Here is a 42,594-nt window from a genome sequence, read left to right as displayed (position 1 = left end):
AATAAAATCCTCCTAGTGTTTTCATTTATTCATACATACTATCATTAACTTTTACGTAAACGTTAACTTTTAGCCATTCCGAGGAATACGCCACCTAAAATGATGAGCACAATACCAATCGTAATTGAAATAAGCTGACGCTTTGTTTTCTTTTCTCCAAGTAAGAAGATACCGCCAAGCGTTGAAATAACAATTCCCATTTGTGATAATGAGAAGCTTGTTGCAACCCCTACTTTAGGTTGAGAAATAAATAAGAACATGTTACCAGCTGCCCAAATCAGCCCTGGAATAATGTTGCGAATTGCGTATTTATTAAACGGTTTGTGTTTATAAGTAAGTATAAGTCCACCAATTAACATACCAATAGCTTGTGGGAATAGCGCCGACCATCCGTCTACATTAAATAAACGAGCGACAACTACATACACTAAGTATCCAATTGTTGAAATAATAAGGGTAATAATCCCTTTTTTGAATTGTCCAGATTGCTCTGGGTTTTTTTCGCTTTCTAGTGATGTTAGCACGATACCAATAACAATGAAAATAAGAGCTAACACGCCTAAAATAACGGTTGTTGTTGTTGACCACTCGTGAAATACGATAACACCAAACAATGATGTCGTCACAAGCTGCATACCAGTTGAAATTGGCATGGTTTTTGAAACACCAATATAATCAATCGTTTTCAACTGATTACTTTGCCCAACTGCCCAAAATAATCCTGAAACGATTCCGACAATAAAAATAAGCGGCGTCAATACGGGATGAACTACGAAGTAAATAACGGCTGAAAAGATCAGCGCACCAATTGTAGTCCCAAGCGTTTGACTGTAAGGACCTCCGCCCAATTTAACGTTGAACAGGACAATACTTCCCCAGAAAATCGCAGGAAGAATAGCCAAAAGGATATCCATTTGATACTAACCTTCTTTCTCAAACTCTTGATGTAATTGTAAATTTAAAGTACCTTTTATTTAACTAGGTAACTTTATGTAACCAATCTTAGACCTTTTTTTTTGATACGTCAATAATAATATGTCGATTCTGTGACTTTTTTTAAAAACTTTACAATACAGCGTTTCCAAGCTACTGAAAGTTTTGAAAATAAAAAAAGATAGCCTTTTCATTATCCAAATGCTAGTATATAATAAAAATATAAGAGTTACTTTTAATATCCTATATACAATAAAGCAGGTGGCATGAATGAATGAATTTGATGAGTTATGTCCAAAAGTGTGGAAAACGTTTGATATAATAGGAAAAAGATGGAATGGATTAATTATTTATGTCCTGATGAGCGGTCCTAAACGCTTTAGTGAAATTCACAGCAGCATTCCTTCTTTAAGTAAACGAATGTTAACCGAACGAATGAAAGAGTTAGAAGAAGAAGGCATTGTAATCCGGCACGTTATTCCTGAACGTCCGGTTCGTATTGAATATATCTTAACTAAAAAAGGATCAGAGCTTGGTACGATCTTAGGCCCCGTCAGCAAGTGGGCAAAAACATGGATAAAATAAAAAAAGCCTCTTTGGAGGCTTTTTTTACGTTTGGTAGAGGATATAATTATTTTTCCCTTCTCTTTTTCCTTTATATAACGCATCATCTGCATTTTTTAATAATAAAGCAGCCGATTCTCCGTCTTCTGGATAAATAGAGACACCGATGGTAGTTGTTGTACGCAAGCAATAGCCCCGTACATTCCAGCTTTGCTGAAGAGATACGTGGATTCGCCTAGCAATTTGTTCAATTTCTCGTCCATTTGTTACGTTTAAAATAATGATAAACTCATCTCCGCCCAAACGATAAATGCGATCGCCTTTCCTCACACAGCTTTTTAACCTCTTCGTGTATGCTTTTAGAAATTCGTCGCCTATATGATGGCCATATTCATCGTTAATCTGCTTAAAATTATCACAGTCGAGAAACAAAAGTGCAAAAAACTCATCGCTTTTTTGCTGCGCTTTTTCAATCACTTTGTTTAACTCTTTTAATAACATCGCCCGGTTGGGAAGACCTGTTAAACTATCGTGAGTGGCTTCAAAATGAAGTTTATTTTCTAGCGCTTTTTGTTCTGTAATATCATTATGAATCGAGACATAATAAGTAATATTTCCGTCTATATCTTTTAACGGCACAATTGTGTTCGATACCCAGTATAACTGATTATGCTTCGTCCACATTTCAAGCTCCCCTCGCCATACTTTTCCGCTTTTTATTGTCTCACGCAGCTCAGAAAGATCATGACGAAGCCCTGCATCTCGATAATACTTTCCCAATAAATCTTCTTTTTGATAATCTGAATAACGTATATACATATCGTTTATATAAGTGATAGTTCCATTTGCATCTAGAATCATAACGCTAGCTGATTCATCAAGCGCATATTTTATATTTTCAAGTTCTTTCATTGCATAAGCCAGCTGTTCTTCTGCTTCTTTTTGAGGCGTAATATCGTGTAAAATTGCGTAAGCACCAACCGTTTGATCATTTACTTTGACAGGAATGGTTGTAATGTACACGTGCTGTGCGGAATGTTGACTTCTACGAAGTGTTAGCTCTGTGCTGTAGCTGATTGCTTCATATACATTCCAAGACTTGTAATTACAGACTCCCAGCCTTTTAGCAATATCTCGGTAATTTTGGTGCAGCACATCGCTTGCAGAAAGCTGAAGCGTTTCTAAGAATGCGCTGTTAATATTTAAAATCGTACCGTCCATATCCAGCATACAAACTGCGTGGTGGTGATTTGTAAACAGCGACTTGTACCACTGTTTACTTTCAATAAGCTCCAGTTCTAACTTTTTAATCGGTGTAATATCTCGGTAAATCACCGAATAGGCGACCAGTTGATTTTGATCATCATAAATCGGTGAACAGCTGACAGATACACACACGCTTTCGCCGCTTTTTGTGTACCTGACTGTTTCATAAGGAGGCAGCGTCTTGCCATTTTTTAATTCTTCGATTAATTTAAGGTTTTCTTTTTCCTCTTTCTTTGACACGATGTTCATCTCTTGACGGCTTTTTCCTATAACTTCTTCTTTTCTCCACTGAAATAGCTTTTCAAATGCTCCATTGACTGTTAAGACCTTCTCATCACAATCAGCAATTAAAATGGCGTCTACCGTGTTTTCTAAAAACGCATCGAGTAAGCGCGTGCTCTCTTCCTGCGTTTTTTTATAATGAATTTCTTGAGCCATGACAAGGACATGTGAAGGGGCTGTCGCTTGATTAAAAAGAGGGGTAAATGTTACTTCATATGCATGCCGGTCGGGCTGAAAAAGCTGTATGTATTGATATTGAATCGGTTCTTTCGTGACAATAGCTTTTTCACAAAGTGTGTAAAAAAGCAGATTTTCTTCTTTATTGATTATCTTGTCTTCCATTTTGTCAAAGAATTGCTGAGCTGCTTTGTTACATTCTTTATAATATAGCTGATGTTTTTCCTGCTGAATTAAAATAACAGGCTGCGGCATATTCATAAAATAAAATTGGAATACCCCTTCACTATACATACTAAATATCCTCCATCTGCCTTTGAACTTTCATTGAACCTTTTATTTCTATATGTAATTCACTCATTATTCCAAACAAACACGTCTGCTTTACCGCATAAAACCTCATAATTTTTTAATAATTTTAGATACCTATATCACCTTTAGGTCTAATTACCTATTTATATATTAAAATACATCATCTATTTAGTGAAGTATATGTTTTAGGAGTGCAGAAGCCTTTCTCGTCTGAATAAACTGCGGTACTTATTATAAGTTAAGTGGGAAGAGATCGACTGCGGCGTGCCCAGTAAATAGCCCTGAGCAGCATGTAGGTTTAACGAAATCGCTGCGGCTAAATCTTTATCTCGTTCAACGCCTTCTAAAATGAGATTCGTATGCGGATAATAGTTAACAAGCAAATCAATCAGATCTTTCTTTTGCTTGCAGTCGGCTAGCCCTTCAGCATAGCTTCGGTCCAGTTTCATATAGTGAGGTTCGTACATGCTCACTTGTCTCATCGCTGCAGCCCCTGCTCCAAAATCATCAATCGCAATTTTGAAACCGGCCTCTTTCAAACTCATTACTCGGGCAAAAAGAGCAGGTGATTCCCATAAAATCTTTTCATGAAGCGTTTCATTTAACTCCCATACAATACGATGTTTCGCATTTTTATAGGTGTTCAACAGATACGTTAAAAACAGCTGAAAATGCGGATGGAGAAGAGTAGATGGAAACACATTGATAAATACATCCTGTGATTTCAACACATCAAACGGAAAGTGTTTGATCGCTCCTTCAATTGCCATCGTATCAAGCTTGTACAAATAATTATGGCGTCTTGCCAGTGAAAATAACTCTTCAATCTGCCCTTTTGCGAAAGCTATGCGCAGCAAAGCCTCAAAACCCAGCGTCTCCCACGAATTCAACGCATAAATAGGCTGATATACAAACTGAAAGTCTTCATACGTCAGTTCCTTTAAAACATGAGCATCCATTCTTTCGTTTAATCACCTTTCGTTTTCAATATACTATTTCTTCCATAACCTAAACTTATAAAAATATATCCTAAAAACAGATAATTGTCCATTAAAAGCTGGAACATTTGGGTAGCGGCTTTCATTTATTAGCCATCCCCCGCCTATTAAAATAGTTATTCCTATAATGACTGCAATAATAGTCTTAGTATGTTTTTTCATCTCCTGGCATCTCCGTTATTTTCTGCTTTAAAATGGATACTCTTCAACATATTTAAAACCCATGTATTCTTTTCCAAGTTACTATCTTCTATAAAATCTCCAACCTGTTCCATTGATAATTGAATGACCTTTGTCGATTCCTTATCAGCCACATAGGCTACGTATGTATTTGGGACATGTTCTTTACTGTCATTTATCACATGCTTCTCGGGTCCTTTAAAATAAATGTAAGCAGATTGATAGTAAATTCTAGTATTAGAAGTTTCTATTACCTTTGGTTCACTTACATTAAAACGATTCTTCATAAGACTTTCTACGCTAAAAGATTCATCTTCTGGATCTCTTCCTTCTGAAAATTTTAAACTGATAGAATTAATTTGATGTTCCTTTTTATGCTCTTTGGTGTAAGCTGCTACCCATCTTTCGTATATTTTTCCACTTACGACATAATCTTCATCATTTTCATGTATTAATCGATACTCCTCTGGAAACCACATGGTATACTGCCCAGTTTTTGACTTAAACTCATAAAAACCATCGTCTACTTTTTTATCTTTGTTCAAGAACTTACGCGTGAAGTGATCATCAAAAGCCGAGACATTTGGATAACGGCTTTCGTTTATTAGCCATATTCCTCCTGTTAAAATAACCGTTCCTGCAAGGACTGCAATAATAATCTTCGTCCTTTTTTTCATAGCTGCACATCCTCTTTATTTCTACTAGATAGGTTTTGGTATTTAAGTTAAATTGATTTATTTCTTAAATTATCGTTCAACATGAGCTTTATTAAGCTTCATTTCCCTCACGGAACTTAATATTTTTTAATATTGCTAGGAACCATTTTTTCTCTGCTACTTCATCATTCTTTCTGCTTTTTTCACTTTTATCAAACCACAGTTCAATTGCATTATTAGAATGTTTATCCGCTACATATGCTATATATGTATTTGAAGCATGTTCTTTATTAGGATGCATAATTACTTCTTGTGTTCCTTTAAAATATGTATAAGCTGAATCATAGTAGATTCTTGTACTAGAAGTTTCAAACGTATTAGGCTTAGTAATATTTAGCTGTTCTTTAAACATATTTTCTACAGTAAAGAATTCATTTTCAGCCTTTCTTGCGTTTGAAAATGTCATTTCGATATAACTTCCCCCAGCATTTCCAGCTTTGTTATTCACCTCTTTCGCTATCCATCTTTCATAAGAATTACCGTTTATTACGTAATCTTCTCCGTTCTCCTTTATAAGCTGATACCCTTTAGGAAACCACATCGTATACTGCCCTGTCTTGGACTTAAACTCATAAAACCCATCGTCCACTTTTTTTTCTTTGTTCAAGAACTTACGCGTGAAGTGATCATCAAAAGCTGGAACGTTGGGATAGCGACTTTCGTTTATGCCCCATATTCCGCCTATTAAAATAGCAACTCCTGTAATGATTGCGGGAAGGGTCTTCGTACGTTTTTTCATTGTCATACACTCCCTTTATTATTCTTTTGAAATAAATAGGACTTAATGTAAATTATTTAACATATAAAAATTCCTCAGACCACTGTCTGAGGAATAGCAGTATCCCTTATGTTAATTCACTTTCATCCATTGATTCTTTATATCGAATTTCGTACTCTCTCTTATGCATATCTTTAACAGAATGCATAAAACTCATAATATGCTGAAATGCTCCAGTATCATACTGCTGAGCCCTTAGCGTATATCCCCGCTCAGCTGCTTCTAATTTACTTTTAACCGCATCCGCAAACTCACCCGTTTGGTTTTCTAAATAGCTTTTAGCATGCCAAAGCTTTTCATTCACTTCTTGATCCTTTTTGATTAACTCTTTAATCCTTTTTGCCTGCTCGTCCTTAAAGTCATCACTATCAAATTGGAACGTATATTTACCACTCGTTGTTCCTGTGTGTATAAAATCAAAATCAAACAATTAAATCCCCCCTACTACTTCTTTCATGCTTTTAATATCTGAAGCTACCGATTCGTCAGCTTCCATCATCTTCTCGAAATTTTGGAAGAACGCTTCAAGAAACTTTTGATAGTATGTAACTTCCTCTTGAATAGAAGAAATAATCTCTTCAACAGGGGTAAATACACTATCGTCTAGCGGGTCAAACGTTTTGTCAAACGTCACTTTTTCAGCCACACGCTTTTGTCCAAACCATGCGAGGGTAGCGCCGTCTTTATCTGCCTTTTCCATGAATGACTGAGGAGAAGCTTCTTCTCTTGATATCTTCATTTTTAACTTTTTCTTCTTAGCTTCGAAGACTTCGTTAATTTCACTATGTAAATACTGCTTTAGCGCATTTAAGTTTGCTTCTTTGTCTTTAATGGCATTAGCACAGTAATAAATAAACTTCTTCATTTGTTCATAATCTAGCAAGATTTCTTCCTGAGATCCTGAATCAAAAACCTGATAATACGTCTTCATAGCATTAGCTTCTGTGTATTTGACGACGTAATTAATTCCGTGGAGTTTTGCTTGGTCTCTTTGAGATATTCCTTTATAAACCTGTGAGAACCCCCCAGGACTAGTTAGTAAATTAACTCCACCTGCTGCACCTAGAGCAACTCCAGCTTTAATCTCATCTAAATGTAGAAAAGGATACTTTTTTATATGCTCAAGGTATTGCTCACTCTTATTAGGAAGGTCGAGCAGCGTTTCCTGTTTTACACGATCATTAACAAAGCCTAAGCCACCTAGTATCGTTTTTACTCCAAGATTATAGCGAAATTGGTCTATCATATACACTGGGTTCCATTTTGCTTCTTTCTGAAAAGGATATTTTCCAATGTTAATCATTTCTTCTGTATCCAAATCTCCAAGCATGGTTACTTTATTTCCTGCATACCAACTACCGGGAAAAGATTGCGCATGCATTGGTTCACCTTTCACCCAGGTATGGCTAATGGTAGCTTTTTGTTTTTTGTAATAAACATTAGCCAAATTCACCACATCTTTTGGAGGGATATCTTTTATTCCCCCAGATTTCGCAAAAACATATTTACCGAATTGAGCATCTATTTTCATTAATTGCTTAACGTTTACTGGAGCATCATTTAGGCCTCGAATATCTTTGAAATTTTTTGTTATAAGCCCAAGAGTCACTATCAAATTCCCACCTAAAGAATGTCCGTCACCATATCTATCTACTTTTAAATCAGATTTCTCTATTTTTTTTTCGATGCGGTCATACATTTCTTTCGCATCCTGTATCTGATTATTCTTCTTACCTGCACCAATCCCTAAAGCATCATACACTACATCTCCAAAATCTTTTGCAGGCTCTGTTCCTCTAAAAATATAATAAATTTGGTTTATTTTATTCTTTTTGTCGTAAAAATGAATAGCTGCTCCATCAAAACCAGATTTTTTTCCAATCTTCATATCCTTGCTTGAATAGATTTTAAATTCCGGAAGCTCTTTTCCAGTCTCTTTCTTATATATCATCCTTATTTTATCTTCTTTTCCTGACAAATCTTTATATTCAAGTTGAGTTATTTTGTTTCTTACATTTTCATCTAACAAAGGACCTTTACTCATAATTGATGTTCCCTGCAAATCTAATACTTTTTAACATTTTTAAAAAATCCTCGTTTATTTTTTCTCCGTTACTTTTTGATAATTCATCTCCTATAAAATCGTAAGATGTTTCAATTGTCTTATTTGAATGTTTGTCAACTACGTAACCAACATATGTATTAGAAATGTAATTACTTTTATTCTTAATTACTTTCTCCTCCGTACCCTTAAAATAAGTATAGGCACTATCATAGTAAATTTTTTTATTTTTCGTTTCTATTATGTGTGGTTCATTAACATGAAATCGCCTTTTAAAAGTAGCTTCCACAAAGACTGCTTCATCTTTAGTACTCCGTTCAAAAAATTTCAGGTTTAATTGACCTATTAAGTTCTCTCCCTTTTCCTTTTTATTTGATAAAGCTCTCCAATCTTCGTAACTTTGTTCATTATTTGAATAGCCCTGACCATCGTCATTAGCTATTGCAAAATCCTCCGGAAACCACATCGTATACTGCCCGGTCTTCGACTTAAATTCATAAAACCCATCGTCCACTTTTTTATCTTTGTTTAAGAATTCACGCGTAAAGTGATCATCAAAAGCAGGGACGTTTGGGTATCGGCTTTCGTTTATCATCCATATTCCTCCTATTAAAATAGCAGCTCCTGCAATGACTGCAATAATGGTCTTCGTACGTTTTTTCATTGTCGCACACCCTTTTAGTTATGTTATAACCTATGTTTTATACATGTTCGATACTATCATACTTATAATGGGAGAGTCATAAGCAGAACGAATCAAAGAACCATAATTAGGAAGTGGTTATTTTTCACTATCACTTACCCTTTCTTTTAAATAAATAACCGTTTCTTGTTTTATTATTGTTACCTTTATTAATAATTTCTCTCAATAAAGAAAACCCCACTTTCAAAAAAGTGAGGTTGATTACATAATATAAGCCATTTACTGAACGCTTCGCTCTTCTTGTGCCAGCACATCAATTTCAGCATCAATCTTTACGCTGTGAGTTTTTCCATCAAGTCCAAGAATCACAATTTCGTATTGCTTGTTAGCAAGAACAACCGATTCGATAATGCCTTTATGCTGTCTTAACACGTATGCTTTTGCACGACTTTTAGTTAAAGGAATCGTTTTTTCTTTCAAAATACTGCCGGTTTGGGCGTTAATTTTTACTTTGTGCTCTTCTCCGTTTAACGTAAGGATGTCTACTATATAAATAGGAAGAGTGAGTATTTTACTCAGCGATATGGATTTGACAATGCCTTTATATTCTTTTAATGCGAGAAGCTTTGCTTGTTCTTTCAACAAAAGAGATCGTTTTTCAGAAATCATTTGACGCCATCCTTTCTAGTTTATAAAACGGACTGCTGTTTCAATTTCTTAACGTACCATACCCTATGTATACGTCTACTAACTAGTATAGCGGGCTTGTCTTAAATTTATCTTAATATTACATGAAAGATAGCTGAAGAAAGCTGTTATTCACTGAAAAAACTAGACCTGGTTAGATCTAGCTTCTTATTGGTGAATGTGAATTCTACATTTTTTTCGTTTCGAATCGTTCTACGGCTCTCATTTGTTTGATTGATGGGGATTTGTGGACGCACATGCCTAGATGGACTTTTTGAAGCAAATAGGGATCAATGTAAAAACCATTTTGAAAGATGTTTTCTTTTTCCTGTTCGTCATGAAATTTGGAGCATCTTACACAGTAATACATATCATAACCTCCTTGCGGACTATTTTATAAACGGGGATAGTTGTGAGTGGTATATTTACCTACATCATATGGAAAAGAATAAAAGTCGTGCTTGTTTAGGGAAAATGTCCGAAAAGAAGAAGGCTTATCTGTGGGCTAAAACACTGGATTTTAAAAATGATTATTTAGAACATAAATCAGTTTAATCGTAATAAAAAAGCCTCTTTCAAAAAGAAAAGAGGCTTTTTTATTAATTTGTTACTTTTGCGCTGTTTTGATGCCAGTTCCAAGCTGATGCGATGATTTTTTCTAATGAAATTTGCGCTTTCCAGCCTAATTCTGCATGAATTTTATCAGAAGATGCAACTAGGCGTGCCGGATCTCCAGCGCGACGGTCTGCCATTACAACATTCGCTTTTTTACCAGTTACTTTTTCACACGTTTCGATCACTTCTTTTACAGAGTAGCCAAGGCCGTTTCCAAGATTGTACGTTGCTGTTTTCTTCGAGCCGTCTAACAATGCTTGAAGCGCTGAAATATGAGCATTCGCTAGGTCCGTTACGTGAATGTAGTCACGGATGCACGTTCCGTCTGCAGTATCGTAGTCTGAGCCGAATACAGAGATGTTTTCACGTTCACCAAGAAGGTGCTGAAGAATGATTGGAATTAAGTGCGTTTCAGGATCATGGCACTCGCCAATTTCTGCTGTTTCGTAAGCACCCGCTGCGTTGAAGTAACGAAGCACCACATATTCCATATCGTAAGCACTTGCAAAGTCAGCTAGAATCTGTTCAATCATTAACTTTGAACGTCCGTACGGATTAATTGGGTTTGTTGCCGTATCTTCTGTGATGATATCTACAGAAGGAATCCCATATGTAGCAGCAGTAGATGAAAAAATAAACTTTTTCACATTGTGCTTCATCATCGTTTGTAAAAGGGTTAACGTCGCAGCTACGTTGTTTTGATAATATTTAAGAGGATCTGTTACTGACTCCCCTACTAAACTATTAGCAGCAAAATGCATGACAGCATCAATTTTATGATTTGTGAATACGCTTTCTAAATCTTTCTCATTACCTAGATTTCCTTCTACGAATACCGCTTTCTCATCGATTGCCCAGCGATGACCCGTTGATAGATTATCAAGCACCACAACTTCATTTGTTTTCACTAATTCTTTTACTAGGTGGCTTCCGATATAGCCTGCTCCTCCGATGACTAAAATCATACTGTCAGTCAGCTCCTTTTTATTAAGTATCGCTACAGATATCGTACCCGTTTCTTTTCCATTTGTAAATATTTCATTTTTCAGTATATGATACCGCAGCTGTCTCTTTTAATTAGTATATCTACTAATTGTGAACTGAGTGTGAAGATATTCGTTTCTGCTCAAAAACCCGTGCGTGTAGGCAACGGGTTTTCTTCTTAGATTTGCTGAGGCACTTTCTTCATATCTTTCACTTTATTTTTTAATGGAAGCATGCCTTCAATATGGCATTCAATACAGTCCCCGTCTTCAATAACAGCGGGTCCCGGCGTTCCTGTTAGAATGATATCACCTGGATGCAGCGTCATGACTTTTGAGAAAAATGAAACACAGTATGCGATGTCGTAAATCATATTTGATACTATATTTTCATGCTGCATGTCTCCATTTAGCAATGTGCGCACTTGAAGTGATTTCACATTTGATATACTTTCTTTTGTAATAAATTCTGAGCCTATACTGCAAAATGTATCAAAGCTTTTCGCTCGCATTAAGTAACGATGATTCGCCGCATGAATATCAGCTGCGGTTACGTCAATTGCTGACGTATAACCAGCAATTACGTTTATGGCTTCATCTGGCTCTATATCCTTACACGTTTCACCGATTACCACCGCTAGTTCCGCTTCAGCCGTTGTTTTGTAGGACTGCTTTGGAATACGAATGCTGTCATCTGGTCCAATAATGGCGGTTGCGGGTTTTAAAAAACTAACTGGATCAATGGCACGGTTGTAGTCTTTTAGTTTTTCTTCAGAAGCCGCATAATTAAACCCAATGCCTAACAATTTCGACGGATTACTAATGATAGGAGCTGTTTTTCTGCCCTGCAAGTGCAGTAAGGGAAAAGAGCTGTTCATACCAAATTTGTTATGAGCGTACCATGTTTCAAGGTGGCGAAGTTCTTTATATTGAATAAGATCCCAAATTGTTGTAGACCAGTTTGTTAAATATTTAGTATTGATATCTTCTATAAGCAGAATGCTGTCATTATCTAAAATAGCTGCTTGTTCTTTCCCTTGCTCTATTATATTTACTAACTTCATGATACGCTCCTTACCGATGCTTGAATGATACGACCGCTGTTTTCTTTTACCCAATTTAATAATTTTTCATCTTGGTTGTATCCTGCAATAAAAGATAAACCGACTGGCAAACCGTCTAGTTCTCCTGCAGGTATCGTAACTTGGGGAAGACCGCTCAGGCCGGCAATACACGTCATTTGAAGTGTTCGCAATCTTCTGTTTTCTAACTCCGGTCCTTTTGCATCTTTTACAGGCGCGGGTCCTGGAGCTGTAGGAAGGACTAATATTCCTTCTTCCCCAAGCTTTGAGTACATAAAATAGCGAAGTTCACGACGCTTTTCTTCTATATAATTCATATTTAATAATGTAAGAGTGCTGGTCCATTGAAAGCGGCTTCCAATGTCTTCTCCAAACGTTGGGTTTTCTTTTTGAATCCACTCTCCGTGCGTTTGCCAGATTTCTTTTCCTTGCAGCAAACGGAAGGTTTCCATATATGTAGAAAAACCCTGAGGAGCAATCGCTATCTCTTCTATAGTAGAGAAAGACTCCATTACGTGGTTGATAGACGGCGCAAGAGCTCGCATGCTTTGTTCATCCACAAGTTCCATCACATCTGTTGGCACATACAGCCGTGTAAATCCACTAGCACGCGACGTTGAATTCAATAAAACCGCTCCTACTTTTTGCAGAGTGTGGCCGTCTCTAGCCATTACACCAACTGTATCAAAGCTTGGAGCAAGTGGAATCAGACCGTTTGTAGAAATGCGTCCGTGAGAAGGGCGATACCCGAAAATACCGCAGTAGCTTGAAGGAATTCGAACCGATCCTCCCGTATCTGTTCCAATCGCAAAATCAGTTATTCCCGCTGCGACAGCAACCGCTGATCCGCTTGAAGAACCTCCCGGAATTCGATCTGCGCTTTTTGGGTTTACGGGTGTTCCGTAATGCGCGTTTTCTCCATTTAATCCGTACATAAGCTCGTCAGTATGCGTAACTCCCTTTAGTGCAGCTCCTTCTTTTAAAAGAGCAGCTACTACGTCTGCATGTTCACTTGCAGGCTGATGCGTGGCGAGCCAATCTGGATTTCCCGCACTTGATATATGTCCTTGTACATCAAATACGTCTTTTAACGCAAAACTCAAGTTATTTAACATTCCCGTTCCCGTTGGAGGTACGTAAAGGTCACTGTCTACAAATGCGTTCCACGTATCTTTCATTCAATCATCTCCTCATTTCTTATATCTGTTTAGAATATAAAATTTGGAATAAGCTGGTCAATGAATGTGTCAGGTCTGTTAACATTAATATTATGTAAATCTTCCAGCCTCTCTTTTCCTAGAGAAACTAGCCGTTTCATTTCCCTTTTAGCACGTTTGCGAGTAAAGTAGAAACATATCATTTTACGAAAAGGACTATCGCGATGGAACAATCTACTACGCTTTTCTTATTTATTTTATTAGCTTTTGTGCTAACAAGAGGCATTCCCTTTATAGGTTCATTTGCTCCTAGCATTAATCAGCTGCTTCGGCATATTGGACGTTATTTTTCAAATTTAAATACGATGTTTCATGAAGACGGCCACGCGTTAATGGGGCTTATTGTCGGAAAAGGCGTCAATCGCATTGAGCTTTATACCAATAATGAAGGCGTAGCTGTGACTGCCACCTACGCGGGATCCCGTGGATGGCTGCCGCGCGTCATTATTGCTTTAGCCGGCTACCCGTTCAGCTCAGCAATGGCTTATTTGTTTTTCTACCTGCTCGTTCACCATCACTACGACTGGCTTTTTTACGGGTTAGGAAGTGTTGTTGTTATTAATTTACTGCTTTGGGTACGTAACGGATACGGAATTGTGTGGCTTTTTTCTATCGGTTTGATCCTCGGAGGTATTTATTATTTACAAGACCCACAGCTTACGCGCTACAGCATGATGTTTGTTGGTGCACTCTTACTTGTAGAATCTCTATTTTCTGCCTTTATTATTTTTGTGTTAAGCATCAAATATCCACACGATGCAGGTGACGCTACGAGTTTAAAGCAGCTTACCCATCTTTCAGCACGCTTTTGGGGTTTTTTATTTTTCGCACAGGCCGTGTACGTGGCTTACTTAATTTTTCAACTGATTTATTAAAGACAAAATTCTATGATTTCCTAAGAAAAATTTGGGTATTTTATAATTTAAAGGAATAATTTACTTTCATGCACTAAATAATGGTTTACGAGTTCCCTTAATGAGGTATATATTGGGTACTATGAAGTCGTAAAGAGGTGTGGGATACTTGTCATTATTTTTAAAGTGGAAGCAAAAGAAGCAGGAAAAAGAAGCAGAGCGTGTTCTTGAGGAATCAATCTCAAAAAGAAAAGACTACTGGAACACAATTGGACATGTAGACGGAGACGTATTAACTCATTTGTTAAATCCCATGTTTTTTGGCGGGCCTGCTTGGCCATCTGGACGTCAAACGTTTATTCGCGTTCAAAAAACAGAGACGGTTATTCTCGCAAGCGACGGCTTGTCCGATCCGTTTCAATCACCCGAAGAAAAGAGCCGAAAGCAAGGAAAAGGATTAGAATTCTATATGGAATGCGATGATGAAGCTCTGCGCGGACCTTTATCTGATATCCAGGATCACTGGGCATTTGACCTTCTTTATCAAATGAGTCAAAATGCTGCCGCTCATCCTAATATGCTAGAACTATTCATGAAGCACGATATTCTTTCAATTGAATTTACTGATTTGGACGTACCGTCTCATTTTGTAAATGAAAATGGAGAAATTGGTGTATTGCTAGGCGTTCAGTCTCCTTCTGTTTCAGCTAGCCTCTCTTTACCTTATGAATCTATTAAACTGATTAGCATGAAGCTTCTTACACCAAACGAATTAGAGTATGTACGCGAACAAGGAGCTCAAGGACGCAGGCAGCTTGCTGAAACATTTCAGCTGTCAAAAAGTTATCATATTACCATGACTAAAAGAGAATCTCTTATTTAAAAGAGGTTCTTTTTTTATTTCTGCTATTGAAATAGAGCCCTGTAGAATATACTCCTTATTTACATGTAACTCAAGTTCACATACTTTTTTAAAGCTGCTTTTCATATGAGCGTACTATTTTTGATTCATGGTATATTTTGCTATAGTAAAAAAGAAGATAGAAAAAAGGAGATGGACGTTAGACATGGCAAAAAAAGTACAGATTGGAAAATCCGAATTATATGTTAATCCTATTGGACTTGGAACAAACGCTGTAGGAGGACATAACTTATATCCTAACCTGAACGAAGAAGTCGGCAAAGACCTTGTTCATAAGGCGCTAGATAATGGCATAAACCTCCTTGATACAGCGTTCATTTATGGTCCAAAACGTTCTGAAGAACTAATTGGTGAAGTGCTAAAAGAACGTGGAAATCGTGAAGAAGCGGTTATCGCCACAAAAGGAGCACATAAAATTGTTGGAGATGAGGTACTGCTAGACAACTCTCCTGCGTTTTTAAAACAGTCAGTTGAAGATAGCTTAAAACGCCTTCAAACAGATTATATCGATTTGTATTATATTCATTTCCCAGACAAAAACACACCAAAAGACGAAGCGGTTGGTGCGTTAAAAGAACTAAAAGATGAAGGTAAGATCCGTTCTATTGGCGTATCAAACTTCTCGTTAGATCAGTTAAAAGAAGCAAATAAAGATGGTTATGTAGACGTGGTACAAGGCCAATATAACTTAATTCAGCGAGAAGCAGAAAACGATATTTTACCTTATACGGCTGCAAACCGCATTTCATTTATTCCATACTTCCCGCTAGCTGCTGGTTTACTTGCTGGGAAATACGATAAAAACACAAAGTTTAATGACCTGCGCGAAGATATGCCTCATTTTATCGGGGAAGCATTTCAGCAAAATCTAGAAAAAGTAGAGCGTCTTCGTCAAATCTCTAGCGCAAAAGGCGTAGAAGTAGCTCATCTTGTTCTGGCTTGGTACTTAACGCGCGATTCAATTGATGTATTAATTCCAGGGGCAAAACGCTCTGAACAAGTACTTGATAACTTAAAAACATTAGATGTTCAGCTCACTTCTTCCGAAATTAAAGACATTGATCATATTTTTAAATAATATAAAAAGAGGCTCGGACAAAATAGCTGAAGGGAAATCCGAACAATCAATCGAAACGATTGATTGTTCGGTTTTATTATTATTATGGTGAACGTAGGTTTCATACGTTTAGCTGCTCTTAGCTGTTGATTGGAGGGCAAGACGAAGACTCCTGCGGGAAAAGCGGAAGGGGTGAGACCCCACAGGAGCGTCAGCGACGAGGAGGCTCACCAGCCGCCCGCGGAAAGCGAAGTCTTGCACGGAAATCAACAGCGGTGTCACAAGCGTTTCAGCTTCATATATCCAATTTGTTCGTTTTCAGATTGGATTAATGTAGTTATGTCTCACCTCTTTTTCTATATCCTTCCGCTGGCTAATAGAACAAAAGCCGTAAAGAAGAATCCCATCTGTACAAAGCTTGTTACGTATTCTTTTGTTTCTTGTTTATATTTCCATTCATCTATACTTTTCAGCAAAATATTCACGACTAAGAATAGGAAAGATACGATATAAGGCTCTACAACCATAAAAACCATATCCAATATCAGAAAAAGAACAAAAGCTACCATTACATATTTGTCCCAACGTTCTAAAGCTAGACTTTCATACTCATATTTGCCCCAAAATTTGCTGCGAGGTATATCAAGCACTTTTCTTAAAATAAAATCTACTACGACTGCTGCTGCTACTAGCATGATTAATATATACATCGTCATCTCTCCTTCCTTTTTATGGTATCATTTCAGCTCGTTTCTGTTAAGGTCTCAGCTACAAAGTGCTTAAACTGCTTTATTTCTTCTGTTTCGCCTTTTGTTACGATATACGTGTGTGAAGAAGGCCGAATAATTTTTTGCTGTGAAATTACGCTTAACGTTTGATTTTCAACTTCCTTTTTCACCATAGAAAATGGCAAATAAGATACGCCTAAACCTTCTTCAATAAAGCGCTTTGTAATTTCTACTTGCGTCACAGGAAGCAGCTGAATGTGAGGATAACAAGCCTTGAGTTGAAGGAGTAAATCTTCCCAATAAACAGGATGATTATTCGTAAGCAGCCGGTAGGAAGTTAACAGCTCCTGTTCCGTACTTGCTCCTACAGAAAACGGGGCGACTAAGACTGCTTTTTCTTTATGAATTAACTCATAAAAAACGTCTGCCTGACCCGGAAGCATCCTTGTTAATCCAACATCTGATTTTCTGTCGCTGATGTCTTTTCCCACCTGAAACGAATTTGTGATATTAACCGTGACTTCAATATGGGGATATCTCTCTACAAATTGTTTGATTAGACTCGGCAAAACGGATGCTGCTATTTGAGGAGCAGCGGATATAGTCAACTTTCGGTTATATCCTTGCTTCCATAACTTAAAATCCCCTACTCCTTCCTCATATGCTCTCACCATTTTTTGAGCATGAGGCAAAAAAAAGCGTCCTGCCTCAGTCAGCGCGATATATTTACCTTTTTTTTCAAAAAGCTCATTTCCTAATTCTTGCTGCAGTCGCTGAATATGCTTTGATACAGCAGGCTGCGTTAAAAATAAATCTTCAGACGCTTGTCTGAAATTTTCATAAGAAGCCGCTATGATGAATGTTTTTAGCCATTTGATCTCCATTTTCTTCTCTCCATCTCTTTCTATTCATAACAAACTGGAATCAATACTGCTTATTTTTGTTTATTTTCTTTTCTATCAAACTTCTATACGATATATGTATCTCCATATTACCAAATAAAGGAGCTGTAAAAATGAAAAATAACGTTAAAGAAAAATTTAATGCTCATGCTTCTCAGTATGATGAGCAGCGCCGCAAACTCATTCCTTGTTTTTTTGATTTTTATTCTATTCCCGTTTCGCTTCTTCACTTTTCAAAAAAGCCGCTTCGCATACTTGATATCGGAGCAGGTACAGGCTTGTTTTCTTCTTTTATTAAAGAAAAGTACCCAGATGCGCATTTCACGTTGATTGACGTCTCAGATCAAATGCTTGAAAAAGCAAAGGAACGCTTTAAAAATGAAGAGCATATAGAATTTATCGTATCAGATATAACAAGCTATAAATTTGAGCACTCATTTGACATTGTGATTTCTTCACTTGCTATCCATCATTTAGAAGACGAACAAAAACACAAGCTGTATGAACAAATTTATGATTTGCTGCATACAGGAGGAATATTTATTAATGCTGATCAAGTATTAGGACATTCTTCTATTATTGAAGAGTTATATAAAAAAGACTGGAGCGAACGAATTGCCGCAAGCGGGTTAACTCATGAGCAAATTGAGGCTGCTCATGAACGTACAAAGTTAGATAAAATGGCAACCCTACATGATCAGTTAAATTGGTTAACAGCAAGCGGGTTCAGCACAGTGGATTGCATTTATAAATTTTTTAATTTTGTTGTAATGTATGCTCAAAAATAACGGTTTAAAAACTACTTGTCTCTTTGCAAGTAGTTTTTTTACTCTCTCCCTCCCTATATTCGAATAAGAATATTTATCTATTTCCACAAAACTACGCATACTTCTTTTCCAGTTTCGTATATCTAATAATAGCTTCGTTCTCCTTAACTTTTGAATTTTTTGTACATAAAACCCATATAAAGTATTTTTATACTATTTTATGTCTTTTTATGGTATAAAAAATACAACCATGTTACAATATGATTACAAAACAATCTGTATAACGCTTTCATTTCTTTACACGTAAATGAAGAACTGGAAAGGATGTGATGCTTATGTAAATATGAATCCCCTAGATTAGTAAACTTATATTCCTAAAGTTGTACAAAGCATCAAGAAAAACTTAGTTATTCTTATTATTATAAATTCCCGCTAGTAAAGTCTTTCTACTTAATGATTTCCTTATTAAGCGCATACATACAGGCATAGAAAATGCAGCTATTCGTCTTTTATTTTATTAGTGAAGAATTTATAGCACCGCCGCACCATACGTTTTTCATTAATGCAGCCTAAGGAGGCGCACCACATGGCAAATAGAATATCAAGAACAACAATCGTACTCATAGCGGCTATTTTAGCTCTAGCCTGCTTGTTTGTAGGAGTTCCAAAAACAGAAGCTGCTTCAACACCATCTCATTTAATTATCATTAACAAAGCGACGAATAAACTCGCTTATTACCAAAATGGTTCACTTGTCCGAACGTTTTCAGTAGCAACAGGACGCACGCAGTCTCTTACACCAGAAGGCCATTTCAAAGTGGTGAATAAAATTGTCAATCGCCCTTATTACAAAGGGAACATTCCTGGTGGAGATCCTAGAAATCCCCTTGGCAATCGCTGGCTAGGCCTAAATGCGAGAGGTACATACGGCACGACGTATGCTATTCACGGAAATAATAATCCTGCTTCCATCGGCAAATATGTAAGCAGCGGATGCGTTCGTATGTACGATGAAGAAGTAGAATGGTTATTTAGTAAAGTGACCGTCGGTACACCAGTGGTGATTACAACTTCTTCTAAATCATTTAACGACATTGCAGCAGCAAACGGGTACAACGTTTCTGGAAACTCAGGTTCTGCTCCAGCTCCTTCTACAGGAACTGTTTTAAAGAAAGGCAGCAAAGGAAATGCAGTTAAAGAACTTCAGCAGAAACTAACTTCACTTGGCTATAATACAAAAGGTACGGATGGTGTGTTCGGTGCCAATACAGATTCAGCTGTTCGTAAGTTCCAAAAAGACCACGGCTTAACGGCTGACGGCATTGTTGGCCCATCAACATATAAAGCTTTAGGAAGTTCAGGAACGAATCCGAACCCGACGACACCAACAAACCCGACAAATCCAAAGCCAACAAATCCACCAGCAGATACAACAATTAACACAAAACAAACGCTTAAAAAAGGAAGCAAAGGCAGCAATGTTCAAGCCCTTCAAAAGAAATTAACGGCGCTTGGCTATGATACAAAAGGCACAGACGGTATTTTCGGTGCTAATACGGAATCAGCTGTACGTAATTTTCAAAAAGACAATAAGCTAGCAGCTGACGGCATTGCCGGACCTAATACTTTAACTGCTATTTCTAAACGCTAATAGAGCCTGAAATCAGGCTCTGTTTTTTTATTGATAAACCTTTTTTATATTGACCTCCCTTGACTCCTTAATGAACCAGTACGCCGTCTTTCTTTTCTACAACATATTTGATCAACTGATAAACCGTTCTCATAAGAATTTGCTGCTGATAGATATCATTTTTGGCAGGAATTACGTTTTCTATTAGTCTGCTATATTTGTAGGCTTGATCGTCTTCTTTTTGTTTATAAAGAGCGAGCCAGTCATTACGGGAATTTTCAAGCAGCTGTTCGTTAAAATAGGAATAAATGACGGTTGCGAACTCACCTGCCAATTCTTGAATAACCTGCTGTCGGTCGGTGACCGAATGATAGGTACTTGACCACCCAGACGGCTGGCTTAGAAAATGCTCGTAGACAGATGAAATAAAAGCGGACGCAATGACTGGCACCGGCCCTTCATGCTCTCCTAAGGAAATGTTCAAACATGTTTCTCTATCCATATAAGGAATGTTCAGCGACTCCATCGCTTCATAAAAAGCCTGAGAGACAGTCAAATTTAAATAAATAGGATGCAGCTCTTGCTGTTTTTTTCTCGTTTCTGATACTAAAGCTGCCTTTAAGTCTTTATACAGAAGATGACTCTCTTTGGATTCCTCGTGTACACATTCTAAAATAGACGTATTCCCTACTGTTAAATAGTAGTGAAGCTGCTTTTTCATAAGAGGTGAAACGCTTTTAAGCGCATAATCTATCATTTTAGCCATGGCATGTTTTTTAGCATAATCCGTACGGCAGCTTGGAGAGGTAAGCAAATCTCCGTGTGTAACACAAACGTTTACCTTAGCACCGTGACCATGTACGATAAGCTGTTGAAGAAATTGAATATTTAATTGTTTAAGTCCATGATGTACGTATAAAATAGAAGCTGCTTGTTTAAAAGAATCGTGGATGGTGCTCGTATATTCAAAACAAGCATGCTCGCAAATCGCTACTCCTTTTTTAAAAGAAAAAGGGCCGCAAACTTCAATTCTACGAAACAATGGATAAATAAGACGTCCGTTATTTTCTTCTTCTTCATTTGTTAGCGGACCAAAGGAAGACAGCTCTTTTGCTGTGAGACGGCAGGATATTGGCCAGTCGTCTTCTCCTATTTCCCATGTTCCCTCCTTGTATTCTTTCAACCGGGATTCAATTGCCAGAAGCATTTGCTCGGTAATTTCCCTACATTCAAGTCTCTTGTGCCATCCTTCTGCAAAATCTTTTCCTTCGCGATCAACAGCGTCTTTTACTATTTCACTTTCCCGTTTAATTGCATCTACAAATTGTTTGAATGAACTATTTTCATCACTCATTCTTAAAGGAACATCATCATTAAAATAACGGGCTTTGTATGGGATATCTCCCAAAAGAGCGCGCAGATTAAAAGAGGAATCTCCGTGTAATAATTCAAAGACCAAGTCATAATCCGTGCCTCCTTCAGCATACACTTCAGCGCTTCTTAGTAGGATATTCTCCAATTTCCTTTGCACTTCACTTCGCGTAAAAAAAGAGACAGCAGCTTCATAGTGTTGGGAATCCTTCACCTTATACGTAGCAGAATAAGCGCCTTTACTGCCTATTCCTAGAAAGCCACATTCCTTTTTTATACCAAGAAGCTGGCGGATTAAGGCTGTTTTGCCGCTTCCTTGTTCTCCGATTACATGAATGTACTCATACTCGCTGTCAATTTGTTCGCTCATCCTTTTTTCAATATCATTATAAAAAGCATTCACTACTCGTTCATCATATCTTGCTTTTGCTCTTCCTTTTGCAGTACTTGTCCAAAAATCCTGCACTCTCAGCAGTTCATTCATCTCTTCAACCAGAATGTCAATTTCATCGTGTTGCTCTGTATACATAAACCGTTTAACAAACGGGTGCGATCTTCCTCTTTCATCTTTTTTAAACGGATGCTGAAACATAATTGACCAGCCTTTTCGCATAGGAGATTGACAGGCTTTTGCACGAAAAACTTTCATTCATTTCCCCTTCTTTCCCTAACATTGTCCTATTTGAAATGTATGGCTTTTAAAGGGGGGATATGTCTATGATTTTCCTCTTTTTAGAAGGATTTTTCCTTCATTTATCGAAGTAATTAATTGAGGTGATGGGAGAATGTTGACAAAAATTGTGAAATGCAGCATACCGACTGATAAAAAAGCATCTTTTTCATATACGCAACAGCATTGGGCTGCTCTTGCACACGTGAATGGTTTCATTGGCCAATTAGGGGGTTGGAACGTGGAAGATGAAACAGATGCTTGTATTCTAGCTCTGTGGGAAGATGGAACAACTTATCAAGAATTCATGAAGCATACTCATGATTCTATTTTTTATAAAAGCAAGCAGGATCAAACATATACGAATTTGGACGTTTCAACATCAGATCCGTCCTACTTCATAGGAGCACGCTACAATTATTATCGAAGCAGCGCCATTGAAAGCCGTTATTTAGTAAAGACGGAAATTGAAGTCGATTTTTACGACAAAGAAGATATCCATGAGATGGTAAAAAGCTTGATAAATCCTTCTTATCGCTGTTTATCTCACGTTGTATCACCAATCGAGCATAGCAAGCTTGTCATTTTTTCATTATACGGATCTGCTTGTCCGCAAAAAACAATTGATACCTTTGTTCATCCAAATGTACTGAACGCGTCTCAATACATATATCAATTAGAGAAAAATTGGAACGTTCTTTCCAATTAAAAAATAGAAGCCTAGGCCCGACGCCAAAGCTTCTATTTTTTTATGATATAAACATCTTGGTTTTGTACGGTAATAACTTCCTCCGTCATTCCTACAAACAAACCGCTTTCTACTACGCCTGGGATCCTTATCAGCTGCTTTTCCAACTCAGCAGGATTTTCAATTTCTGAAAAATGGCAGTCTAGAATGTAATTTCCGTTATCGGTGATAAACGGCGTATGATCATCTAAAAGCCTAAACTGCGGTACACAACCTGCACTGCGAATGTGCTTCGCAGTCATTTCCCAGCCAAAACGTATAACTTCAACAGGAAGAGGAAAAGCTCCTAGCGTCTTCACTATTTTCTTAGAATCTGCAATCACGATAAACCGCTTCGCTGCATACGCAATCATTTTTTCTCGAAGCAGCGCGCCTCCTCCTCCTTTAATTAAAGAAAGTTCGCTATCTACTTCATCTGCTCCGTCAATTGCTATATCAATATATTCAACATCTGCTAAGGTAACAATGGGAATACCTAGTTTCCTTGCCAGCTCTTCTGTTTTTTGAGAAGTAGGAACGGCTTTAATGTGTAATCCATTTTTTACTCGTTCACCTAGTTTTACAATTGTATAATAAGCTGTTGAACCTGTCCCTAGCCCTACAATCATTCCATCTTCAACAAATTGTGCTGCTTTTTCACCAACTGCTTGTTTTTCAATCATACAAAGGCCTCCTTACTCATATTGTACCCGTTTACATAAAAAAGGAAAAGCATTATGAACCCTTACGTAAAAACTCAGCTGACTATTCAGCTGAGTTTTTTTGAAACTGTGTATTTAGAAGAATTTTTTCTACCCAGTACTGCTGTTTTGTACTGTTTGTCTGTTCGCTGCTTTTTAGTTCAAACGTATAGTAAATATACTTGTCTGAATAATCATCATTCACATAAGCATGATAAATGCTATGCTTTCCATCTCTTGTTTGTTTTTTCACATAAATCGTTGCATTTTTACCTTTTAACATGTAATCAGGCTGAAACGCATCCATTTTATTTTGAGCTGCTTTGCTTTTTTTCTTAGAAAATAAAGCCGTTATTTTCCCAGCATTGTATGAATCATTTTCCTTCGTTGATGCTGTCCATACTTCACTTTCATCTTCACTGCTTTTATAAGAAGATTTATGAATAACATACTGAAGCGGAAACCACATCCTATATTGATTGGTATCCGAAGTAAATAATTCAAATCCATTGTCTGTTTGTTCATGATCGACCAAAAATGTACTCGTAAACTTATCTGCCTGCGCTTCACTTTTAAATTTCCCGCTTTGAAATAGCCAAATTCCTACGGCAATAACCAATGCTCCAGCTACTGATGCGACTTTTTTTCGATCCATTGTTTTCACACACCTTTTAATATCCCTTTAACTTTTGATAATACCATATTGACGTTTATATCGTCATAAGGAGAAATAACCAAAGGGTTATAAGAGCGCACATGCTAATTTAACTAGAGAAAATAAACTTTTTTACAATAGTAAATTTGATAACAGACGCTGAGCTAACAGCCGGTTAGCCTCACCGGGCTCTATCGTATACGTTAGTAGTTCTTGCTTTTCAGCTTTCGCTTTTATCAAACATTCACCCTTTGGAGAAAGAAGAGAAGTCGTGCTTTTTTGGTTCTCTAAGGCATAATTCACGCTTGCAAAGTAAATACCATTCTCCGTACTTCTTGCAATCATTGCATAATCATAAAACTTCGGATCTGGTACTTCACCAGTAAACTGTGGATGAAACACAATGCTTGCTCCTCTTACAGCAGCCCATCGGACAGTTTCAGGATAGCGCCATCCCTCATGGCAAATAACAATACCGAATTTCATGCCGTTTATTTCAAACAACTGGCGGCTATTTCCAGGCTTATAACCAAATTGATCTTCTGCTGGATCAATTTGATTTTTAGTTTGATACCCTAATTCTTTTCCATTTTCATCAATTACAAAAGCAGTTAAATGCATACCAAGTTCGTCGCGCCATTCCAGTGGTAAAATTACGTTGAGCTTTAACTGTTTGGCAAGCACCTTAACTTTATAAAGCGTATTTTGTTGAATGTCGTGATTGTATGTCTCAACTTCAAAACCCACTCCTCTAAGTCCCGGCACAATTGATTCTGGAAAACATACAAGGTTACACCCTTCTTCTGCTGCTTGTTTCATACAATTTTCTACCGTTTCTACACCCTCTGCGGCTGACTTTGGAAATCTCACTTGCGCTAACCCAATTTTCATTCATTGCTCCTCCACTTCCAATATCATAAAAAACTCATGCTACTAGCGTAACATGAGTTTTTTATCTTTACGTAAATAATTTAATTAGCATGCTAAGAAGAATACCTACCGCACTAAAGTCCGAATCTCCAAATGTTGTGCCTTTAAAACCTAACGACGCGAGAACAGGCAGTAAAATAGCCGGTAAAAAACTAATTAAGATTCCATTGGCAAATGACCCGACCACTGCTCCTCTTCTTCCCCCCGTCGCATTTCCAAATACTCCGGCAGCTGCTCCCGTAAAAAAGTGCGGAACGAGGCCCGGCACGATAATACTTAGACCAAATAGAGGCAAAAAGAACATTGAAATGAGACCAGCGATAAAGCTTGAAAAGAATCCAATGACCACTGCGTTAGGAGCAAACGGAAACACAGTTGGACAATCTAGAGCTGGAATGGCATTTGGTACCGCTTTGTCAGCAATTCCTTTAAATGCTGGTACAATTTCTGCTAAAAGCATACGAACACCCGCCAGCACGACATATACTCCTGCTGCAAAAGTGATTGCTTGAATTAGCGAGTATACAATAAAGTTTTGACCCCCGCTTAATTTTGTTTCGATAAATGCAGGGCCTGCAAAAAGTGCAACAACAATAAATAAAACGGTCATGGTCAGTGAGACAGAAACGGATGTATCCCGAAGAAATCCTAAGGATTGAGGAACTTTAATTTCTTCTGTTGTTTTTTCGCGATTTCCTACTCGCTTGCCGATAAACCCTGCTACTAAATAGCCTAAGGAACCAAAATGACCAACGGCAATATCGTTTGACCCTGTAATTTCACGCACATACGGCTGAAGCAGTGCAGGAAATAAAATCATTAAAATACCTAATAATAGTGCACCGATCAAAACCAAAGGTGCTCCCGTTAACCCGCCGGTAGATAAAATTGCTGCAATCAAACAAGCCATAAACATGGTGTGATGCCCAGTTAAAAAGATATACTTAAATTTCGTGATGCGCGCGATAATGATATTTACAATCATACCCAAAAGCATAATCATCGCTGTTTCTGTACCAAACGTTTGTTGAGCTACAGCTACAATTGCTTCATTATTAGGAATGATGCCTTCAACGGAAAACGCTTTATTAAACATTTTTCCAAACGCTTCAAGTGAAGCAATTAATATATTAGCTCCCGCTCCTAATATAAGAAAACCCATAATTGTTTTTAAGGTGCCTGATACAATATCTGCACTTTTTTTCTTTTGAAGCAACAAACCGATTAGTGCAAACAACCCTACTAGAATAGCGGGTGTTCCTAATATATCTTTCATAATTAAATCAAACATGGCTTACGCCTCCACGAAGTATTTTTGCAGTGCTCCTTTAATTTCCGCTTGATTTAAAATGTTTTGCAGTGCCACGACCGTGCGAGTGCCATCATCCAATTGATTTACAATATCTGCAGATCCTAAATAGATATCTGCCTGCTCCGTTTTACTAGTTGTTAAATCCGTATGAGATACCTGTGCTTCAACACCAAGCTCTACTAAAATTTTCTTTACATTCATTTCCACAATAAAACTGCTTCCTAAACCGTTTCCGCATACAACTAAAATCTTTTTCATTTTTTATCTCTCCTTTTAATTTGAGTAAGCTTCAATTAATGCAAGCATTTCTTGTTTTGTATTCATAGCAATAAGCTTGTCAATATTATCGTTTTCAGATAGCATCATTGAAAGCTGTGACAGTGCTTTTAAGTGGGTTTCATTATCAGTAGCAGCAAGTACGATAATAAGCTGCGCTCCGTGCTGTTTTTCAGTAGAAAAATAGACCGGCTCCTTTAAACGAAGCATGCTCATACCCACACGATTTACACCTTGTTCCGGCCTTGCGTGAGGGAGCGCCACTTTTGGCGCAATAACAATATAAGGGCCTAACTGTTCTACACTTTTGATCATTGCTTCTACATAAGAAGGTTCAATATATTCATAGTTCAACAAAGGCTTGGCAGCCAGCCTAACAGCTGATTTCCAATCATCTGCTGAATCTGTAAGCTGCAAGAATGGCTCTTGCAATACTTCATGCAACATTGGCTTTTTATCCTCTCTTACCATTTTTTTAGATTGCTGTATCACTAGTTTTAAATTAGCTAACAGAGCTGGTTCATCCTGAATATTTGCATGCTGCTTAATAATACCCATGATGGCTTGAGTGGTTAGCTGAGAAGAAGCTGGTTCAACTAAGTCGATTAACCGCTGCTTTTCATCATCCGTTAAAATAGGATTCACAAGCATCACATTCATTCGCTTTTTTAATGGCGTAGTTGTAATAACTAAATCATAGGTTTCTTTAAACTGCTCATAATCTCTTACCGTCATTGGCCCTATCAATTCAGCATCTGTTAACAGTTGTTCAAGCTGATACTGAAGCATACGGGACGTTCCAATTCCATTGGCACAAACAATAACAATACGCTTTTGTTTTTGCCTTCCCTCTTGTTTTTTCATCCATCCTCCGAAATGAAGAGCAAAATAAGAAATTTCGTCTTCATTAATACGTGTTTGAAGGCTGTTTTCCAAAGGAAGCAACGCTTTTTTTGTCAGTTCCACTATATCCTGATACTTTGTTTGAATAGCCGAAAGCATAGGGTTAGGGAGGTGAATATTATAGAGAAGCCTGTAATAAGCCGTCTTCAAATGAATATATAAATTTTGTTCAAGACGATTTCGATCTTCAAATACCACACAAGCATATGCTTGAAACCGTGATACCATTTCTTTTACAATGCTTCTCATCCAATCATCACTATCTGCTTGATTTACTACATTTACTTTTGCACTTAGTAAAACCGTGGCCAGATAATGTTTTTCGTGAGGTGGAAAACCAAATCCTAAAACGCTTTCAATTTCTTGGAGCGCTTTGTACTGCCTGGTTTTTTCTAATTCGTCTTTTCTAGTAATCAAGGCGTCTACATAGCGCTTGCCTCCAATACGCTGAATACAGCACGTGAGCATATAGGCTAATTGCGTCAGCATCTTGTCTGTAAACGCCATTCCCAGTTTATCTTCACACTCTACAAGCCAGTGATAAATCATTGAATATTCGTAATCTGCTTTCATGACCCTTTTCAACAACTCTTCTTGATGTTGACTTAATAATTCTGTGATGTGTATATAAAGCAAATTTCGAATGTCGCTTTCAGATCCTTTTACTTCGTACCCATCTTTATAGCTATATGTCAAAGATATGCCTTTCTTTACCCACTTGTTTTTTAAGTCTTTAATATCTTGTAAGACAGTGTTGCGACTAACTTCTGTTTCATCCATGAGCTGCTGAGTTCCGATTTTCCCGCCTCGAAGTATACACATCAAAGCAACGTATATTTGCCGGTCCTCAACTGATAAGTAAGCAGATGGCATAACATGAGAAATTTGTTTAGCAACTTGGTCCTTTGCTTGATCGTTTAGAAAAAAGCCTTTCCCATATGTGTACTGAACAAACTCTAATTCTTGCTGACACAGCCAATCGTTAATTTTCTCAATATCATAATAGATAGTACGCCTTGACACTTGAAACTGCTTCATTAACTCTTGTACTGATATAAATGTTGCGGCTTGAAGCAAAACTTGCAATACGGCCGTACTGCGTTTGTCTAACAAATGAATCACCTTCAGTCCAATTCGTGCACAAATTGAAATACTTACTATGCTTTATGCTTTTACTATACTACGGGTCTTACAAAATGATTAGACCGAATTCACCCACATACATTGTGCAAAAAATGTACTCAACAAAAAAAGAAGTGCTGTATGCACTTCTTTTAAGAGTTAATCTTTAGTCTGCTGTTCCACTGCTTCTCCGATGGCTTTTTTTAAATGTCCGTCATGTTTAACAAGCAGCCGGTGCACTTCATCACCTTCTATAGAAGTAAGAAGCGCAAGGATAGCAGCTTTTGGCGTTTTGTATGTTTGTAAACTTTCCGCTGCCTCCTCTGGTGAGACGCCTGTTAGTTCCGCAATAATATTTTTAGCACGCTGTACAAGTTTATCGTTGGTCGGCTGTACGTCTACCATTAGATTGCTGTAGACTTTACCAATTTGAATCATAGAAGCGGTCGTCAGCATATTAAGAACAAGCTTTTGAGCAGTTCCGGCTTTCATTCTTGTTGAACCTGTTACAACTTCCGGCCCTGATTCTGCTACTATTGCATATTTTGCTTCTTGTTCCATAGGTGATTGAGGAGAATTTACAACGCAGCCCGTTACTGCCCCCAGGCTGTTTGCATACGCAAGCGCTGAGAGTGTATAAGGAGTTCTTCCGCTTGCAGCTATACCTACAAGAATATCTTTATTTGATAAATTAATCGCTTTCAAATCTTCTATCGCTTGTTTCTTATTATCTTCTGCTCCTTCTAACGCATGACGGAGCGCTTTGTCTCCCCCGGCTATGATCCCAATTACCTGTTCGGCAGGTGTACCGAATGTTGGTACACATTCAGATGCATCTAATACACCTAGCCGCCCGCTTGTACCTGCTCCGATATAAATAAGACGTCCGCCTTGTTTAAAAGCACTGACAATTTCATCTACTAACAGAGCAATAACAGGCAGCACTTTATTGATCGCCTGAGGCACTTGATGATCTTCTTCATTAATTTTTTTTACAATTTCCAGACTTGATAATTCATCAATGTTTAAGGTTTGCGGATTGCGTTTTTCTGTTAAGATATGATTTAAGTTCACTGTGATCCCCTGCCTTTTCCACCATCATTTTTTCTCTATTTATACTCGTTCATGAACAGCTGATAAGCTCCTTTAGCAGATGATACTCGCTGTGTTGCCCACTGGATATGCTTTATTTCTTTTTCACATGCTTTTTTATAAACATCAAACACTTCTGGAATTTCCGTTAAAATGCTGCCTTTGCATGACAGCAAGCAGCTCCCTTCAAACCGCTGTTTCTTATATAAATGAAGAGTCATGTTTGCAAGGTTCTTTCCAGCCTGTTGAAGAATGTCACTTGCTTCTTGTTTATGGTTTCTCGCTTGATTTACAACAAGCGGAGTGAGTGAAGCAACTTCTGATTTAGGAGATGAATAGACAAACTTTTTTATATCGTGTATGGTATCTGCTTTTACATGTTGCAAGATTGTCTGACTAAGGCTGCTGTAAGGACGGCTTTGATCATGCTCTTTCGTCAGCAATATCAGTGCTTGAAGACCAATCCAATATCCGCTTCCTGCATCTCCAAGAAGGTGTCCCCACCCTCCTCCGTATTCGTACACTCCGTCTTTTTTCCCAATGCTGACGGCTCCAGTACCTGCAATGGTTAAAATCCCGTCTTTTCCATGCAGTAGCGCTTCATGTGCAATCATGGCGTCATCATATAAACCTACTTCTACCTGATAACGATCATAAAAATATCTTTTTATTTCTTCTTTAGATAATGCTTTACTTCCAGCAAGCCCCAGTGAAATGCCTTTACATGTATGATCAGCAAGCGCAGCTTTGCACGCCGTAATACATTCATCAATATGAGTAATAGCCGTATTGTAATTAATGAGCAAATTGCCATAGCCGCTTTTTGAAGCAGCGAGCTCTTGACCATTTAAGCTGTAAGCAACGGCTTCTGTTTTTGTTCCCCCGCCGTCGATACCAATAATATAGTCCATTTTATCACCGCTCACAAAAAGCAAATTTGTCCCATGGCTGCAGTTCATTTAGTAAAAAAATTTCCTCTTCTGCAATGCGTCCTACTACGTTTGTTTTACCTGAGTTCTCCATGTCTAACAGCGCAATTTGCAGCTCTCCTTTGTACTGTCCGTAGAGTTCATTTTCTATTAAAATATCGCCTCTTCGAATGGAAGGAGTATGCGTAGGCTTGAATTCTTCTTTTTTATATTTTACTCGGCTTTGCGTAGAGCGAATTAAATAATCAGATACGTCTCCGCGGTAAAAATGAAACTCTTCCAGCACAATTTTTTTCTCAAGCTCGGTAATCGTATCATACAGGGTCACGTTAAAAGTAAAGCGCTCTTGCTGAACAACATCACACAGCGCCTTCATCTCTTCTTCTGATGCATACGCATTCGCAATGATTGCACAATCAATTAATCCCGTTTTAAAAAGATGCTTAGCCTGCACGTCGATCGGAAGCGTGCGATGCATTTCAAGCGTACAAAGCCCTTCAGTAACAGGCCACGGTCCAAAAGTAGCGCTTGGTGAATTAATAAAGGCTGCTGTTTCAAGGTTATGTTCTTTAAACAATGCTGAACACTTCAAAAAGTGATCATACGACAATCCCGCATATCGATGAGGATAGAAGTTGTGCGACCCGAGCAGCTGCTTTCGATTCGGTCTGTAACTTAAAATATTATCCACATACTTCGTCGCATTACTCATATTAATTTCAATTTTTAAGCCGTATGGATTAAAGGTCATAATGGACTCTTCATTTCCCGTATACCCTAGATCAAGACGAATAGCATAAGCCCCTAATTCGTGAAAAAAAGATAAGTCATCATAAGAAATGCCAAGCGCTCCAAATACGCGAGGAGCGATGTCCACTACTACTTCCATCTCTAGCTCATTGGCAAACTCAATGATTTCTTTAAAATTTGCCATTACTTTTTTCTGATCGCCTTCAACAGAAAGCAAGCATGTAAAAATGCGGGTAAATCCGTATTGATGCGCAAGTGCTATATACGCTTTATCTTTTTCGACAGTCGAATGTTCCGGGTAAATCGCAATACCTAGCTTTTTCATTGATTTTCGCCTTCTTTTTTAAATTTTTTAATAAGCTTAATCATATGTTCAATTAATTTTTGCTCTGAAATAGCCGTCATTAAATGATCTTGTGCGTGAATTAAAAGCAGCGACTTTTCAATTGTTTTTCCGTTCAATTCACGTTGAATAAGCGCAGTTTGCATTTTATGGGCATGACTGAGCTCTTCTTGAGACTGCTTTAAAAGTTCGTCAGCTTTATTAAAATCATAGTCTTCAGCTGCTTCTAACGCTTCATATGCAAGTGACCTGGCATTTCCTCCGTATGCAATAAGTTCAAAAATTTCATTTTCCATATTTGCTGCTTCTGTCATTTCTTCCATCCCCTTTTTTATAGTGGTACAGGCGTAATTTTTATAGTGGTACAGGCGTAATGTTTCCTAATATTACAGGAGACAAGGCGCCGGTTGCGCTTGGTACATTGCTTGGATAACCTGAAAGTGTTTCATTTGCGAGCACCGCAAAAGCTACGGCTTCTTTTGCTTCTGAAGACATTCCTATTTCTTCTTGTGTATACACGCTGCAGCGTTTCCCGATCTGCGCTTTAATCATATTCATCAGCGTATTATTATAACTTCCGCCTCCTCCAATAATCACTTCGTCAATAGAATAGGCAGGAAAAATAAATGTTTCATAGTGATGTACAATGGATGATGCCGTGAACATAGTAATCGTAGCTAGCAGATCTTCCTTTTTATGTTTACTATAATTCTCTAGCAGTCTCTTTGTGTACTGTGTACCGAACAGTTCTCTTCCCGTCGATTTGGGAGGAGAAAGCTTCATGTAATCATGATTCATACAGTCTCCTAAAAGCTCTGAAATAATCTTTCCTTCAGCTGCTAAACGCCCATTTTCATCAAATGAAACATTAAAAAGCTGCTGACACGCTTCGTCTATCATCATATTTCCCGGCCCTGTATCAAAAGCTACTACGGGTATAGGAGATTTTTTTGGTGGAATCAACGTTACATTTCCAATACCTCCAACGTTTTGAAGCAGCCTTGTACGCTCATCGTGGCTGTACAAAATCCGTTCCGTGTGAGGAACTAACGGAGCACCTTGCCCGCCTGCTGCCATGTCCATCACTCTGAAGTTTGCTACTACCTTCGTTTTGGTTTCATAGGCAATAACAGCCGGCTCTCCAATTTGGAGTGTAGACATCGCTGTACTTCCCGAAGCATAAGGCTGATGGTAAATGGTTTGACCATGCGATCCAATAACATCTATTTGTTCAAGAGAAAAGCGGGCTTCTTGGCACACTTTTTTCACTGCATCCGCAAATGCATAGCCAAGTTTAAAATTTAAGCTGCAGATCAGCTGTACATTTGAATGTTCAAAAGAAAGCGCCTGCTCAATTTCCTTTTTTAACTGAGGTGAAAACGGCACGGTAATAAAATGAAGAAGCTTAACTTTACTTTCATAGCCGCTTCCTTCAATTTGAACAAGAGCTGCATCAATTCCGTCGAGTGAAGTTCCTGACATAAGTCCAACAGCATACATACTACGCGTTCACTTCCTTAAAAAAAGCAGGTAAATACTTGCGATGAGCTTGAAGCAGTTCATCTAAGACCGACTTAGCCAGCTCGTCACTTGGAACAAGCGGATTAATGCTCAGCGCAACCAGTGCTTTTTCATAAGATCCTGTAACCGCAGCTTCTGCTCCTACTCGTTCAAACGATTTAATTTGCTGCACAAGTCCATTAACTTCTACCGGAAGTTCACCGAAAGCGAGCGGTACTGGCCCTTGCTTTGTTACTACACAGTTTACTTCAACCGCAGATTCGTTTGGGAGTGAGGAAATAGCTCCATTGTTTTTTACATTTAATGTTTGAATATCGCCTTTATCGTTATAAATGGATGAAATTAAATTACATGCGGCATCGCTGTAATAAGCGCCCCCTCGTTTTTCCAGCTGCGGAGGCTTCATTTCTAGATTTGGATTTTTATAGAGTTCAAAAAGCTCGGCTTCTAATGCTTTTACCACTTCAGCTCGGGTTGCACCTGACTGAAAAGCCAGAAGCTCTTCTGCTAATATTTCTTTTGTTTTGTAGTAGTAGCGGTGATAAGGACATAAAATCACGCCAAATGCTTCCAAAAAGTCCGGTTGCCATGGAATAGGAGCTATGTTTCTCATTGTTACTTGAGAGTTTGGATCACTTAATCGCCGAATGACTTCTTGCGTTACTTCCTTTCCTTTTGCATACACATGCAGTCCATATACCAAGTGATTTAACCCTGCAAATTCAATGTGAACATCTTCTTTTTCTACTTGAAGCAAGCCCGCAATGGAGTTTGTCATATGTACAGGCAGGTTACAAACTCCTACTACTTTAGAATGCTCTCCGTAGCGAAGCAGCGCCTCCGTTACCATACCTGCAGGATTTGTAAAATTAATAAGCCAGGCGTTTGGACAAACTTCGTGTATTTCCTCGGCAATTTTCAACAAAACCGGTATCGTTCGTAAGCCCTTAAATAATCCTCCCGCCCCGTTTGTCTCTTGACCAATCATTCCGTACTTAAGAGGGATGCGTTCATCTTGAATACGCGCATCAAGCTGACCTACTCTAAGCTGTGTCGTTACAAAATCAGCATTTTTCAACGCTTTTTGTCGATCAAGCGTTAAATGAATTTTCATATCAACACCTGCTTTTTTGACCATTCTTTTCGCAAGTGCTCCTACAATTTCAAGTTTCTCTTTTCCTTCTTCAACATCTACAAGCCATAGCTCTCGAATTGGAAGCTCATCATATCGTTTAATAAACCCTTCGACCAATTCCGGTGTGTAGCTTGATCCTCCCCCAATTGTCACTACTTTCATTTTTTGCCCCTCCTTGTTAAAAAACGGCTAAATATGTAACGGCTGTGCACCCTATTCCAAGCAAAACAAAGCGTATACAAACGGCGGTTTTAGATAAAGCTGCGTTTGAAAGCCGAATGGAAATAAATGTTGTAAGCAGTGCTGCTGATAGGCTTGTAATGGCAAGTAAACTATGCTGCGCTGATAAACCAGCATACCGCAGCAGAGGTGTAAAAATAACGTTGCAAAGAACCATGGTTAGCAGAAATAAAAACACAGTTTTATATCGAAACCGCACAAACATTGACCCTCAACTCCTACTAAAAAGATAGAAGCCAAACAAGTTGGCTTCTCTTTCTTTACATTTGAACTGAACTATCAGATGGTGCAACCGTTGCTTCATCGCTTTTTTCCATTTCGACCATCTTTCGGTCGTACATTTTAAAGAACGGAAGATAAATGACAACAGAAATAGCAATATTGATAACGACTAGCACAACCGCCCGCCAGTCTCCTCCGGTCGATAGATAAGCTCCGATCGGCGCCGGGAGCGTCCAAGGAACCATTACGTAGGTTGGCGTAATAAGACCTGTCGCCGTTGCTGCGTATGAAATGATCGTTGTAATAATCGGGATAATGATAAATGGGATAATTAAAATAGGATTTAAGACAATTGGCAAACCGAAAATAATTGGTTCGTTAATATTAAAAACCGCCGGAATAAAAGATGTCCTAGAAAGCGCTTTCGAATATTTAGATTTTGAGAAAAACAGCATTGCTAAGGCAAGACCCAGCGTCGCTCCAGATCCTCCAATCCAAACAAACCACTGAAAGAACGTTTCAGGTGCAATATACGGAAGTGTGGAAGCTCCGTCTGCTACCGCTTCAGCATTTTTGGCCAAGTACACTTCCCATACAGGCCGTGCCACTGTCCCAACAACAGAGACGCCGTGAATACCAAATGACCAGAAAAACGTAATTAAGAAAACCGGTATTAATACTCCTGCTAAACTATCTCCAGCTTCCACAAGCGGAGCAACTAGTTTATCAACTAAATGATGAAGATCGATACCTAAAACAATGGTAATAATGGTCATAAGAATAACAACAATCGCAACCGGAATTAGTGCTTCAAAAGACCTCGATACCGAAGGCGGCACTTGTTCCGGCATTTTTATGGTGACATTTTTTGCTTTACAAAACCTGAGAATTTCGACCGATAAAATCGATACAATCATCGTTACAAACAAACCGTGACCTCCAAGGTTTGTCATTGGAAGCATAAATCCTTCTTCTTCAATCAGCTTTGGAGTAACCGTAAGAAGTAGTGCAGCTACTGCAATTTGCGCTCCTGACAGCGGATCGAGATTATAGCTTTTGGACAAGTTATACCCTATCCCAAAGGCTATATATAAAGACATAATAAACATCGTTACGCGATACGGTATTAAAATATTGGCGCTGTTATCAGCTGCCCATTTTGCAATTGTGCTATCTTGCGGCACAGGCGGAAATGCTAAAATTAAGAAAAAACTTCCGATGATAATGAACGGCAAAGCGGAAATAACACCATCGCGAATGGCTTGAAGATGCCGCTGTTCCGATAACCTGGCCATAGGTCCTGATAAATTGTTCTCTAAAAACGACACAAATTTGCTCATATACCCTTTCCCCCTCTATATTCTCCCCTTGTGTAATAAACCCCTTTTCTATTTAAAAAGCAGGAATACACCTGCTTTCCTCAGCTAACGAGCTGTTGAACCGTTTTATAAAGCGTCGGGCCTCCAAGCGGCGTATAAGCCTGCGGCGGAATCGGCCCGCACGGAACAGAAGCTTTATCCGCTTCCGCTTTCACTGCGTTAAACCGGTGGCGAATCTGCGGCGCAACCATTACAACATCCCAGCCCTTTTGAATTTCCTCTGCCACTTCATTTGTCCCAATTGCCAGCACTTCCATATCCGTTCCGTGCTTTTGTGCTTCCGTTTTTAATGCTTTTACCACAATCGAACTTGACATTCCTCCAGAACATACAAACAATACCTTCATTTTCTCGTTTCCCCCTACCTCTTTATTTTTTGAATTACATTATGTGTATCGATTATGCGTTCAAACACTTGATTGCCTTTTTGAATACATAACCGTATAAACATCGCATCTACAACGGCTAACTGAGCAATACGAGCGCTCATCGTTCCAATTCGAATATGCTGTTCTTCTACTGAAATAGTCAGCAGAATATCAGCTAATCTAGAAGCTGGCGATGAGCCGTGCTGCGTTAGCAAAATAACCGCTGCTCCTTTATCTTTGGCTATTTGCATCAGCTCCACCACTTCTTTTGTTTGACCGGAAGTCGATACTACAAACAGCACATCCTCTTTTGTCATGTTCGTAGCCATCACCATTTGAACATGACTGTCTAATGAAAACAGCGCTGAAATATCAATTCGAAGCAGTTTATACTGCGCATCTAGCGCAACTACAGATGATCCCCCTGCTCCGTATAAAAACACTCGTTTCGCTCTATGAATAGCTTCCGCTGCTGCATCAATTGCAGAAGAGCTCACTAAACGGCTTGTGTTCATAAGTGCGCTCATACTTTTGCTCATGACTTTTTCAAGCACGGCTTCGGTCTCGTCTTCAAAATTAACCGGAAGATTCGGCAGCTGCTCATTATTCACCTTATGGGCATCTTTTGCTAATTCAATCTTTAATTCTTTAAAACTATTGATCCCTACACGCTGACAAAAACGAATAATCGTAGCTTCGCTGCACTGACACTGCTTAGCTAGCTGTTTTGTCGTTAAGTTCAACGTGGTCGTAGGATTTTCTAACACGTAATCAGCTACTCTTCCTTCAGCAGGACTGTAATGATTCATTTGTGCATCGATTAAAGTAAGTACGGAAAATTGGCGCATGAATTCCTCCATCGTTAAGTAACGTATTTCTAAAATATTCTTTAAATTACCATTATTATATTTTTTCTGAAGTTTAATTTCAATATTTTTCTGATATTTTTAAAACTTTATTTTATTTTTCAGAATTTTTTATTAAAATCTATTGTGAATATAACGACCACATGCTATATTATGAAAGAAATTTTATCTCAACCAAAAAAGAAGGAGGAACGAACATGTATATTAAAAAATGTATAGGAAGCATCTTGTTTTTACTGCTGTTTTGTTCGAGCGCGTTACCTGCTAAAGCAGATGTACCTACCACGTATCAAAAACGGGAGCTGCGAGCCGCTTGGATTGCAAGCGTATACAATATTGACTGGCCTTCTCAGCCTGGTCTTCCGGTTGAGCAGCAGAAAAAAGAGTTTACTTATTTGCTAGATGAAGTAAAAAAGATGGGGATGAATGCTGTGGTGGTTCAAATTAAACCTACCGCTGATTCCTTTTATCCGTCGAAATATGGCCCGTGGTCAGAATATTTAACGGGTACACAAGGAAAAGATCCCGGCTACGATCCTCTAGCTTTTATGGTGGAGGAAGCACACAAGCGCAACTTAGAATTCCACGCATGGTTTAACCCTTATCGCATTACCATGAATCATACTGATTTAAACAAACTTGCCGATAATCATCCTGCCAAACAACATCCTGATTGGGTCGTCTCCTACGGAAAACAACTCTACTATAACCCAGGTATTCCAGAAGTAAAAAACTTTATTATTGAAGAAGTGCTCGAAGTCGTAAGAAACTATGATATTGATGCTGTTCATATGGACGACTACTTTTACCCTTACAAAATTGCAGGGCAAACGTTCCCAGATCAAAAAACATATGAAACCTACGGTGCTCAAACGTTTTCCAACATTGAAGACTGGCGACGAGACAATGTTAATCAGCTTGTTCGAGATTTAAATACGTCTATTAAAAAAACAAAATCATACGTGAAGTTTGGTATCAGTCCGTTCGGCGTGTGGAGAAACATCGCTAATGATCCAACTGGCTCTGAGACTACTGCTGGACAAACAAACTACGATGATTTGTATGCCGATACGCGTACGTGGATTCAAAATGGATACGTTGATTACATCACTCCGCAAATTTATTGGAATATCGGATTTGAACCCGCTGCTTACGATACGCTGCTCAACTGGTGGAGAGATGAAGTTCGTGGAAAGCCAGTTCACCTTTATATTGGACAAGCTGCTTACAAAATTAATAACAACGCGGTGGAAGCATGGTCTGATCCCGATGAGTATTCAAGACAAATTGCTCTGAATCACCAATTTCCAGAAGTACACGGGAGCATGCATTTTAGCCTGAAAGATTTGAACCGAAACCCACTAGGAATAAAAGACAAGCTGCAAAACGATATTTATAAACATCCTGCTCTTATTCCGTCAATGCCTTGGCTTGATGATACGGCCCCAAAAGCACCAAAATTAAAAAGCGCGGGCCCTCATACAAAAGAATCAGCGTTTGAAATTCGAGATCATCAGCAGAATGATTCCGCATATTATGCCATTTATCGCTTCCAAGGCAATATACGAGGCGACATTAATAACGCAGAAAACTTGCTGACAACCGTTCGGAAAACAGGAGAAACACAATTGTTTGTAGATCAAAGCGCACTCAAAAATCAAACGTACACATATGTTGTAACCTCTGTTGACCGTTTGCATAACGAAAGTGCTGTTTCCCGCACGCTTACTGTAAAAGCATCTCATTAAAAAAGGTTCTATAGCAAAATGTATGGTAGGATAAAGAAATCAAATGATGCTTTATCAAGCCATTCTGTTATAGAAAGTAGTGAAAAAAAGATGGAACCAAACTATGATCGCGCCTTTGGCGTATATGGAATTTGTATGCGAGATGACAAGCTGCTTGTTATCAGAAAAAATAGAGGGCCGTATATTCATCGCTTTGATTTGCCAGGCGGACAGCTAGAACACGGTGAAACATTAACAGATGCGATGAAAAGAGAATTTAGTGAAGAAACGGGCTTTGAAATTACTATTATTTCTCAAGCGGGTACAACGGATTTTCAGTATCCCTGTAAGTGGAAAGAATTTACTCACGTACATCACATTGCCGTTTTTTATCACGTAGACATTGCCGGCGGTGAGCTTCTTTCCAACCCGGTCCAGTTTGAAGGACAAGATTCTTTGGAAGCATTGTGGATCGCACCGCAGGATCTTAACATCGATAATGCTTCTCCTCTTGTTCTAAAAGCAGTGGAATCTTTAAGCTTATTGTCATGGCCTTATGAATCTCAGATTTATGATGAATGGGAACTTAAAACCTCCGAACGATAATGATGATAGTGCCTACACATTACTTTTGAATATCGCAGGCTTAGCTTCTGTTTAGGTCAAAATCAGAAAATATGTTTAATTTCTTTCTAACGGTGGAACAGACAAGTAACACTACTTAATCACTAATAGAAAGGAAGATTAAAATGAGTAAAGGTTTAGGAGATAAAGTTAAAGGAAATGTATCAAAAGCTAAAGGTGAAGTAAAAGATCAAGTCGGAAATGCAACGAATAACCGCGACCTTCAGCGTGAAGGAAAAGCTGAGAAAACAAAAGGAAATGCTCAAAAAGCAGTAGGCGAAACAAAAGATACATTTAGCACTAAATAAAAAAGAACGAGCTTAAATGCTCGTCTTTTTTTATTTAATAAGCTGATTTAAGCTTTTAATGATTACGTTTGGCTGCAATTCTTTATATTCAGCTACATTTCCTTTTCGGTTGACCCAAGCCGTTGCGAACCCGTAGTTTTTAGCACCGGCAATATCCCATGTATTCGATGACAAAAATAATACTTCTTCTCTTTTTGCGTTCATTTTATTTTTTGCATAGTGATAGCTTGCCATCGTAGGCTTGTACTGTTTGATTTCGTCTACGGAAATAACGTCTTCAAATAAATGATTCATGTTGTGATAAGAAACAAGCGGATCAATCATGTGCTTAGGACCATTCGTAAAAATAGCCAGGTGATATCCTTTTTCTTTTAAATAGGCGAGCACCTCTTTGACCTCATCGTAGACATTCAGCTTCATGTAAGCACTCATCAGCATTTTTTCTTCATGTTCCGTTAAATCAATATCATTTGCTTCTGCTGCATATTTCAGGGATTGATTTGTTAATGTATAAAAGTCAACGTATCGTCCCATCAGCTGATATTGCATTGCATATTCAATTTGCTTCAAACGCCATAAATGGCTGATACTTTCTCCCCGCTCCGGATACAGCTTATCACACGTTTCAATAACGGTATGTACATCAAACAGCGTTCCATATGCATCAAATAAAATCGTTTTAAATTTCATCTGTGTTCGCCTCCTTCTTTCATTTTACCCACTCGCAAAAAAACATAACGTTTTTTCTGTTAAAAAAGAGGCCTATTAACAGCTGAGGTATGCTCATTTCTTATGAAAATAAAAAAACAGCAGGCTCTCCTACTGTTTATAATCCCACACGACTTTCCATTCTCCTTTTTCACGAACAGCATACACTTTCTGCACCAAATCAAAGTTTCCATATTTCCCTTTATACGTTTGGATAACGGTCATTTCGTAAACAACAGGAAACGCTTTACGATCATTTTCCATCTTCCAGCTCTTTCTTTTTTCAACACCTTCAATGGAATACGTAAAGGTGTCTACCCCGAAATGATTGAGAAATACGTGTGCTCGATCTTGTATGTATGCACCTTTTGTCCATTTCTTTTTCATGGATGAATGAAAAAGGTCCCATGATTCCGAAAAGTTTCCTTCCTGTTCTAGCGTATAAAATTCTTTTACGGCGGATTTGGCTTGATGACTTGGAGAAAAGAATGTAAATTGAAACATCCAAACTCCCAGCGCCATAACAGAAAGAAACACAGCTACTCCTAAACTTCGCTTCAAAAGCAGTGTTTTTTTTCGATACAAGTAAAAAGCCCCTTTATCAAAAATGCAGTATACAACAGCTTATTCGGTATCCAAGCTTTTTAGTATTGCCGAACTAAACTTATCCGGCATATCTTTAAAAAAGGGATTGAGACATATCTACATTAATTCAATCGAAAAACAAATAAATAGGATAAATGATCGAGTGTAGATCGCTTGTTACAACGCTGTTGATTTCCGTACAAGACTTCGCTTTCCGCGGGCGGCCGGTGAGCCTCTTCGCCGCTGAGCTCCTGCGAGGTCACACTTCTCCCGCTTTTCCCGCAGGAGTCTTCGCCTTGCCCTCCAATCAACAGCTAGAAGCCACTACATAGATGAAATCTCCGTTCATCCTAACCAAAAAAGATCCGAACGATTCATCGTTCGGATCTTCCTTCAACTAAAATACGTTTGTCCCAGCTTCTTTCATCGCTATACAATGTGAAAAGCCATTTGCATGGCTGCTAAAAAGCCCACGAACACAAGGCCCGTCACGAGACCCTCTTTCCAATCTGGCCGGTCCCCTCGAACAAATTTAGCAATATCATACGATAGCATCGCTGCTAAAAAAATTGATAAGACAATATACAGCGGCTCCATCTTTTATCACCCACTATTTCTTTTCTTCAGTGTAACAACTTTTTCATAAGTATGCATGTAAGAAAAACAGCTTAAAATTCTTGACGAATGTGTGAAATTTCTCTTTTTTATGCATAAACTACTTAAAAGCGTGAAAGGAAGATGCCGTTTGTCTGCTTTTAATCCTCAGCAATTTAGC

47 protein-coding genes (1 of these 47 only partly in view) are annotated in these 42,594 nt (G+C 38.3%); 12 read left to right on the top strand and 35 right to left on the bottom strand.

The features are described from left to right. Positions 1-62: 62 nt before the first annotated feature. Positions 63-914: a GRP family sugar transporter gene (locus POF52_RS18290; RefSeq protein ID WP_014461263.1), complete on the bottom strand. Its 852-nt coding sequence runs from the start codon at positions 912-914 to the stop codon at positions 63-65. Between the two features lie 289 nt (positions 915-1,203). On the opposite strand from POF52_RS18290, the gene POF52_RS18285 reads away from it, so the two are divergent. Further along, positions 1,204-1,518 (top strand): winged helix-turn-helix transcriptional regulator, encoded by a 315-nt coding sequence (locus POF52_RS18285; RefSeq protein WP_013082054.1) that lies wholly within the window; start codon positions 1,204-1,206, stop codon positions 1,516-1,518. Between the two features lie 24 nt (positions 1,519-1,542). Here POF52_RS18285 and POF52_RS18280 read toward each other — a convergent pair whose 3' ends face one another. The 12 genes from POF52_RS18280 to POF52_RS18225 form a co-directional block, all read right to left on the bottom strand. Further along, positions 1,543-3,516, bottom strand: a complete 1,974-nt coding sequence (locus POF52_RS18280) for a sensor domain-containing diguanylate cyclase (protein WP_271993877.1) — start codon at positions 3,514-3,516, stop codon at positions 1,543-1,545. 203 nt (positions 3,517-3,719) lie between these two features. Further along, positions 3,720-4,493: an EAL domain-containing protein gene (locus POF52_RS18275; protein ID WP_271993875.1), complete on the bottom strand. Its 774-nt coding sequence runs from the start codon at positions 4,491-4,493 to the stop codon at positions 3,720-3,722. Positions 4,494-4,690: 197 nt separating this feature from the next. Further along, positions 4,691-5,389 carry a hypothetical protein gene (locus POF52_RS18270; RefSeq protein ID WP_271993873.1) on the bottom strand — a complete coding sequence of 233 codons (699 nt, stop codon included), beginning with the start codon at positions 5,387-5,389 and terminating at the stop codon, positions 4,691-4,693. 91 nt (positions 5,390-5,480) lie between these two features. Continuing rightward, on the bottom strand, positions 5,481-6,167 hold the full coding sequence (locus tag POF52_RS18265) for a hypothetical protein (protein WP_271993871.1): 687 nt from the start codon (positions 6,165-6,167) through the stop codon (positions 5,481-5,483). Positions 6,168-6,273: 106 nt separating this feature from the next. After that, complete coding sequence (locus POF52_RS18260; protein WP_271993868.1) at positions 6,274-6,636, bottom strand: hypothetical protein; 363 nt, start codon at positions 6,634-6,636, stop codon at positions 6,274-6,276. Next, positions 6,637-8,250 (bottom strand): DUF6792 domain-containing protein, encoded by a 1,614-nt coding sequence (locus POF52_RS18255; protein WP_271993866.1) that lies wholly within the window; start codon positions 8,248-8,250, stop codon positions 6,637-6,639. Further along, positions 8,243-8,932, bottom strand: coding sequence for a hypothetical protein (locus POF52_RS18250; protein WP_098525447.1), 690 nt, complete (start codon positions 8,930-8,932; stop codon positions 8,243-8,245). Before POF52_RS18250 ends, POF52_RS18255 begins: the two co-directional genes overlap by 8 nt. 258 nt (positions 8,933-9,190) lie before the next feature. Next, a complete protein-coding gene (locus POF52_RS18245) occupies positions 9,191-9,580 on the bottom strand; it encodes a PepSY domain-containing protein (protein WP_271993862.1) in 390 nt (129 codons plus the stop codon). 205 nt (positions 9,581-9,785) lie between these two features. After that, entirely contained in the window at positions 9,786-9,968 is a 183-nt protein-coding gene (locus POF52_RS18240) for a DUF3973 domain-containing protein (RefSeq protein WP_013055747.1), read from the bottom strand. Between the two features lie 229 nt (positions 9,969-10,197). Next, positions 10,198-11,178, bottom strand: a complete 981-nt coding sequence (galE, locus tag POF52_RS18235) for a UDP-glucose 4-epimerase GalE (RefSeq protein WP_047931778.1) — start codon at positions 11,176-11,178, stop codon at positions 10,198-10,200. Positions 11,179-11,375: 197 nt separating this feature from the next. Then, positions 11,376-12,260 (bottom strand): fumarylacetoacetate hydrolase family protein, encoded by an 885-nt coding sequence (locus POF52_RS18230; RefSeq protein ID WP_016763301.1) that lies wholly within the window; start codon positions 12,258-12,260, stop codon positions 11,376-11,378. Further along, complete coding sequence (locus POF52_RS18225) at positions 12,257-13,456, bottom strand: amidase (protein WP_176584946.1); 1,200 nt, start codon at positions 13,454-13,456, stop codon at positions 12,257-12,259. The genes POF52_RS18230 and POF52_RS18225 overlap by 4 nt, the downstream gene beginning before the upstream one ends. A gap of 203 nt (positions 13,457-13,659) precedes the next feature. Between POF52_RS18225 and POF52_RS18220 the strand changes: the two genes are divergently transcribed. The 4 genes from POF52_RS18220 to POF52_RS18205 all read left to right on the top strand — a co-directional run bounded on the left by POF52_RS18220 (position 13,660) and on the right by POF52_RS18205 (position 16,660). Then, a complete protein-coding gene (locus POF52_RS18220) occupies positions 13,660-14,370 on the top strand; it encodes a M50 family metallopeptidase (protein WP_034653933.1) in 711 nt (236 codons plus the stop codon). 148 nt (positions 14,371-14,518) lie between these two features. Continuing rightward, positions 14,519-15,232: a suppressor of fused domain protein gene (locus tag POF52_RS18215; protein WP_271993856.1), complete on the top strand. Its 714-nt coding sequence runs from the start codon at positions 14,519-14,521 to the stop codon at positions 15,230-15,232. A 184-nt stretch (positions 15,233-15,416) separates the two neighbouring features. Beyond that, positions 15,417-16,349, top strand: coding sequence for an aldo/keto reductase (locus tag POF52_RS18210; RefSeq protein WP_271993855.1), 933 nt, complete (start codon positions 15,417-15,419; stop codon positions 16,347-16,349). A 125-nt stretch (positions 16,350-16,474) separates the two neighbouring features. Continuing rightward, on the top strand, positions 16,475-16,660 hold the full coding sequence (locus POF52_RS18205; protein WP_075421376.1) for a hypothetical protein: 186 nt from the start codon (positions 16,475-16,477) through the stop codon (positions 16,658-16,660). A 24-nt stretch (positions 16,661-16,684) separates the two neighbouring features. Here POF52_RS18205 and POF52_RS18200 read toward each other — a convergent pair whose 3' ends face one another. Beyond that, positions 16,685-17,038: a DUF4181 domain-containing protein gene (locus POF52_RS18200; RefSeq protein ID WP_271993851.1), complete on the bottom strand. Its 354-nt coding sequence runs from the start codon at positions 17,036-17,038 to the stop codon at positions 16,685-16,687. A gap of 32 nt (positions 17,039-17,070) precedes the next feature. Next, positions 17,071-17,940 carry a LysR family transcriptional regulator gene (locus tag POF52_RS18195; protein ID WP_013082041.1) on the bottom strand — a complete coding sequence of 290 codons (870 nt, stop codon included), beginning with the start codon at positions 17,938-17,940 and terminating at the stop codon, positions 17,071-17,073. Between the two features lie 131 nt (positions 17,941-18,071). On the opposite strand from POF52_RS18195, the gene POF52_RS18190 reads away from it, so the two are divergent. Both POF52_RS18190 and POF52_RS18185 read left to right on the top strand, forming a co-directional pair. Further along, entirely contained in the window at positions 18,072-18,746 is a 675-nt protein-coding gene (locus tag POF52_RS18190) for a class I SAM-dependent methyltransferase (protein ID WP_074894068.1), read from the top strand. Between the two features lie 565 nt (positions 18,747-19,311). Then, on the top strand, positions 19,312-20,376 hold the full coding sequence (locus POF52_RS18185) for a L,D-transpeptidase family protein (protein ID WP_176584950.1): 1,065 nt from the start codon (positions 19,312-19,314) through the stop codon (positions 20,374-20,376). Positions 20,377-20,443: 67 nt separating this feature from the next. Here POF52_RS18185 and POF52_RS18180 read toward each other — a convergent pair whose 3' ends face one another. Continuing rightward, positions 20,444-22,375: a hypothetical protein gene (locus POF52_RS18180; protein WP_271993845.1), complete on the bottom strand. Its 1,932-nt coding sequence runs from the start codon at positions 22,373-22,375 to the stop codon at positions 20,444-20,446. 136 nt (positions 22,376-22,511) lie between these two features. Here POF52_RS18180 and POF52_RS18175 point away from each other — a divergent pair, with 136 nt between their 5' ends. Beyond that, the gene (locus tag POF52_RS18175) at positions 22,512-23,105 is read left to right on the top strand and encodes a YdbC family protein (RefSeq protein ID WP_013055735.1); all 594 of its coding nucleotides are present in this window, start codon (positions 22,512-22,514) and stop codon (positions 23,103-23,105) included. A 32-nt stretch (positions 23,106-23,137) separates the two neighbouring features. Here POF52_RS18175 and rpiA read toward each other — a convergent pair whose 3' ends face one another. From rpiA to POF52_RS18095, 16 genes are all read right to left on the bottom strand, one after another. Beyond that, positions 23,138-23,806 (bottom strand): ribose-5-phosphate isomerase RpiA, encoded by a 669-nt coding sequence (rpiA, locus tag POF52_RS18170; RefSeq protein WP_271993842.1) that lies wholly within the window; start codon positions 23,804-23,806, stop codon positions 23,138-23,140. 82 nt (positions 23,807-23,888) lie between these two features. Next, positions 23,889-24,479 carry a hypothetical protein gene (locus POF52_RS18165; protein WP_028407704.1) on the bottom strand — a complete coding sequence of 197 codons (591 nt, stop codon included), beginning with the start codon at positions 24,477-24,479 and terminating at the stop codon, positions 23,889-23,891. Positions 24,480-24,611: 132 nt separating this feature from the next. Next, positions 24,612-25,370, bottom strand: coding sequence for a carbon-nitrogen hydrolase family protein (locus POF52_RS18160; RefSeq protein WP_271993840.1), 759 nt, complete (start codon positions 25,368-25,370; stop codon positions 24,612-24,614). Between the two features lie 67 nt (positions 25,371-25,437). Next, positions 25,438-26,700 (bottom strand): PTS ascorbate transporter subunit IIC, encoded by a 1,263-nt coding sequence (locus POF52_RS18155; protein WP_271993838.1) that lies wholly within the window; start codon positions 26,698-26,700, stop codon positions 25,438-25,440. A 3-nt stretch (positions 26,701-26,703) separates the two neighbouring features. Next, positions 26,704-26,979, bottom strand: coding sequence for a PTS sugar transporter subunit IIB (locus tag POF52_RS18150; protein WP_013055730.1), 276 nt, complete (start codon positions 26,977-26,979; stop codon positions 26,704-26,706). 15 nt (positions 26,980-26,994) lie between these two features. Beyond that, positions 26,995-29,022 (bottom strand): BglG family transcription antiterminator, encoded by a 2,028-nt coding sequence (locus tag POF52_RS18145; protein ID WP_271993835.1) that lies wholly within the window; start codon positions 29,020-29,022, stop codon positions 26,995-26,997. Between the two features lie 159 nt (positions 29,023-29,181). Next, complete coding sequence (murQ, locus tag POF52_RS18140; RefSeq protein ID WP_271993833.1) at positions 29,182-30,096, bottom strand: N-acetylmuramic acid 6-phosphate etherase; 915 nt, start codon at positions 30,094-30,096, stop codon at positions 29,182-29,184. A gap of 35 nt (positions 30,097-30,131) precedes the next feature. Continuing rightward, on the bottom strand, positions 30,132-31,073 hold the full coding sequence (locus tag POF52_RS18135) for a BadF/BadG/BcrA/BcrD ATPase family protein (protein WP_271993831.1): 942 nt from the start codon (positions 31,071-31,073) through the stop codon (positions 30,132-30,134). Next, positions 31,030-32,118 carry a DUF871 domain-containing protein gene (locus POF52_RS18130; RefSeq protein WP_176584956.1) on the bottom strand — a complete coding sequence of 363 codons (1,089 nt, stop codon included), beginning with the start codon at positions 32,116-32,118 and terminating at the stop codon, positions 31,030-31,032. The genes POF52_RS18135 and POF52_RS18130 overlap by 44 nt, the downstream gene beginning before the upstream one ends. Next, a complete protein-coding gene (locus POF52_RS18125) occupies positions 32,115-32,450 on the bottom strand; it encodes a PTS lactose/cellobiose transporter subunit IIA (protein ID WP_271993828.1) in 336 nt (111 codons plus the stop codon). Before POF52_RS18125 ends, POF52_RS18130 begins: the two co-directional genes overlap by 4 nt. A 40-nt stretch (positions 32,451-32,490) precedes the next feature. Next, positions 32,491-33,636 (bottom strand): anhydro-N-acetylmuramic acid kinase AnmK, encoded by a 1,146-nt coding sequence (anmK, locus tag POF52_RS18120; RefSeq protein WP_013082027.1) that lies wholly within the window; start codon positions 33,634-33,636, stop codon positions 32,491-32,493. Between the two features lies 1 nt (position 33,637). Further along, positions 33,638-34,954, bottom strand: a complete 1,317-nt coding sequence (locus POF52_RS18115) for a 6-phospho-beta-glucosidase (RefSeq protein ID WP_271993825.1) — start codon at positions 34,952-34,954, stop codon at positions 33,638-33,640. A 16-nt stretch (positions 34,955-34,970) separates the two neighbouring features. Continuing rightward, positions 34,971-35,237 (bottom strand): hypothetical protein, encoded by a 267-nt coding sequence (locus POF52_RS18110; RefSeq protein WP_271993823.1) that lies wholly within the window; start codon positions 35,235-35,237, stop codon positions 34,971-34,973. A 55-nt stretch (positions 35,238-35,292) separates the two neighbouring features. Continuing rightward, positions 35,293-36,594 carry a PTS sugar transporter subunit IIC gene (locus tag POF52_RS18105; RefSeq protein ID WP_271993821.1) on the bottom strand — a complete coding sequence of 434 codons (1,302 nt, stop codon included), beginning with the start codon at positions 36,592-36,594 and terminating at the stop codon, positions 35,293-35,295. A gap of 80 nt (positions 36,595-36,674) precedes the next feature. Continuing rightward, positions 36,675-36,980, bottom strand: a complete 306-nt coding sequence (locus tag POF52_RS18100) for a PTS sugar transporter subunit IIB (protein WP_013082023.1) — start codon at positions 36,978-36,980, stop codon at positions 36,675-36,677. 14 nt (positions 36,981-36,994) lie between these two features. Further along, positions 36,995-37,849, bottom strand: a complete 855-nt coding sequence (locus POF52_RS18095; RefSeq protein WP_271993818.1) for a MurR/RpiR family transcriptional regulator — start codon at positions 37,847-37,849, stop codon at positions 36,995-36,997. 215 nt (positions 37,850-38,064) lie between these two features. Between POF52_RS18095 and POF52_RS18090 the strand changes: the two genes are divergently transcribed. The 3 genes from POF52_RS18090 (at position 38,065) to POF52_RS18080 (ending at position 40,526) form a co-directional block, all read left to right on the top strand. After that, positions 38,065-39,615: a glycoside hydrolase family 10 protein gene (locus tag POF52_RS18090; protein ID WP_074894041.1), complete on the top strand. Its 1,551-nt coding sequence runs from the start codon at positions 38,065-38,067 to the stop codon at positions 39,613-39,615. A 90-nt stretch (positions 39,616-39,705) separates the two neighbouring features. Further along, on the top strand, positions 39,706-40,200 hold the full coding sequence (locus tag POF52_RS18085; protein WP_042451809.1) for an NUDIX hydrolase: 495 nt from the start codon (positions 39,706-39,708) through the stop codon (positions 40,198-40,200). A 143-nt stretch (positions 40,201-40,343) separates the two neighbouring features. Next, positions 40,344-40,526, top strand: coding sequence for a CsbD family protein (locus POF52_RS18080; RefSeq protein WP_176584962.1), 183 nt, complete (start codon positions 40,344-40,346; stop codon positions 40,524-40,526). Positions 40,527-40,556: 30 nt separating this feature from the next. Here POF52_RS18080 and POF52_RS18075 read toward each other — a convergent pair whose 3' ends face one another. The 3 genes from POF52_RS18075 to POF52_RS18065 all read right to left on the bottom strand — a co-directional run bounded on the left by POF52_RS18075 (position 40,557) and on the right by POF52_RS18065 (position 42,416). Then, a complete protein-coding gene (locus POF52_RS18075; RefSeq protein ID WP_271993812.1) occupies positions 40,557-41,216 on the bottom strand; it encodes a haloacid dehalogenase type II in 660 nt (219 codons plus the stop codon). Positions 41,217-41,345: 129 nt separating this feature from the next. Beyond that, a complete protein-coding gene (locus POF52_RS18070; RefSeq protein WP_271993810.1) occupies positions 41,346-41,819 on the bottom strand; it encodes a hypothetical protein in 474 nt (157 codons plus the stop codon). Positions 41,820-42,248: 429 nt separating this feature from the next. Next, a complete protein-coding gene (locus POF52_RS18065) occupies positions 42,249-42,416 on the bottom strand; it encodes a hypothetical protein (RefSeq protein WP_013055713.1) in 168 nt (55 codons plus the stop codon). Positions 42,417-42,564: 148 nt separating this feature from the next. Between POF52_RS18065 and POF52_RS18060 the strand changes: the two genes are divergently transcribed. Beyond that, a protein-coding gene (locus POF52_RS18060) for a staygreen family protein (RefSeq protein ID WP_028407691.1) crosses the window boundary here: on the top strand, positions 42,565-42,594 show its start. Its footprint extends 420 nt past the window's final position; only the first 30 of its 450 coding nucleotides appear in the window; its start codon is at positions 42,565-42,567; the stop codon falls past the right edge of the window.

The organism is Priestia sp. AB (assembly GCF_028369225.1).
Lineage (GTDB): Bacteria > Bacillota > Bacilli > Bacillales > Bacillaceae_H > Priestia > Priestia megaterium.
The sequence above is the reverse complement of the archived record's forward strand: the minus strand, read 5'-3'. Positions and strand labels throughout refer to the sequence as shown.

Coding starts and splice junctions, on each gene's coding strand:
- POF52_RS18290 (WP_014461263.1), bottom strand. CDS start 914: ATGGATATCCTTTTGGCTATTCTTCCTGCGATTTTCTGGGGAAGTATT.
- POF52_RS18285 (WP_013082054.1), top strand. CDS start 1,204: ATGAATGAATTTGATGAGTTATGTCCAAAAGTGTGGAAAACGTTTGAT.
- POF52_RS18280 (WP_271993877.1), bottom strand. CDS start 3,516: ATGTATAGTGAAGGGGTATTCCAATTTTATTTTATGAATATGCCGCAG.
- POF52_RS18275 (WP_271993875.1), bottom strand. CDS start 4,493: ATGGATGCTCATGTTTTAAAGGAACTGACGTATGAAGACTTTCAGTTT.
- POF52_RS18270 (WP_271993873.1), bottom strand. CDS start 5,389: ATGAAAAAAAGGACGAAGATTATTATTGCAGTCCTTGCAGGAACGGTT.
- POF52_RS18265 (WP_271993871.1), bottom strand. CDS start 6,167: ATGAAAAAACGTACGAAGACCCTTCCCGCAATCATTACAGGAGTTGCT.
- POF52_RS18255 (WP_271993866.1), bottom strand. CDS start 8,250: ATGAGTAAAGGTCCTTTGTTAGATGAAAATGTAAGAAACAAAATAACT.
- POF52_RS18250 (WP_098525447.1), bottom strand. CDS start 8,932: ATGAAAAAACGTACGAAGACCATTATTGCAGTCATTGCAGGAGCTGCT.
- POF52_RS18245 (WP_271993862.1), bottom strand. CDS start 9,580: ATGATTTCTGAAAAACGATCTCTTTTGTTGAAAGAACAAGCAAAGCTT.
- POF52_RS18240 (WP_013055747.1), bottom strand. CDS start 9,968: ATGTATTACTGTGTAAGATGCTCCAAATTTCATGACGAACAGGAAAAA.
- galE (WP_047931778.1), bottom strand. CDS start 11,178: ATGATTTTAGTCATCGGAGGAGCAGGCTATATCGGAAGCCACCTAGTA.
- POF52_RS18230 (WP_016763301.1), bottom strand. CDS start 12,260: ATGAAGTTAGTAAATATAATAGAGCAAGGGAAAGAACAAGCAGCTATT.
- POF52_RS18225 (WP_176584946.1), bottom strand. CDS start 13,456: ATGAAAGATACGTGGAACGCATTTGTAGACAGTGACCTTTACGTACCT.
- POF52_RS18220 (WP_034653933.1), top strand. CDS start 13,660: ATGGAACAATCTACTACGCTTTTCTTATTTATTTTATTAGCTTTTGTG.
- POF52_RS18210 (WP_271993855.1), top strand. CDS start 15,417: ATGGCAAAAAAAGTACAGATTGGAAAATCCGAATTATATGTTAATCCT.
- POF52_RS18200 (WP_271993851.1), bottom strand. CDS start 17,038: ATGTATATATTAATCATGCTAGTAGCAGCAGCAGTCGTAGTAGATTTT.
- POF52_RS18195 (WP_013082041.1), bottom strand. CDS start 17,940: ATGGAGATCAAATGGCTAAAAACATTCATCATAGCGGCTTCTTATGAA.
- POF52_RS18190 (WP_074894068.1), top strand. CDS start 18,072: ATGAAAAATAACGTTAAAGAAAAATTTAATGCTCATGCTTCTCAGTAT.
- POF52_RS18185 (WP_176584950.1), top strand. CDS start 19,312: ATGGCAAATAGAATATCAAGAACAACAATCGTACTCATAGCGGCTATT.
- POF52_RS18180 (WP_271993845.1), bottom strand. CDS start 22,375: ATGAAAGTTTTTCGTGCAAAAGCCTGTCAATCTCCTATGCGAAAAGGC.
- POF52_RS18175 (WP_013055735.1), top strand. CDS start 22,512: ATGTTGACAAAAATTGTGAAATGCAGCATACCGACTGATAAAAAAGCA.
- rpiA (WP_271993842.1), bottom strand. CDS start 23,806: ATGATTGAAAAACAAGCAGTTGGTGAAAAAGCAGCACAATTTGTTGAA.
- POF52_RS18165 (WP_028407704.1), bottom strand. CDS start 24,479: ATGGATCGAAAAAAAGTCGCATCAGTAGCTGGAGCATTGGTTATTGCC.
- POF52_RS18160 (WP_271993840.1), bottom strand. CDS start 25,370: ATGAAAATTGGGTTAGCGCAAGTGAGATTTCCAAAGTCAGCCGCAGAG.
- POF52_RS18155 (WP_271993838.1), bottom strand. CDS start 26,700: ATGTTTGATTTAATTATGAAAGATATATTAGGAACACCCGCTATTCTA.
- POF52_RS18150 (WP_013055730.1), bottom strand. CDS start 26,979: ATGAAAAAGATTTTAGTTGTATGCGGAAACGGTTTAGGAAGCAGTTTT.
- POF52_RS18135 (WP_271993831.1), bottom strand. CDS start 31,073: ATGAACTGCAGCCATGGGACAAATTTGCTTTTTGTGAGCGGTGATAAA.
- POF52_RS18130 (WP_176584956.1), bottom strand. CDS start 32,118: ATGAAAAAGCTAGGTATTGCGATTTACCCGGAACATTCGACTGTCGAA.
- POF52_RS18125 (WP_271993828.1), bottom strand. CDS start 32,450: ATGACAGAAGCAGCAAATATGGAAAATGAAATTTTTGAACTTATTGCA.
- anmK (WP_013082027.1), bottom strand. CDS start 33,636: ATGTATGCTGTTGGACTTATGTCAGGAACTTCACTCGACGGAATTGAT.
- POF52_RS18115 (WP_271993825.1), bottom strand. CDS start 34,954: ATGAAAGTAGTGACAATTGGGGGAGGATCAAGCTACACACCGGAATTG.
- POF52_RS18110 (WP_271993823.1), bottom strand. CDS start 35,237: ATGTTTGTGCGGTTTCGATATAAAACTGTGTTTTTATTTCTGCTAACC.
- POF52_RS18105 (WP_271993821.1), bottom strand. CDS start 36,594: ATGAGCAAATTTGTGTCGTTTTTAGAGAACAATTTATCAGGACCTATG.
- POF52_RS18100 (WP_013082023.1), bottom strand. CDS start 36,980: ATGAAGGTATTGTTTGTATGTTCTGGAGGAATGTCAAGTTCGATTGTG.
- POF52_RS18095 (WP_271993818.1), bottom strand. CDS start 37,849: ATGCGCCAATTTTCCGTACTTACTTTAATCGATGCACAAATGAATCAT.
- POF52_RS18090 (WP_074894041.1), top strand. CDS start 38,065: ATGTATATTAAAAAATGTATAGGAAGCATCTTGTTTTTACTGCTGTTT.
- POF52_RS18085 (WP_042451809.1), top strand. CDS start 39,706: ATGGAACCAAACTATGATCGCGCCTTTGGCGTATATGGAATTTGTATG.
- POF52_RS18080 (WP_176584962.1), top strand. CDS start 40,344: ATGAGTAAAGGTTTAGGAGATAAAGTTAAAGGAAATGTATCAAAAGCT.
- POF52_RS18075 (WP_271993812.1), bottom strand. CDS start 41,216: ATGAAATTTAAAACGATTTTATTTGATGCATATGGAACGCTGTTTGAT.
- POF52_RS18065 (WP_013055713.1), bottom strand. CDS start 42,416: ATGGAGCCGCTGTATATTGTCTTATCAATTTTTTTAGCAGCGATGCTA.